Genomic DNA, 50,180 nt, shown 5'->3' on the forward strand with positions numbered 1-50,180 from the left:
TGATAAGTAAAGGATAATCCTTTATCTGTTCCTTCGGTAATAACGGTTTCGTTGCCTTTGGTTTTTACACAATTATCTTTTCGGCTAAAGTATTCGAATAACTGTTGTTGAAATGTTTGTTGTTTTTCTTGATTGGTTTGCATGATATAGGCAATTTAAGAGGTTGAATTGTTTCTTTTTTTATTTTGTTTTTGGCAATCACATCGGGGCTGGCAAAAATGTAATATATCTTTTTCCTGAAGCCTTTTGCTTTTTTAACATCGCTGATAATATCCTGAAATTCATGTATGTTGAGGTATAAAGGATTGAGTTTACTTTTAAGCAGGCTTGTGATGCCATAGCGCGGTTTTTCTTCTTCATATTGAAAAGAGCCAAATAAGTGATCCCAAATCATAAAGGCTGCACCAAAATTTTTATCGAGATATTTTTCCTGACTTCCGTGGTGTACGCGATGGTTAGAAGGAGTTCCGAAATATTTTTCAATAAAGGGATGCAGTTTTCCAATGGCTTCGGTATGCACCCAAAACTGATATAAAACACTCAGCTGATTGGCAATGAAGAATACAGCTGGATGAAAACCGGCAAAAATTAACGGAATAAAAAATACAATTTTGGCATACTGAAACCAGCTCTGCCTAAAACTTACGGTAAGATTATAATGTTCAGCAGAATGATGAACGACATGAGTCGCCCAGAAAAATCGGCAGTAATGGGAAATTCGGTGCGTCCAATACGAACTAAAATCATACAATATAAAACACGGAATTAAACTCCACCAGCTAAATTCCATTCGGTAAGGCAGAATGTTGTAAATCCCGACCACAGCATAAAGCAGTCCTGTTTTCATTAATAAATTAACGGTTAGATTTCCAAAGCCTATTAGTACAGATCCTATAGTTTCTTTTCGGTCAAATTCTTTGCGTTCCAGGAAATAAAAAGCAACAAATTCCAGTATGGTAAAAAATAAAACAACGGGCAGGGCATAGACAATTAAATTGGGAGCGCTTTTTTCGACTTCGTGAATTCTTTCCATTGCAATAGGCTGTGCTCCAAAGATCGTCAGCTTAATAAAGAGATAATTGATGATTTTGACCATGATGATTTTTTTGATTGATTATGCGATTTGAATGTTGATTGTAAATAAGGAATGGTGTAATTCGACTTTTTGGCAGATACCATTTGCGAAATGGTAATCATTGTAATTCCCGTCTGGCAATACAATACGGTAGGAGTGATTGTTTGTTTTTTTGATGGTTAGGAATTGCTGAAAACTATCCGAATAAACCTGATTTTCTCCTATAGGTTCTTTGCTGTAAAGCAGCATAAGGTTGTAATCGATATATTGTTGTTTAATTTGTCCTTTTTTATTCTCGGCCAAAGTTTTGTAGCTTGAATCGATAAGCTGAGTCGTTTTATTGGCTTTTTCTTTTCCGTTAACGTGGCGTTTAACGTAAGACGACATTAATTTACCATTTTTAAAATAAGAACCTTCTTCGGTTTTTACGTCAATACCAAAAATCAATCGGGTTTTTACTTCCGAAGAAATTTTTAAAAAGACTTCATCATTATTCGTTTTTTGATAAAACTGCATTTGACCAATAACAGTTCCATTGCGAAGCACATTATAGTTGACTGTTTTTTCCTGTGCCTGAGAATTTATTGTTATAAGGAAAAAGAAAACAGCAAATTTTGTCTGAAGATTTATTGCAGGAGAACTGAATTTCTCAAGTAGGAGAGCGTATTTTTTAAGTAACCAAAATAGTAATGCGGCAGTGATAATTAAAGGTATCATAAAGCAAATTGAGATTAAAAGTTAATTAATTGTACTCTTGTTATACTAGTAATACAATCGAATTACATTTTACCCCTATGTTCTTTTCAATTTTTTTTACTTTGATTTTTAATATTGAGGTTAAGCCATAAAAAAAAGCCCTAATTTTTATTAGGACTTTTTGAATTGAGAGGACTATGCCGGCGGTTTTATTTGTATTCTATCTCAAAATATTTTAGAATAGTTTTGTAATTGTCCTGGGCAGTAAGACAAGTATCAATTAAATATTCTTTAATATGATTCCATTCTTGTAAGCCTCTGTAATAAAAAAGTTTTAGTTCTTCATCAATAATAAAAGGCACAATATTGTTTGCCAGACATTCCTTGAAAATAATTAATCGGCCAACGCGGCCATTTCCGTCTTGAAAAGGATGTATTATTTCGAACTTATAATGAAAATCGATAATATCATCGATAGTTTTATTTTTAATTGTATGATAATCTGCAAGTAGTTCTTTCATTTTTGTACTTACCTGATTAGGTGGACAAGTCTCGTTACCACCAACTTCATTAGGCATTTTTTTGTATTCGCCAACATTAAACCAGTCTTTTCCGCTGTCAGAAGTACCAGATTTTAATAAAAAATGCAATTCTTTAATAATAGATTCGGTAAGCTTAGCATTTGCTTTATCAATAATAAAATCGATGCAGCGAAAGTGATTAGAGGTTTCAATAATGTCATCTACATTGATACTTTCTTTAGAAGCGCCAATTGTGTTGGTTTCAAAAATATATCGAGTCTGATCGTGCGTAAGTCTGCTGCCTTCAATCTTATTTGAGTTATATGTAAGATCAATTTGCGTACGGTGATAGATACCGCCTTTTAGCTTCATCTCTTTTTGTTCTTTCAGACTGTTAAGTAAAATGTTTTTACTTGTTTTTTTATTCCCTTTTTGAGGAAGCACAGCATCTTCTGGAATATTCCACGTTTTACCCGTTAGGAAGGCTCCTTTTATTTTGCCTGAAGCACAATAATGACGAATTGTCCTTTCGGATATTTCTATTTTTTTTGCAAATTCTGTTACCGAAAGATATTTCATATTTTATAAAATTTCCGTTATCGGCAAATATAGCATAAATTTTATTTAAAAAATGCGTTATTTTTGCCGATGCAGGCAAAACTGTGACAATTGAATTTTACTCAAACTTAGACATATACATATACCAGTTCCATTCCCAGGAATTTCCATTGTCATCAGAAAATGCCTGACTCCAAACAGGATTATTTTTATCTCGTGCGTCCCAGCGAAAAACGACTAAAATATTTTTTCCATTAAAAACGTCTTTAGTAACAAAATGTCCTACGTTGTTTTCAAAAGAGCCCAATACTGGCGGGTCAAGTTTTCCTTCATTAGAATCGGCCCAATAAATACTCCACAATTTACTTTTTGGGTTGAATAATCGAACCGTCATTCCTTCAAATGGTTCACCGTCAAAAGTTGCAAGAAAATTATCAATATTACCAATTCCGTTTAGGACTCTGTACATTTCCTGAGTCGATTCAAATTCAGTCCATTCTGTACAATTAGACAATCTGGAGTTTAATTTTTTGTTGCGCAGTTTCCACTTTCCTTCAAAAAAATCAAAATCATTTTTAGAAGAAGTTGAAGAGGCCGTAATAATAAGCTCTCCATTTGCATCAAAATTTATTTTCGGTATTTCTAAATTTTCAGTTGGTGCCATTTTCAGTTCTTTGATTTAAAAGTAATAATTTATTGTGAATAGGGTTATAGTTACAAATAGATTTTTATCCTGAAAAACAGGTGATTTGGGAAAATCATTCTCAGTAATTTCAAGGATACCGAAGCAGGAAAAGAATTAGTTTCTTTTATTAATTAAATACAAATTTTGAGAGAAAAACAAACTATTTCGAATTAAAAATTAAAGTTTTAACGACATATCGATTGATTTCTTAAATTTGTATCAAACGCACCATAAAAAACTTTTTATTATGCCTATAATTGAACAATCAGAATATAATTTTCCTTCTATTATTCATCGCAACAGGCACGTTTCTACTATTTATGCTGCTTTGTTTAAACGATTTGAAGCGCCAGGATATACAAGAGAAAAACGTGAGTTAAGCGACGGAGATTTTATTAATATCGATTTTATTCTAAATGATCCCAAAAAGGCCGTTATTTTATGTCATGGTTTAGAAGGAGATTCCCGCAGAACTTATAATAACAGCTGTGCGGCTTATTTTCAGCAGAAAGGCTTTTCTGTTTTTGCCTGGAACAATCGTACTTGTGGCGGCGAAATGAACCGACTTCCAAGATTGTATCATCACGGAGCAGTTGATGATCTGGATGAGGTGGTTCAGTTTGTTTTGCAAAAAGGATTCGAAGATCTTTATTTAATTGGATATTCAATGGGAGGCGTTCAGCTGTTGAATTATTTTGGATGGACAAAAATCGATGAACGCATAAAAGCAGCCGTATCGATTTCGGTGCCAACCCATATCGCAACAAGTGCCGAAGTGCTCAAACAAGGCTTTAACAGAGTTTATTTAAAGAATTTTACAATTGATATTAAAAAGAAACTCAAACACAAAGCAGCACAATTTCCTGATTTTATAAATAGTGATCAGATCGATAATATTACTTCTTTTGATGAGGTAGATCAATATTTTACAGCACCATTGCATGGCTTTGCAAGCCGTGATGATTACTATGAGCAGGTTTCTCCTGAGTTTTCTCTTAAAAATATAACTACTCCGGTTTTAATAATTAATTCTCTTGATGATCCTTTTTTGGGCGAAAGATGTTACCCTAGAGCCATAGCAAAAGACAGTGCATACGTTTATCTCGAAACCCCAAAGTATGGCGGACACTGCGCATTTCCGCTTCGTAATTCGGCGTATTCTTATGCAGAAAAAAGAGCGTATGAGTTTTTTGAATCCTGCGGACCTTTAGAGGTTTTTAAAGCTTAATTTAAAATAAAATAATCTCGTATTTTTAGATGATACAAAGTCCTAATGAAAATTAGGACTTTTTTTGTGGATAAAAAGAAGGAATCTGAGCTTAAGTTCGGAATCTGTCTCATAGTCAAAAAGTGATATCTACAAATCTAAAAAGGTCTATATAATTATTTTTAATTAGTGAAAAAAAGCGCTAGGATAGTACAATTTAAAATTAATTAATAGTGTTGATATTAGTTAAACGTTAGTTTTTTATGGTAAAAGAAATAATAATCTAGTATTAAATATTTTTACTAAAATTCCTAATAATCTATATTTCAGCTTTGTGAGTATAATGACATGATTGTTGTTCATTTGTTAACATTATATCCTTGTTAAAAACAGTTATTTTTCATTTTTTTGAACTAAATGTTAAATTGAAAATTATTTTAACTTGTTTTCTATTACCAGTTAATTATATTTTCTCTCAAGAAAGTTCCGATGTGTATAAGAGTATAATCCAAAAACTACTTTATCATTGGGGACGTTTTGCATCTATAATTTTGGCGATTAATAGATTCATCTTTGATAGATCAATAAATAATATTAAAAATCAAATAATCTAATTTCACTCAACGGAAATTAAAAACAATAAAATGAAAAAATTAATTGCATTAAGTACTTTCTTATTTATATCAGCTATAGGACATTCTCAATTTAAGACAGATGTATCGCCTATGATTAATTTTCAGTCTGCTAATTCCACTACATTAGGAACATTTGGAGATGTTCCTGTCAGTTTATACACTGGCACACCTAACATAGGTATACCTATACATAAATTAAATGAGCGTGGGGTTGAATTGGATATTAATTTGCAATATAATCCTAGAGGTGTAAGGGTTGATGACGTTCCGGGATGGGTAGGGTCAAATTGGTCACTAAATGCAGGAGGGGTAATTACCCGATCGGTTAGAGGAACTTCTTATGATGAATTGAATTTTTTTCATGGTAAAGATATTAATACTAACCCTATTACTCCTGCTTATGCTGAGTGGCCTACTTCAATAGGAGGAGGATTGTCATATCAAGAACTTTTTCAAAGAGGTTATTTTTATCATACAGCAAAACTCAATGTTAGTAATTGGGATAACACAACCAATTTGACTAATCTGGCTTACAATTCATATTTGAATTTCTATGAGGCTGGTAAAATGAGAGAACAAAATTTTAGGATGGATTTAGAACCTGATTTGTTTACATTCAATTTTATGGGACATACGGGACACTTTTTTCTTGGTCACGATGGCCAATGGAAAGTATTTTCGAACTCTAATTTAAAGGTTGTTTGCAATTTAGATACTGATATCGCATACCCAACACCAAAATTTCAGGGAAATATGCTTGACTCGACCATTTATACATATCCAAAAGTAATTAATAAAATTACCTTAGTAGATGAAAAAGGGAATAAATATTTATTCGATCAGGTTGAACTAACATTTACCAATATTTTTTGTGACAGACCTCCATTAAATAAAGATGCAAGATGTATTTCGAGTGCTTTTTATTTAACAAAGGTCACCGATATAAATGAAAATATTTTATTTAAATTCGAGTATGAAAAAGGGCCTTGGCAAGGAAAATTTAATATGAATTTTAACGCCAGCTTGTATACAAGTGCTTATGATGGCGGACCAAATGTGTCAAATACTTCAATTGCAGAATTTTCACCAAATAGAGACTGGCATTCGGCTGGATTTGGAGCTTCGGGACAATTAATACTTCCTAGTTATTTAAAAAAGATTAAAACAGAATCTGGAATTGAAGTAAATTTTAATTCGGAATTAGTGCAAAATGCTTTTAAATACACAAGAGGAGGAGGAAACCCGCTTATAGACGATAGAACTGAAACTTTATATGGCAATACTTATGGCGGGAATGTTGACATGTATTTTTTATCTAAAGAGCCGGATTTAATAACCAACAGTAGTGGTGGAAATTCTATTAGTATTTGGGATAGGTTGAAAAACAAAAAGCTCACTAATATTGAGATTAAGGACAATTCAAATAATTTGATTAATGTAAACCTTAGTTTTTTTGATGCTAATGGAATACGTTTGATGTTAACGGGTCTTGATTTTAATAATTCAAAAAAATACAAATTTGAATACAGCGGTCCAAATCTTCCAGGTTTTCTTAATTTGTCTGTTGATCATTTAGGATATTATAATGCCCTGCCTTTTAAGTTCACCCTGAACTTTAAGGATTATAATTTCTGGACTACTGAATTAAATGCTTCTAGAGCGACCAATCAAAATGCGTTGGCTGGCTCGTTAAGAAAAATCATTTATCCAACCGGAGGTTATACTGAATTTGAATTCGAACCTCATTCCTATTCTAAAAAACTAAACGATAATAACCAATTAGTTTCTTCTAGTGGAATAATTGGCGGATTGAGAATAAAAAAAATAATCAATAATTTTAATAACTCTATTGAAATAAAAGAATATCAGTACACTAAATCAATTACAGATAATACTTCGAGTGGTAATTTAATATATAATCCCGTTTATTTTAAAGATTCTGGAAATATTAGTTACCCTACACAATTAACTGCTAATGGAAGCCCTCTTTATACCAGATCGTTAAATTCATTGACTTCTATGGCAAATTTCATGGGAGTTCAATTGGAATATACGGATGTGATTGAAAAGACATCAGGGAATGGTTACACACATTATAAATTTTCTAATTATGAAGAATTCCCGGATATTGATCCTGTAGTTTTACATCCGGCTGCTTTACCTTTCGTTCCAAAGACAGACAGAAGTTATGAAAGAGGATTTATTAAAGAAAAAATGATCTATAATGAAAGTAATATTTTATTGCAAAAAAGCCAGTATAAATATCAAGCATTAAATTCACTTCAGGTAAATGCGGTGAATTTAAATTTTAGTTATCATATTGGCTGCACAGGTTGTTCTAGCCCTTATGGTAATTCCTATTGGTTTTTGCCTTTTTGCGCAGCATACAAAATACCTTATTCAGACAAATATTTGGTAGAAGAAGTTGACAATATATATAGTCCAAATGGGAACTTTATTTATTTACTTAAAAATAAGAGTTATGTAAGATACCCTCAATCTTATACGGAACCTTTAGTAAATAACGGCAGTACTTTTTTAAAGTATGATTACATGTTAAGCTCAGAAAGTAATATAGCAGAGAAAACAACATATGAATATCCTTTTGAATCCAATACAGCGATAAATAACATTATGGTAAATAAAAATGTTCTTCCAATAATTGCTGAAAAAGCAGAAAAAATTCAAGGTGATCCTATCGATCCTTTATTTTTAGATCCTTTGTCAGAGAAAAAAATGGATTATCAAATAAATGCTAATGGAATTACAACTAACATACCCGTCCCGAAAGAATCATTTGTTAGAAAAGGTGATAATGCATTTGAAAAAGAATTTCTTTATACTAATTATGATGCTAAGGGTAATATAGTCGAATACAAAAAAGAAAATGGTTCACCTGTATCAATTTTGTGGGGATATAACAGTACTAAACCAATAGCGATTTTAGAAAATGTAGCCTATCAGACCATTTCAAATCAAACTATTGTGAATTTATTAAATCTGTCGAATCTTGATATTGATAATGGAATTGGCGGAGTAACTGAAAATGCATTAAGGAATGCTTTGAATAATTTAAGGATTTCATTTCCAAATGCAATGATAAAGACTTATACCTATGATTTGCTGACTGGAGTGACTTGGTATTCAGATGATAAGGAGCAGGTCACATATTTTGAATATGATAGTATGCTGCGCTTAAAAACAATAAAAGACAAAGATGGCTTTCTTCTAAAAGAAAATCAATATAAGTATAAAGAACTTCCAAATCCTGAAAATTAACTTAAATAATTAATTCATAATTCTAATCAAATTGTTTAAACGATCGCAACATCTTTATTTTATGAAAAAAGCATTTAGGTTTATAATCGTATTTTTATTTTTTTTCTCGTCTAAATTAATAGCACAAATTCCTGAAATTATTACTAAATCAAATTATGTAGTTACGGGTTCTGAAACTCTTATAGCTTCAAAAAGCATTAATTTGAAGCCGCAAACATCGATTAAGGCTGGAAGTATCTTTGTTGCTAAAGTAGTTCCTAATACTTACTCTCCTTTTTCATTAAGTAACGAAAACTATATTTTTAGTCGTGTATTTCAAACGGCCTTAACCAATAGTTCTTCAATTGCAAGTGATTCAGATGTTATCGAAAGTATTATATATTATGATGGATTAGGGAGGTCTATACAAAATATAGCGATAAAGGGATCTCCATCTAAGAAGGATATTGTTACACATATTTCGTATGACAATTTTGGCAGGGAGGATAAAGAATATCTTCCTTATATGGATATTTCTGGTGTTAACGGAACTTATAAAAATAATGCAGAAATAAACACAAATGATTATTATAAGTCAAATTATGCTGCCGATATTAACGCTCTTGTGCCCAATCCATTTTCTCAAAAAGAGTTTGAAAAATCGCCGTTGAATCGTGTTTTTAAACAAGCAGCACCAGGTAAAGATTGGGCTATAAATTCCGGACATGAAATTAAACTCGATTACCAGACTAATACTGCCGATGAGGTAAAATTATATTATGCAACAGCAACATGGAATGCAGCTTCGGGATTGTTTGAAATAACTTTTTCAGAAGGAGGAAATTACGTAGCTAATCAATTATTTAAAACGGTTACTTATGATGAAAATACAACTGCCAACCCAATTGAATCAGATGGATCTACTGTAGAATTTAAAAATAAAAAAGGTCAAATTGTTCTTAAAAGAACTTACGAATCAGGAATTAAACATGATACGTATTATGTATATGATATTTACGGAAATCTAACTTATGTTATTCCACCAAAAGCAGACGGCAGCATTACCGTTACGGTATTAAATGATTTGTGCTACCAGTATAAATACGATCATCGCAATCGTTTAGTTGAAAAAAAATTACCGGGAAAGCAATGGGAGTATATCATTTATGATAAACTAGACAGACCAATTTTAATCCAGGATGCTAATTTAAGAGTAGGTAAAAAATGGTTGTTCACCAAGTACGACGCCTTTAACAGACCTGTTTACACTGGAGAGTACAAAAATACAGTACAAATTGCACGTAATGCTTTACAGTTGTTAGCAAATGCAAGTGCATCAATTTTTGAAACTAAACAAATTGCAAACTCTATAAACGGAACGACAATTTATTACAGTAACAATGCTTTTCCAAATATAAATGATTCAAATATCAATTTGCTTACCATCAACTATTATGATGATTATAGTTTTGATACACTCCCTGTGGCTGCTCCAACACCTATTATAAATGCCAAAGGTCTGACAACAGGAAGTAAAGTGCGCATTTTAGGAAAATCTGATTGGATCACCAACTGGAATTACTATGATGCCAAAGGAAGGCCAACTTATAACTACAGTAAAAATGACTATTTAGGTACAACGAGCACCATAAAAACTGATCTTGATTTTGTGGGTAAGGTTTTAAAAACGACAGCTACACATTTTAGAAATAATGTTACCACCACTATAGTTGATGCTTTTACCTATGATGCTGCAGGAAGACTAACAAAACAAGAGCAAGCCATAAACGGAGCAGTAACACCTGAAATTATTGTTGCCAATACTTATGATGAGTTAGGGCAAGTAGTTAGTAAAAAAGTGGGTGGAAAAACAACTCAGGGCTTACAAACTGTAGATTTTAAATATAATATTAGAGGATGGCTTAAAAATATTAATGATGTCAATGCTATAGGAGCTGATTTATTCGCTTTTCAAATTAATTACAATGATATTGCTGACACCAACAAAAAGTTATTCAACGGAAATATTAGCCAGACTCTTTGGAAAACGGCAAATCGGGATAGTAGTATAAAAAATTATATATATACGTACGATAAATTAAACAGGCTGAAGAGTGCTGTTGATAATTTAAACAAATTTAATGAGAGTTTAAATTACGATAAAAACGGAAATATTACAAGTTTGGTAAGATTAGGACAAGTTGTGGGGGGCGTTCCTTTAATTACTAATCCAACCGATTTTGGCACTATGGATAACCTTATTTATACGTACGATGCAGGAAATAAACTGCAAATAGTATCAGATAGTGCTAATGATACTTATGGATTTAAAGACGATTTTATAGGATCAGGATCAGACACAACCATAGATTATACCTATGATGATAATGGAAACATGTTAACTGATACTAATAAAGGAATTACCAATATAACTTATAACTACCTTAATTTACCAACACAGGTAACTATTGGGGGACAAAACATAGTTTATGAATATGATGCCAAAGGAGTAAAGCAGCAAAAAACAGCAAATGGAATTGTAACAGATTATGCAGGAAGCTTTATTTATGAAGATAATCAATTGAAATTTTTCTCACAGCCCGAAGGTTATGTAGCATATAATTTAGGAACTTTTGATTATATTTACCAATACAAGGATCATTTAGGAAACGTTCGTTTAAGTTATGATAAAAACCTCATTATTCAGGAAGAAAACAACTATTATCCGTTTGGTCTTAAGCATATGGGGTACAATAATATTAACGTTTTAACAACTGGTAGTAGTACAGCACAGAAGTATAAGTACAACGGAAAAGAACTTCAAGAAGAGCTGGGGCTTAATATGTACGATTATGGTTGGCGTAATTATGACCCTGCACTTGGCAGATGGATAAGTCCTGACCCATTATTAAATGATTTAAAATTCGCTTTTGATGATAGTAAAGTCGATGACGAAGATGAAAACGAGGTTTTGGAGGCTTTAACTACAAAATTGGATACAGGAGGGGGGATTTATAATCCTGATAATTTAAACCCTTATGGATATGGTTACAATAATCCTATAAGTTTTAATGACCCAGACGGGAGATGTCCAATTTGTCCAGTTATTGCTTTGGTAATATATTTACTAACTCCTGAACCAGTAATGGCTCCTACCAAAGACCGTCTAGATGGAAGAAGAATGGGTGAAGCTAAAGGAATAAAAAATGCTATAATATTATCAACAATTCCTGTAGTAAGAGATGCATCGACTTTAAATAAACTTTCTAATGCTAGTAAAACTAGAAATGCAGTTGAGAAAACAGCTGAAAAAGCAAAGTCTGAATCAAATAGCAAATCTGATAGAAGTTTAAAAGACCCATTAAGAAGAGATAAAAATGGAAATCCAAAACCTGACCCAGAAGCAGAAGGAACTGCACACACTCAATTGGGTACTAAACAAGGAAGAAAAGGAGAATATAAACAAGGAAGGGAATTTGATAAAGATGGAAAAGCAGTAAAGGATATTGACCATACCGACCATGGAAGACCAGCTAATCACCCTAATCCACATCAACACAGATATGAACCAAGCTCAACAGGAGGGACACCTAAAAGAGGAGGAACTGAGCCACTGAAATAAAAATTATGAAGACAAAATTATTATTAAAGGGAAATAAAGATGAAAATGTTTTGTCATTATCTTTTGAAGACATTCTAAATTGCATAGATAAACCTGATTTATATAAATGGAAGATTTTATGGTTTGAAGGAGTTTGGAAATTAAATGATTCAATTATTGATTTTGAAAATAAAATTAAAAAATCAGAATCTGGCATTGAATATAAGTTTCGAGAGTTAATCGAACTATCAAGAAATTTGGAACAATTATTAGAAATTACTCTAATAGGAGATTCAAATAAGGATAATTTGAAAAGATTTACAAACGATAATGATATGTATGAAAAATGCCACTTTGTTATTGAGTTAATTGATTCTTCATATTGGGAATTTACAAGTGATGATTCTATAACTATTGGTAAAGTTTATGAGATGATAAAAAACAGTAGGGGTAGTGTTCAGATTAGATAAAGTAGGTTATGTATTAGATGGGTAATCTATCAGATGTATTATTGGTTAATTGCTGCATCTAACATTTACAAAAAATCAAATATTAATATCGCATAAAAATTAAAACCCTTGCTCTCCGAGGAGTTCTTGTAAGATGTTGTACAAACGTGTCTCAATTCGTACCCACAATCTAAATCAATAAAAAAGCCACTTCATTACGGAGTGGCTTTGTTCTAAATATTAAATAGAGGATTATTCGTTTTGAAAAGAAGGTAACTCAAAATTAAATAATTCGCTTGGTGGAACTTCTAAACTTCTGGCGATTTTGAATATTGTACTGACAGTCGGATTTATTCTGCCCCCCACTTCCGCACGAATCCTTTCGTGTGACACAACGATAATCGACAAAATATATAAGAAGAAAAGTCTCGTATAATGCAAGTTTTTTGCTATTCCAAAATTTTCTGCACCTCTCACACGAACCTTTTCGTTTGGTGCAGAATTAATAGAGAAAGAATATAAAAAAAACTTTTACCAATGTTTGAATCTTTTGGCGTGATACGTTCTGAAAACTAGATTTTAACTAGCAAATAGCCACACGAAAGGATTCGTGCGGGAGCGGGGCTCATTTGGATGAAGCAGTCGAAGAAAATTTTGATAAAGATAATGGAATGTTAATAAATTTGAAGTAAGATGAAATTTTTAGATTATTGTTTTTACAGAATATATATGTCCTTTAAGAAAAAGGATGATACTGGGTTAGTTCCTGCTATTATATATATATCATTGACAGAAATTATGCTATTGATTCCTATTGTTTTTCTAATTGTAGACATCTTAAAGGAAAATGGGTTACGAAATTATGTTAAAATATTTGTTATATTTTTTTGTATTATTATTATCATCATTAATGTAGTTATATATGCTATAAATGATAGATTGAGTAAAATTATAATCAAATTTAAAAAATCAAAATACAATCAGTTAATTAACTCTTTTTGGTTTTTTCTTTTATTTCCACTAAGTACAGTAATTGGTTTTTGGATTTACTATTTAATAAAAAACTATTAAGCTATATTAATCAAAAGTCATTACTTAAGTAGTGGCTTTTGATTTTATGACTCATACAAATGTGTCAATGTTCCAAAACACTGATTTATCGAGTTAAGTATTAATTTATCTATTAAGTAAGCAAAGTGTCATTTAGGGATAAATCAGAAATTCATACTATTATCCCCGCTTCCGCACGAATCCTTTCGTGTGGCACAACGATAATCGACAAAATATATAAGAAGAAAAGCCTCGTATAATGCGAGTTTTTTGCTATTCCAAAATTTTCTGCACCACACGAACCCTTTCGTGTGGTGCAGAATTAATAGATAAAGAATATAAAAAAAACTTTTACAAATGCTTGAACCTTTTGGTGTAATACGTTCTGAAAACTAGATTTTTACTAGCAAATAGCCACACGAAAGGATTCGTGCGGGAGCGGGGTTCAATTGAGAGTCGATGGACCAAGACAAAGAGATAGTTTAAGGAGCTTGCCTAGTTCCACAGGAAGTTATTATTCATTAAAATAGAAAAGAAAAGATAAAATGAAAAAAATATTTTTAGGATTAATTTTGATTAGCTTATTTTCATGTAACGAGAAAAGTAACGAAATAATCGAATATAATAAAGAGGGTAAAATTATTTCTAAAATGTTTGTTAGCAACGAAATTTTTTTAGATTCTGCTATATATTATAAAAATGGAATAGTAAACAAAAGTTATTTTAATAAACGTAATAACAATTCTTTCTACTTTAAATCTTTTACAAGTGAAGGAAAATTAATATCTGAAGGAAATACAATTAATAAAATAAAAGAAGGGAAATGGAAATATTACGATTCTAATGACAGAATGAAAAAGATAGTGGAGTTTAAAAATATATGTAATATTGAATATCCCAATCAAGAGTGGAATTATGAATCAAATGGCAAGTTAAATATTTCCAAGAGTTCTTTTTTTTCTTATACTTTTAAAAATTCTAAATTTGAACCAAAGGTAATTAATGAATTGACTATCAGATATGTTCCTTTAATAAAGAAAGATGGTGTAATATCGGTCATCTATTTTTCACCTGATTTTGATGATAAGTTTTGTAATATTAGTGAAGTGAATAAAGATGGGTTAAAATCATCTGACAATGGTGTTGTTTTTAAAATTAAGATTGGTTTTGAGAATAGGGGTGAAAAAAAATTTAGAGGATATATTGAAGAACATTTTTATGAAGATACAAATAATAAAGAAATTGTAAATCATAAAACTAGAAGAGTATATATTGATATTCCAATTATTGTCAAGTAATCAATGTAATGTATTTTGTTAAAATACAAGATTTTTTAACCTGTTGGGATGAGTATATTGCCTGTAAATGCAATGAAAATAAAAGCCATTGCTAATAGACTGCCCCGCTTCCGCACGAATCCTTTCGTGTGACACAACGATAATCGACAAAATATATAAGAAGAAAAGCCTCGTATAATGCAAGTTTTTTGCTATTCCAAAATTTTCTGCACCTCTCACACGAACCTTTTCGTTTGGTACAGAATTAATAGAGAAAGAATATAAAAAAAACTTTTACCAATGTTTGAATCTTTCGGCGTGATACGTTCTGAAAACTAGATTTTAACTAGCAAATAGCCACACGAAAGGATTCGTGCGGGAGCGAGGGGAATTCATAATTAATAGTAATTTAGAAAATGATCGTAATGATCCTACTTCGCCTCCATCTGTTATGCCTGTGACGCCACTGACTCCAATGCCGATAGTGCCAAGTCCAACACCAAGTCCAACACCGATACCGGTAGTTATACCAGGACAGACACCAAAGCCAGTGGTAATACCAGGACAGACACCAAAACCGCCAACTCATTTACCAAATCCAACACGTTTATAATAAAGAAGTTCTATGTGACTAGAGTTATTAAAAAAAGAATATAAATTATTAAATTTGTAAATTATGAAAAAGATTTTTTTTTTAGTTTTTATATCTTTTCTGTTACTTGTAAGTTATAATGCAAGTGCACAAGAAAAGGATGAAAATAAGATCGTTTATAAAAGAATTGATGCATATCCTGAGGATCCTCTTCCAAATGATTTAGTACCTAATAAAGAGACAGCTATTAAAATTGCTGAAGCAATTTGGTTTCCAATTTACGGAAAGAAAATATATAACGAGAAACCATTTACAGCAGAACTTACAAATTCAGGTATTTGGATTGTGAAGGGAACTTTAAAAGATCTTAATCTTGGCGCTAAAGGAGGAGTTGCTTATATAGAAATACAAAAAAGTGATTGTAAAATATTAAAAATTCATCATGGAAAATAAATTTAAACGTCAATTAATTAAGTAGTTAAGCGTTTTTTTGTGCCTATTGATTAGATTTTACACTATAACTATGAATATAAAAGGAAAAAGATGCAATTATGCATCTTTTTCCTTTTATATTCTTCTTTCAAGTTTTTTTCTTTTTTGTTTAGATTGTTATGTATGTTATCATTTATTTTTTCTCTACAATTACTATATCAGATATATTTTCTTTCACATACTGTTTTTATTCCAGATTTTAAAAGCTTTTTGAAGCAGTTGAAATGGAGTCCTGATACTTTCTTTCATGTTCAAGAATGTTGATGGCACCGTTTTTCTAAATTCCTTTTGCATCGAACTCTTTACCAAAGCACTTCCGTCTAAAGTGGATTTGATTTTGTCTTTTAAAACGTATTTAAATGTACTAAAACTCCAAATTCATGTTAACCTGAAAATGTTATATGCCAGAGAAAAATTATAATGAGAATTCAATAACCCCTTGTCCTCAGTTCGTGATATAAAATGTATACTACTTTAAACACAATTCTTTTAAAGTCAGAATTACAAAGTCTTGTCAAAATCAAATTATTTATATTTCACTACAGGAGTTATTTATTTGCGAAATATAGCAACTGTAAAATTTTTATTTAACGTTATTTATTTGAATATCAGTAAATTAGTAAATTAGCATAATGCTTGCTTATCTGTTTTCATATTTAGGCACATTAAAAAAGTTAACATGTTTTTGAAGTATTGAAATACTCAAGAAACAAATTAAACCTGATTTTTTAAATAGGTGCTTTGCCCGGATTATACTGCTAATATAGAAGTAAGGCGTGTCAATATTTATTAACCTCAATTACTCATTAAATATTAATCTTATGACAAAATCAAAATCTATTATCCTGATACATGGAAACTTTGTGAACCAAACCAGCTGGGAAAAGTGGAAAGAGCGTTACGAACAGAAAGGATACACTGTTTATACGCCCGCAAATCCCGGACATGATGGAATTCCTTCTGAGTTACGAAAACAAGTTCATCCTGACCTTACAAAAACGGGTTTTATAGACGTGGTAAACAATATTATAAAACTAATTGATACACTGCCTGAGAAACCATTAGTTATTGGACATTCAATGGCAGGAATGGCGTCTATGAAATTATTAGAATTAGGCAAAGCAGCAGCAGCTGTAAGTATTGATGGTGCGCCGCCAAAAAATGTATTTCCTCCATTTACAACATTAAAATCCGTTATACCGGCATTTGGTTTTTTCTCTTCTAAAAAATATTTTATGGGCAGCCGGGAATGGTACGACAAATGTTTTTTTAATACACTTCCGGAAAGAGAAAGAGTAGCCGCTTTTGATGCCGTAGCAGTTCCCGAAAGTTATAAAGTCAGCCGAGAACTGGTGTTGAATTCTTTTTCTAATATTGATTTTAGTAAACCGCATAATCCCATTTTATTTATTGGCGGAGGGAGTGATGCTATTTTTCCTTCCTCTCTTACAACTACACTAGCCAGAAAATATAAAGACAGAAACAGCAGAGTCGACCTGAAAATCTTTCAGGGAAAAAGTCACTTTATATGCGGAGAACCAGGCTGGGAAGCCGTAGCAGATTATATTTTAGACTGGTACGAAAAATTATAAAAAGTAATTCGAATAATGTATATAGAAATTAATACTAACAATTAAAACAAAATACAATGGGCAAGATTACAGTAAAAGACGGAACAGAAATTTATTATAAAGACTGGGGAACAGGAACACCTATTTTTTTTCATCATGGATGGCCTTTATCTGCCGATGATTGGGACGCACAAATGCTATTTTTCTTAGATCAGGGATTTAGGGTAATTGCACATGACAGACGCGGGCATGGAAGATCTACACAAACGTATTCCGGTAACGAAATGGATACTTATGCAGCAGATGTAGCAGAACTTACTGCGTTTTTAGATTTAAAAGATGCGATACATATCGGACATTCAACAGGCGGGGGCGAAGCCATTCGCTACGCTGCAAAATATGGTAAAAACAGAGTTTCGAAAGTAGTACTTATTAGTGCGGTAACGCCTTATATGATTAAAAACGAAGGTAATCCGGATGGCGTGCCAATTGAAGTGTTTGATGATATTCGTTTTAATACGGCCAATAACAGACAACAGTTTTATCAGGATATTACTTTTCCGTTTTATGGATATAACAGAGAAGGTGCCAATATTAAAAAAGGAATTCAGGATAATTGGTGGCGTCAGGGAATGAACGGTGGGATCAAAGCTCATTTTGACTGTATCAAAGCATTTTCTGAAACAGATTTTACCGAAGACCTAAAAAGTGTTGATGTACCCGTACTAATACTTCATGGCGAAGATGATCAAATCGTACCCTATCAGGTTACAGCTTTAAGAGCAATAAAATTGGTAAAAAACGGAAAGTTAATCACCTACCCGGGACTTTGCCACGGAATACCAACAACTGATGCTGATAAAGTAAATTCAGATGTGCTTAACTTTATTAAATCCTAAGGGGTAACAATTTATAATTTAATCCGAAGCTGAAATTCTTTGGAAAATAAGAATAAAAGAGAGAGGTAATTTATTTTAATTACCTCTCTCTTTTATTCTTGAGCTTAGTTAGCAATTACCGGTTTCTCAATCTGATAAGCGCATCTTCTTTCGCCTGCGACTATATGACTTATGCGATTAATAATAACTTCTTCTCCTAGTACAGATCTAAATGTATTTAATTCTGATGAACAAAAACCCTGGCAGATGGTAGCCGCTGCACAAATAGGACAATGATTTTCAACCAACAGAAACCCCAGATCATTAGCGGAATATTCGGCCATATAACCTTCTCTGGTTCTTATTTCTACTAGTTTTTCTATTTTTTGTTCCAGGTTTTGAATCGCATCAATTTCTTCATGGTACTTCTTTTTTCCCGCTTCTTCATAAACATTAATAACATCATCTAAAGTATTTTTTCCCATTGAACTAATAATATTAATTAGTTTTAAGGTTAATTCAGCATGTGTATCCGGGAACTTCGCATTTCCATTTGCGGTAATGCTAAAAGTTTTCTGCGGTCTTCCCACACCTTTAGATTCTTCCTGAGGCTGAATCAAATCTTCTTCAACAAGTTTAACCAGCTGTTGTCTAACACCTTCCTTTGTAATCTTAAGCTCATGAGCAATCTCGAGAGCCGTAAGAGGACCTCGCATTTTGAGCAGCATTAAAATCTTATTTGTAGTCATAAAATAATAAAACAAGTATTTAGTTGTTTTATTATGCAAAAATATTAATTTTGCATAACTTATCAAAGCTGATTGCCAGATATTATTACCCTAATCACAATCAGTATTGTAAGTTATACGATTTATTAATACAATATTTAGATTATGTTATTAGAATTACAATCGCCTCCCGCAAGTTCTTTCAATAGTATAAATTTACCTGTACTTCTTGTTCCGTATTGGAATGTATTAATGAAAATCTATACGTAATAGAAACACCTTTCTATAGATTTTAGAAATCTCTAAAAAACTTAATTAAAAAGCCCAAGCGGTTTTTACAACGTGCTCAACAAGCTGAAATAGCATTCTGATTGGGCGGGGGATACCTATGTCTAAAAATAACCAAAACAATACCATCATTCAATAAATAATTCAAATTTTTAATCATCACACCTATGGAAATAATAAATAAAATAGAAGCCTCAGGTATACAAACTCTTGATTTACGGTCGTATAAGCCCAGTGATAAAGATTTTGCAGTATTTGATATTGTGCCATTTCTAATAGAAGATTTTCTATTACAGGAAAAAATATTTCGGTTAGAAATGGCGAATATCGATTGGAGCCAATACGCCGAAAAAGAAGTAGTAATAACTTGTTCAAATGACGCCATAATGCCGCTTTGGGCTTATGTTTTAATCAGTTCATTACTGGCTCCGTATGCCTCAATAGTCGTGTATTCAACAACCGGAAACCACGAAGGACTTTTATGGATCGAAAGAATCAGAAAAATAGAATTTACAGCCTTCCTGAATCAAAAAGTGGTGCTTAAAGCCAGCTCATCTATACCCGAAGAAATTCTCGTTTTGGCCACAAGCCAGTTAATTAAATATGTACAAACCCTAATGTGGGGAGAAGCAGGTTCTCCTTTAATGATTTATAAAAGAAAATAAACAATGAAAAAAATAACAATAATCCTTTTTACAGGAACACTTTTGATGGTTTCATGTATCAAAAAAAAATCGGAACAAGCTGAAAGTCCGGCATCATACCCAACACTTACCCTAAAACCTCAGGAAGCAAATGTTACCGTAGAATACCCAACGACTTTAGAAGGCGAGCAAACGGTAGAAATACGATCTAAAATAGACGGTTATATAGAACAGGTTTATGTAGAAGAAGGTTCGGCTGTAGCCAAAGGACAACCTTTATTTAAAATTGATGCCAATAGTTATCTGCAAGAAGTGAACAACAGAAAAGCAGCAGTTTTAGCCGCCGAAGCCAGTTTAGAAACAGCTTCTATCCAAACCCGAAGAACGGCAGCTTTGGCAGAAAAGAAAATTATAAACAACTACGAATTAACTTCTGCCAAAAATATTGAAAGAGTAAAAAAAGCCGAGTTAAGTCAGGCAAATGCAGATTTATCTTCGGCAAAATCAAAATTGGCATTTACCAATATAGTAAGTCCAATTAATGGAGTAGTAGGAAGTCTGCCTTTTAAGATAGGAAGTTTGGTCAGTAGTTCGGCACCAGATCCTTTAACCACAGTTGCCAATACCAAAAATATTTATGCTTATTTCTCTTTAAGCCAGCAGCAGTTAAATTCTTTTTTGGGTCAATTTTCTGGAAATCAATTAAAGGATAAATTCAAAAATATGCCCGAAGTTTCTCTGGTTACTGCCGATGGAGAAACATATTCTTCGAAAGGAAAAATCCAGACTTTAAGCGGTGTATTAAATGCCGGTACAGGATCAGCTAATTTCAAAGCTGTTTTTCCAAATCCCGAAGCAAAACTTTGGAGCGGAGCAAGTGCTACAATTGTTATCCCAACAAAGTTTACAACAGCGATTTTGGTTCCTAAAAAAGCAGTATTCGAATTACAGAGCCGTTTTTTTGTCTTTACTGTAGATGCAAAAAATGTAGTGCATAATACCGAAATAAAAATAAGAAACGAATCGACCGAAAAAGAATATGTAGTAATCGAAGGTGTAAAAGCGGGAGATATTATCATTACAGAAGGAATAGGAAATTTAAGAGACGGCGTAAAAATCGCATCTATTTCTTCCTCAAAAAAATAAAAAATCATGTTTAGAAAATTTATAGAAAATCCGGTATTATCAACCGTAATATCGATCATAATAGTGATTTTGGGATTACTGGGATTAGCCTCTCTGCCCATATCACAATATCCTGAAATTGCCCCGCCAACAGTTGTTGTAAACGCTTCCTATCAGGGAGCCAGCGCCGATGTGGTTTTGAAAAGTGTCATTATTCCGTTAGAAGAACAAATAAACGGTGTCGAAAATATGAGTTATATGACTTCGACCGCCAGCAGTAATGGTAGTGCAGCCATAACCATATTTTTTAAGCAGGGAACCAACCCGGACATGGCAGCTGTAAACGTGCAAAACCGAGTAGCCAAAGCAACCAGTTTATTACCAAATGAGGTAATTAAAGCCGGTATTACAACCAGCAAACAGTTGAGCAGTACAGCTTTGAGTTTCTTGTTGTACAGCAACGACGGAAAATACGACGAAAAATTCCTTGATAATTATTTAAGGATCAATATTATGCCTGAGCTGAAACGTGTTGTAGGAGTAGGAGGAGCCGAGATTTACAGCAGTAGGGAATATTCAATGCGTATTTGGTTAAAACCGGATGCAATGGCGAATCAAGGTTTAGTTCCGGATGATATTATTGCAGCCTTGCAAGAACAAAACATCGAAGCAGCTCCCGGAAAAATTGGAGAAAATAGTAAAGAGTCTGTTCAATATTCTTTAAAATTCACAGGCCGACTTGAAAATCCGGAAGAGTTTGAAAACATCGTATTAAGAAGTGATAAACAAGGAAGTCTATTGCGATTAAAAGATGTCGCCGATATTGAGTTTGGCGCTTTAGATTATACGTCTTCACTTATTACACAAGGTAAAGTTTCTTCGGGAGGACAAATCAGTCAGATTTCAGGATCAAATGCCAGAGAATTAATTATTGCCTGCGAAGATATCTTAAAAAAGGCATCCAAAGATTTTCCTCCGGGTGTAGAATATCATACATTTTTAAATGCAAATGATTTTCTTGACGCTTCGATAGAAAAAGTAATTTATACCATTATCGAAGCTTTTATTCTGGTTTTTATTGTGGTGTTTGTTTTTCTGCAAGATTTTAGATCCACATTAATTCCGGCAATTGCAGTTCCGGTTTCGATTATTGGTACCTTCTTTTTCCTGAAATTATTTGGGTTTACCATCAATTTATTGACACTTTTTGCTTTGGTTTTGGCCATTGGTATTGTGGTCGATGATGCCATTGTAGTTGTCGAAGCCGTTCATGCCAAGCTCGATCAAGGCGCAAAATCGGCCAAGAAAGCGACTATTCATGCCATGAGCGAAATCAGCGGTGCGATTATTTCGATTACCCTGATTATGTCGGCAGTATTTGTTCCGGTAACTTTTATTACAGGTTCGGCAGGAGTATTTTACAAACAATTCGGATTAACATTGGCTGTAGCCATTTTAATTTCGGCGGTGAATGCCTTGACTTTAAGTCCTGCGCTTTGTGCCATTTTATTAAAACCGCACGATCCGGAAAAATCAAATCACAATAATGGATTTTTACCAAAATTCTATGCCAGTTTTAATGTGGCTTTTGATGCCGTAACCCGCAAGTATATTGGATCAGTCCGATTTCTGATTCGCCGAAAATGGATTTCTTTAGTAGCCATAGCAGTTTTTGGAATAATATTTTACGCTTTAATCAAAACTACGCCTACAGGCTTTGTACCTAATGAAGATGGAGGAGCGATTTACGGAAACGTTGTTTTACCGGCTTCTTCTACATTAGAACGTACCGAACAAATTACAAAAGAAATCGACAGTATCGCCAGAAGTATTCCCGAAATAGAACTCTCGTCTACCTTATCAGGCATGGATTTAATTCACGGAAATGGAGGTTCTTACGGAGCTTTATTCATTAGATTAAAACCCTGGAAAGAAAGAAAAGGAAAAGATCAGGATGTCAATTCGGTTGTGGCTAAATTGTTCGAAAAAACAGCGCACATAAAAGGGGCAAGTATTATTTTCTTTGCCTCGCCAACCTTACAGGGATTTGGAAACAACAATGGATTCGAAGTTCAGTTGCAGGATCGAACCGGAGGAAGTTATCAGGATTTTGATAAGAATATCGCAAAGTTTATGACAGCGATTAATAAGCGACCAGAGATTATGTATGCAACGAACCCGTTTAATATTACGTTTCCGGAAATGGAAGTGAATGTAAATGTGGCAAAATGCAAAGAGGCGGGCGTTAGCGTAAAAACCGTATTGAATACGCTTCAGGGATATTTTGGTGGAATTTACGCTTCTGACATTAATAAATTCGGAAAACAATATAGGGTAATGTTACAATCGCACGCGAATTACAGAGCCAAAGAAAGTGACATCAATAAAGTTTTTGTTCGAACAGATAAAGGAGCAATGGCACCAATTTCAGAATTTGTAACCTTGAAGAAAACTTACGGTCCGGAATTTATAAACCGTTTCAATCTTTTTACCTCAACAACAGTTACGGGCGCGCCAAATGCAGGTTACAGTTCAGGAGACGCCATCAAAGCAATCGAAGAAGTGGCGGCGCAAACTTTAGACAGAGGTTATGCTTATGAATTTTCCGGTTTAACCAAAGAAGAACTTTCAAGCGGAAGCCAAACCACCTTAATCTTCGGACTTTGTTTGATCTTTATTTACTTCTTATTGAGTGCGCAATACAAGAGTTATATTTTGCCATTTTCGGTATTGTTATCCCTGCCAATAGGACTTGCTGGAGCTTTTATATTTGCGAATTTGTTTGGGGTCGACAATAATATTTTCCTTCAGATCAGTTTGATTATGTTAATTGGTCTTTTGGCTAAAAATGCCATTCTTATAGTAGAGTTTGCTTTATTGCATCGCTTAAGCGGAAGAGGCCTTGTGCAGTCGGCTTTGTTTGGTGCGAAAGCCCGATTACGACCTATTTTAATGACCTCATTTGCTTTTATTTTTGGATTGATTCCGTTAATGATTGCGACAGGTGCCGGAGCTTTAAGCAACAGATCGATTGGTACCGCTGCCGTTGGCGGAATGTTGATTGGAACTTTATTCGGGGTTTTTGTAATTCCGGTATTGTTTATCATTTTTCAGTCTTTGCAGGAAAAAGTGGGCGGGGTAAAAGTTCCAGATCACGAACCGAGAAAGATCGAATAAAAGCTTTAGAAGCTATTTTTACCGCAATCCCGATAGCTATCGGGAGCAAAGTTTTTTTACAAAGATGGCTTTATAAAAACACAAAGTTCGCAAAGCTTTGTGTTGAGCCAGTTTTGAGGTTAAATTTTTGCCACAGATTAAAAAGATTCCAGCTTTGCGGACTTTGGCTGAAATTTCAGCTAAAAAAACTTAGCAGGCTTTGTGAAAAACTTTGTGCTCTCTGTGGTTAAAATTTTTTGCCACAGATTACACAGATTAAAAAGATTCCAGCTTTGCGAACCTTGCCTTAAATTTTCAGCTTAAAATAAACTTAGCGGACTTTGCGTAAACCTTTGCGGACTTTGCGGTTAAATTTTAGCTAGTTAAATAAAAGAAACAAAACATATTAAAATGAACAAATACAATTATAAAATAATAGTCATTATACTGATTACTGCCAGTATATGGAGTTCGTGCAAAATTACGAAACCGTATACCAAACCAGAAACATCAGTTACTTATCGTGAAAAAGAAAGTAACGATACTACAACTTTAGCATCCATGAAATGGTCGGAACTATTTACCGATACAGCTCTGCAGCAACTTATTTCTGACGGATTAGCAGCCAATCTGGATTTAAAAATTGCAATAGAACGTATTAACCAGGCAAATATAAATGTAAAACTGAGTAGGGCGGCTTTCCTGCCTTCGGTAAATGGGAATGTTTCGGTTAAGGAATCCAGATTAGCTTTCCCGCAAGGGTTTGGACTTTTTGATCAATCGACACAATACGATTTAGGAATTTCTGCCGGATGGGAAGTTGATGTTTGGGGTAAATTAAAAAGTGCTAAGAAAAGTGCGATCGCTAATTTATTGGCTACAGATGCTGCGAAACGTGCTGTTCAAACTCAATTGATTGCCAATATTGCCAATTCTTATTATGAATTGCTGCTACTCGATGAACAATTAAAAGTGCTTAAAAAAACAGCCAAAAATAGAGAAACAGATGCCGAGACGATTAAAGTTCTTTTCGAAAATTCAATTATAAATGGAGTTGCCGTTGTTCAGAGCGAGGCTAACTTTTATGAAGCCGAATTGGCAATTCCGGATATCGAACAAAAGATAACCGAAACCGAACATGCTTTATGTGTGCTTCTTGCAAAATCTCCTTCTAAAATTGAACGTACTTCTCTCGAACAACAAAAGCTGACATATGATCTTAAAATTGGAGTTCCAATGCAGCTTTTAGCAAACAGACCAGATATACAACAAGCCGAATATAATTTTAGAGCAGCATTTGAAGAAAGCAACGTGGCGAGAGCTTATTTTTACCCTGCTTTAACGATTAGCGGCGCGACAGGTTTTTCGAGTTTCGGGTTAAAAGACTGGTTTACAAACGGAGGACTTTTTGGCAATATAGCAGGAGGACTTACACAACCTATCTTCAATAAAGGAATTAATAAAGCAAGACTCACAACTGCATTGTCTTTACAAAAACAAGCGCTTTATAATTTTGAATTTTCGATGTTAAAAGCAAGTGAGGAAGTTTCGAATGCATTGTCTAAATACGATAATGCAGCGCTAAAAGAAGAAAAAAGAAAAAAACAGTTAGACGCTTTATTAAAAGCAGTAGAATTTAATAAAGAATTATTAAACAATTCAACAACAAATTATACAGATGTATTGACCGCCGAACAAAATTTATTAAACGCTCAATTAAGAGGAATTGACGATCAAAGCCAGAAGCTGCATGCCGTTGTCAATTTGTATCGCGCTCTTGGAGGAGGCTGGAATTAATTAAAAAAACTTCGGAAAAAAAATCCGCTCAATTCTAATTTTAGAGTTGAGCGGATTTTTTTTAGAAGCATTATAGTTATATATAATTTTTTAGTTGGCACTAAAATAGGAATAAATTTTCAAACTCTTTGCAAAACTATTTTTCTCTTCTACTGAATTTTTCAACGAAATTTTCTTTAAAATAAGTTTAAAAAAAAACTTGGGAGTGGCTGCTTTTTGATTTATAATCAATACAAATATGATTATAAAAAACCTTATAAAACATAAATATCTATCTATCAAAATGATAAAAAATTTCTTGTAAAAAAAGTAAAATGTAAAAGACTTTATGTTAAAAAAAGACTAATATTGTTCTAAAATCCAAAGTTATTTAGAATGATTACAAACAAATTTCAATTAATTATCCGCCCGTATTTAAAAGTAATATTATTCATTTTGCTTTTTAGTTTTAACAGTGTAAAAGCACAAACTCCCCAATCTCCTGAAATAGCTAATTTATACAAAATATTGGCCGCAGAAATAGACCAAAGTACAGGTTTATCAAATACCTCAATTCCCTTGCATAATTTAAAAGTTGATGAAATTAGTGTTCCAATAACCTTAAAATATGACTCAAAAGGGGTTAAATTAGAAAGCGAATCAAGCAATATTGGGACTTCATGGTCTTTGAGTATGGGTGGCGTTATTATACGAGATCAGGAAGGTTTACCTGATGAATATACGCAAACTTATCAAATGTACCCTACTTTTGATGCGCAAGGTAACCCTTCATGTACACAATTTGTAATTCAAAATAATGTTTCATATGCTGAACACGCAGACATAAGTAATAATGCTGCAGATTATTTTTCTACAAATGGCAATTTTAAGAATTATTCTGGTCCAATTTATTCCAGTGCTTCCGATAAAAACCCAGCACCGGACATCTTTCAATACATGCTGCCAGATGGTCGAAATGGTTCCTTTATTATTAAAAATTTTAGTTCCAATACCGTTATTTCCTCTACAAGTGACAAGATTTTAGTTTATCTTGATATTAAAGGAAATATTTCAAGTTTTACTGTTATCGACGATAAGGGAAATTCGTATTTTTTTAATGATATTGAGCAAAATAACTCTAATTTATGGGATAGTACATTATATGGTTCAATTTCAAGAGACACTCCGCTTCTTGAAGCCTCTCTCAAAAGTATCAAATCAGATGTGTGGTCATTTAACTACTGTACAGAAGGTAAAAATGCGGGGTACAGTCAACCTGGAGCTTTTGCATTAGCAAACAGACCAACTAATAGTTCATGGTTTCTCTCTAAGATTGTTTCTGCAAATAAAAACGAAATCAATTTCACTTACGAAAATGAGAGACATTCAAAATTATCAAATACATCACTCGTATACAATCAGGGACATGTAAAAATTGTGGTAAATATGGCCACATTTGGCGATTATTTCCAAAATAGCAATAATTACAATCAGTTTGTTACTAAACGTTTAAAAGAGATTAAATCTCCATCTGGATCTGTTGTATTTCAATATGACACAAAAAAAAGAGAAGATGTTAAAGATTCTTATAATGAAACGAGTGGTTTGTTTACTTCTGCCAATAACTTTTCAGAAGTAAGAGCGATAAAACAAATTAACATTCTAGATAGTCAAGATCAAATAGTTAAAAAAATTGATTTTTATAATAGCTATAAAATTTCAAGTGGTATTGAAAATGTAGAAGAAAGTAATAAATATCTATACAAGCGATTATGGCTTGATAAAGTTGTTGTGAACGATACTGAAGAATTTAGATTTAATTATATATCAGGAAATCTACCTTATAAATTTTCTTACGAACAAGACTATTGGGGGGGATATAATGATAATAAAGCAGATTTAAATAAAAAAACGATGCTTCCTGATTTATGGTTTTACCCAAATGATCCAAGAAGTTTCACCAGAAGAACTAATTTTTCTATTTACAAGAGAAAAAACTTTACTGGACCAGAGTATAAATTATCTACTTCCCCGGATTTTAATCCTGTAGTTGGAAATTATGTTTCAAATCGTGATATTAATGAGACATCTCAACAAATTGGAATGCTTAAAAAAATAACCTTTCCTTCCGGAGGTTCCTTAAAATTCACTTATGAGTCAAATGATTTTCTTTTAGACAATGAATTAAAAAAAGGATTTGGATTAAGAGTTAAAAAAGTTGAGACCTATGACAATGATGTATTAGCTTCTACAACAGATTATAAGTATGTAAATACAGATGGCACCTCATCAGGAATAATTACATCTTTAAATCTTTATGGAAAAATTTCTGCTAAAAATCCAAGAACAGAAAAATTATTATTTTTAATATCTTCTAATTCTTTATTAATGAATACTGACGTATATTATAAAAGAATAGAAAAGATTATTCCAAACAATGGAAAAATAGTCTCTGATTATTTAATTCCTTACGATATTAATACTGAGAATGCACTTTATCTAGCAAATTCAAATGTGCCATTATATAAAAACAGCCTAAATCTTGCTAAATTTAGGATTTCTTGTGGAATATCTTTGACTTGTACAGTAAACGGGGTAACTAAATTTATAAAGAATACTTACGAATATCCTTCATTTGATTTAAATAAAAATTATCAAAATCTTTTTGGACGAAAGCTAAGGGATTCAATATACGATAAAAGTGGAACTGTTGTAAAAACAATAGAAAACTTATATACGTTAAGCGGTTTTTCAAAAAATCAAAAAAGCTTTTTTGGCTCAACAAATAATCAAACTGCTGACGACGAATTAGGAGTAGGAGATCAGTACATTACAACGTATGCTTTTTGTGACTATGTTTTAGAATCTTCAAAAACTACGGATTTTTTTGGAACAAAAAGCATTTCAGATTTAGTTGAATACAAATATTTTTCGAACAATGTTTTCCATCATAATCCAATAAGTATAAAACAAGCAACGAGTAAAGGAGAACAGTTGACTACATATTATAAGTATCCTAATGATTATAATTTTAATGTAACTTTTCCTCCCATCTTATCTGGATTCTCTGAAGTGTTATTGGAAATGGTAAAGAGAAATATAATAGTACCAATCGAAACAAAACAAACATTGAATGTAAGTGGAATTGAAAAAGTACTTAATTCTTCTTTAACTGAATATAAATATGATAATACTAATATTGTAAAATCGAGTATATTTAATTTAAAACGATCGAATACAGCTTTTGCAGATTCTTATTTACAAGCAAATTCTCCGTATTTAAATTTTACAAAATCAGCAAATTATTTTGAAGATACTATTTTCCAAAATTATTATTCAAATGGAAATATTAAAGAGATTACAAAAAAAGACGGTACCCACATTGTATATATCTGGGGGTATAATCAAACTCAGGTTGTTGCTGAAATTAAAAACGCAACATCTAGCGAAGTAGATCAGTACATAAAAAATATCCAGGATGTTTCGAATGGGAAAAATGAACAATTATTAATTACTGAGCTTAATAAATTAAGAACTAATTTAACAAAAGCTATGGTAACCACCTTTACACACAAGCCATTAATTGGTGTAAGTACAATTACAGATCCCAAAGGTAACTTAACGACTTACCATTATGATAATTCTGGAAGATTAGAATTCGTAAAAGACAGAGATACAAATCTTCTTAATGAATATGTTTATAACTATAAAACCCCGCAGTTTGAATATGAAAGTATTGCAAGAAGTGGATCCTTTGCAAAGACTAATTGTGCTCCGGGTGGTGTTTCAGGCGCTAGTATACCTTTTAGTCAGTTAGAAGGAGCTTATGTATCGAAAATTTCTCAGGCTGATGCTGATGCAAAAGGACTCGAATTATTTAATAAAAACGGTGAGGCAAATGTAAATGCTAATGGAACTTGTATTTTTAGCAGTATTGCGTTCAGCGGTTCATTTGAAAGAGATGACTGCTGGTCATTTGGAGCTGCTGGTGAAAGCGTAGTATATAGCCAAGCCGCCGGTGTAGAAACATCAACAATTTCACAGGAAGATGCTAATTCAAAAGGCCTTGCCAGATTTAATAAAAATGGTCGTGCATATGCAAGAATAAAAGCTAAATGTATATATAGCAGTATTGCCAGAAGCGGTTCGTTTTTTAAAAATGACTGCCTTGAAGGTGAAGAAGGTTCAAAAGTTGATTACAGTCAGGCAGCAGGAGCAGCAACCTCTACCGTTTCTCAGGCTGCGGCAGATGAGGATGGATTATTGTTATTTAATAAACTGGGTCAGGCAAATGCAAATGCAAATGGAACTTGTACCAAATTTATTACTTATATGCCTAGATGGAATGCTGTTAATAAAACATTAGCTCTTTTAGCTATTGCTTCTTCTTCAAATCATAATGGGGTAACACTTAGATTTAATATCAATTACGAAAATAATGGCAGCTATTCACAGCCTGCTGTAATTTTTATTCCTGCCGGTCAAACGACCAAAGGGATAAATATTATATTACCTTCTCAATACACGCCAACTGTACAATTGATCGCAATAGAAAGAAATTAAAAATTTATGCCAGTTAAAATGAATACAATCATAATGAAAAAGTATCTGTCCTTATTAATTTTGATACTATTTGGATGTTCAAATGTAATAGCCCAGACGACAGGAAATATTATTAAACCTGAAGCTCCAAATACAGAATATATAGTAACTGGAGACGCAACGCTTACAGCTCCGGAAAGTATTATATTAAAACCTTATACCTGGATAAAAGAAGGAAGTACATTTATTGCTAAAATTAACTCTGATGTATATACCCGCGCAACATTCAGTGATGAAAATTATGTATTTAGCCGTACATATCAAAAGCCTCTAAAAAAGAATTCTGAAATAGCTTCCAATAAAGATGTTTTAGAAAAAATAACGTATTATGACGGATTAGGGAGGTCTATGCAAAGTATAGATATAAAAGCTTCTCCAACTTACAAAGACATTGTTACTCCTGTAGAATATGATAACTTAGGAAGACAAGAAAAAGATTATCTTCCTTATATGGATAATATTGGGGCTAACGCATCTTATAGAAATACTGCTGATGCTATTGCCAGAGATATTAACTATTACAAAACGTATTATCCGGTTGATATTAGTAATGATAAACCAAATCCTTTTTCGCAAAAAAAGTTTGAAGACTCTCCTTTAAACAGAGTTTTTGTACAAGCTAGTCCAGGTTCAGACTGGGTTTTGGGAAATGGCCGAGAAATAAAATTTGATTATCAGACCAATGCAAATGATGAGGTTAAATTGTATGTTGTAAGTTTAGAATTTGAAAACAATATATATAAGCCCACTGTTGCTCTAAGTACTGCTAATGGAGGAAATTATGCAGCTGGACAATTGTTTAAGAGTATAATTAAAGATGAAAACAATAATACAACTGAAGAGTTTAAAGACAAACAAGGTAATATAATACTAAGAAAAGTATATGGTGTTTCTATCGTAAATGATGTATCTATAAATACAGCACATGAAACATATTACATTTATGATGATTATGGAAATCTGACTTTTGTACTGCCTCCAAAATCAAATAATGAAATTACAGCATCAGTGCTGGAGAATTTATGCTATCAATATAGATATGATTCTAAAAATAGATTAGCTGAAAAAAAACTACCCGGAAAAGGTTGGGAATATATTATCTACGATAAATTAGACAGAGCTGTTTTAACTCAGGATGCTAATTTAAGAGCCGAAAATAAATGGTTATTTACAAAATATGATAATTTTAACAGACCTGTTTATACAGGCGAATACTTAAATAAAGTAGAGACTACTAGAGTATTGGTCCAAAATTTGGCAGACAGCAGTGTTTTATTTGAAACTAGGACGGCAACTGCTTTAGATGTTGGCGGATCAGACGTTAATTATACCAATGTTGCGTTTCCTAAAGACAATTTAAATTTGCTGACCATTAATTATTATGATGACTATTTGGATTTCAATTCAGATGATTCAGATATTCCCAAACCGGCAAATGTTGTTTCTTATGATTCTACTCCAGTTTCAAATGCAAAGGGATTAATCACTTGTACTAAAATTAGGGTTTTAGATAGTTCTGCCTGGATAAAAACAGTAAATTATTATGATATAAATGGTAAAATTATTTATAATTATAGTAAAAATAATTTTTTACAAACGGTAAGCACAACAAAAAGTCAGTTTAATTTTGTTGGAAAATTGTTAGAGACTACAACCACGCATGAAAAGTCAGGGACAAAGATAACCATTGTAGATAGTTTTACCTATGACCATATTGGAAGGACGTTGACTCAAAAACAAAAAATTAATAATCAGGATCAAGAAGTAATTGTTTCAAACAGCTATGATAATCTTGGTAAATTGATGACTAAAGAGATTGGAGGTAAAATAAATCAATCACGTTTGCAGACCGTTAATTACAGTTATAACATAAGAGGATGGCTTAAAAATATTAATGATATAAATGCGATTGGAAATGATTTATTTGCTTTTCAAATTAATTACAATGATATCATTGATAATAATAAAAAGCTATACAATGGTAATATCAGTCAGACCTTGTGGAAAACGGCCAGCCAAGATAACAATCTAAAAAGCTATTCGTATACCTATGACGGATTAAATCGTTTGACCTTTGCTGCAGACAATCTAGGTTACTTTAATGAGGATATAACTTATGACAAAAATGGAAATATCATGCAGCTGTTTAGAAATGGAAATACTATTCCCGGAACTGCTGCCTTTGGTTCAATTGATAAATTAGTTTACTCTTATAATGGTAATAAACTTATTAAAGTAAAAGACAACGTAGTAAGTAATAAAGAAGGTTTTATTGATGGAGCTGATAGTGTAGAAGAATATACCTATGATGCGAATGGTAATATGAAAACAGATGCTAATAAAGGTATTATTACTCCTATTTCGTATAATTTTTTAAACTTGCCAAGCACGGTAACTTTACCGGGCGGAGTTATAAAATATAGTTACGATGCAGCTGGAACAAAGCAAAGAAAAGTGGTAAACGGTATTACTACTGATTATGCAAATGGTTTTCAGTATGAGAACAATGAGTTAAAGTTTTTTCCACATACTGAGGGATATGTAGCTAATAATAAAGGAACTTATAGTTATATTTACAACTACAAAGATCATTTAGGAAATGTTCGCATTAGCTATGGAGATGAAAATAATAATGGTAAAATAGAAAACACCGAAATTATCCAGGAAAGCAACTATTATCCTTTTGGTTTAAAACATGGAGGCTACAATGTGACGACATCTTTGGGGAAAGGAAGTGCAACAGCTCAAAAATATCAATATAATGGAAAAGAAATCCAAAATGAAGATGTGGGTGGAATTAAGTTGAATTTCTATGATTATGGAGCCCGAAATTATGACCCTGCACTTGGCCGTTGGATGAATATAGATCCGCTTGCTGAGAAATCCAGAAGGTTTAGTCCTTATACCTATGCGCTTGATAATCCAGTATTTTTTATTGATCCAGATGGTAGATTGGCGACTCCGCCTTCTACACATATAGATGAAAATGGAAATGTAATTGAAGTTAGAGAAGATGGAAATTTAGGAATATATAAGCATAGTAAGGCTGAAATTGCTTCTGGAAATCTGAAAAATGATACAAGAAAAGAAGTTGGTGTTACCCTGTACGACAAATCATTTAAAAAAGGAGATAAAATTAATCTTGGGTCTAATAGAGCAAGAGATTGGATTAACAGTTTTGAAGCGAATCAAAGGACGTTTGTAGGGATGCACCCCGTTGGACTTGTTAGAAAAGCCATGTATGCAATTCATGGTGTTAATAAAGGGGCTTATGACCCAAAATCTTATATGGAAGGTGGTATAGGAGGTGGTTCTCAGTTAAGCCCTGGAGTATATATTAGTAATAGAGATTTAGGTAATTATGCAGCTGGTGCTTTTGCAAGAATCAGTGGATATGAAAAACAAGATTATCTGGCTGAAACAGGCGCTTTTCAATTAAGCGGTAATAATTTATCAAGTTTTATTGAAAACCATAGTGATTTTATAAAGCAGGCCTACGAACATAAACCATCTGACGGGGCGTTTCAACGTACGTATGGAGAGGATGATAGATCAAATTATTTTATAAGACTGGGATATGAAGGAACAAGAACGTTAGGTCAGTTTAATAAGAACTTTACAAAAATATTTTATAGAGATTAATATGTGTAAGATAAAAGATTATATGAACAATAAAAAAATCATTTTATTGCTTTTGCTTTTGATGATGATTTCATGCGGTAAGGATAAGAAATGTTCAAGCAGCAGCGGAGATAAACTGATACAAACTTATCAATCACCACCTGTTAAAATTTCTTTATGGTATCTTAATCAAGGCAGTTTTGGTTCAATAGTTACACTGCGAATTTGCGATTCAAATGATAAATTAGTAGAATCAATCGATTTAAGAGGGGAAGATTATTTGCCTAAAATTGATAGTGTTGTTAATAAGAATATTTATCTTCATTATAACTTTCCTAGAGATTCAAAAAAAGTAATTAAAGAATCCATTGATTTTGAAAGTATTGTTTTGGGTGAAGCTTTACTAAACAAAAATAATTTAAAATATAATTATGTATTTAGTAATGTTAGCCAATAAAGGCAAAATTTCAAATTGTATTGCAGCATTTCAGATTAGATGCTTTTATACAATAATGATATAATAAACAAAAAAAGAATGCAGCTTGTATGCTTTTGATTTGAAGAGACGACTAATTGGTCGTCTCTTCTTTTTTATAATTTTCAAAAGCTTTCAAATACTTTTTCAATATATATAACAATCTAATATGAATTCGAAAGTTTAATCGATCCTTTAAAAAGTAGATTTATAAGCAAATAATCCAGGTGTACCGCCTGTCATGATAAACAATATTTTCGTTCCTTTTTTGTATCGGCCTAATTCTATATCCTTAAGCAGCCCGCCAAAAGCCTTTCCGCTGTATACAGGGTCTAGAAATAAACCTTCGGTACGGGCAAGAAGTCTCACGGCATTTTTCATTTCCTCTGTCGGTAAACCATATCCTTCACCAAGATAGTTTCCGTCAATATCTACATCTTCTTTGGTTAAATAGATCGTATTGTTAATTAATTCTAAGGTACTTTTAGCTTTTTCAAAAGTTGTATTTACAGCATCTTCTAAGGCGGCTAAAACGGTATAAGATTTTATATGAACGTTTTCAACTTCGAGAGCTTTCATCCCTGCAAGTAATCCTGCGTGAGTTCCTCCGCTTCCATTTGGAACAATAATCTCATCGAAATGAATATCTAATTGGTGAGATTGCTCCATAATTTCTTTAAAACAAGAAACATATCCTAAACAGCCAACAGGACTGGAGCTTCCAAGCGGAATAATATAAGGCTGTTTGTTTTCTGTGATAAGTTCGCTCACACGTTTATCTATAAAATCAGATGCTTTTTCACCTTTAGCCAGCATATGAGTTTTAACTCCCAAGATTTTTTCTAATAAAATGTTACCATTTTCCAGATAGTCCGCATCAGTTTTAGAAACGGCCTGAGTTAAAACAATTTCGCAATCTATGCCGTATTTTGCCGCAGCTGCCGCTGTTAATCTCGTATTATTAGACTGAACACCACCTGAGGCAATTAGAACATCGGCGCCTTTTTCTTTAGCATCGGCGATAAGATATTCCAGTTTTCTTAATTTATTTCCTCCCAAACCTAAAGTTTGTATATCCTCTCTTTTCACATAAATTTCTACTCCATTCAATAACTTATTTAAATTATTTAATGGTTGAATAGAAGTAGGTTTTTCGAGAAGATCAATTTGAGGGAAAGAGTCTATTGTTTGTAAATTATTGGAGTTCATAATGCATTATATATTTAGCGTAAATCTTAAGTGTTTTTAGTATAGAAAATAGACATATATCGAATTCTCTTGTCGACCAGATCAGAAGACATGGGATTGTATGACATTGTCTCTTTTCCATTTTCAAGAACGATAATGGTAAAGGGCTGTTTAAGTATTTTAGTGAAATGGTATACCGTTAGATATTCTGCAAGGTCTTCGTGTCTGCTGCTGCTGCTGTATAATGATACAAATGGAGTCATTTTTAAACCTTTATATAAATCGCAGGCTTCAGTTAATGAAAATATTTTACCATCACGGCGAAAATGATTTTTAGCGAATAAGGAATCAGCTGGTAAAAAAGAAAAAGTCGTTCGGTCTTTCCATATACCGTTTGTAAAATCAGCTGCAAAAGATTTGTAACCAATATTTTTATCTGAATCAGATTCAGCCAGCAGACCTAATGAACCATCTACGACATGCGTAGCTTCATGAAGCAATACATACACAATCGCATTTAGATTTCCGGCTTCTATTTTTACAGATCTGGATTTATCCTTGTTGTCAAAGCAGGTGCGTTCTTTCTCCGTCAGCCATTCCGAAACACTTTGTTTTAGAATGGCAGCTCTAAAAGTAATATGATAAAGTCGGTTGGGAGTCTCTGAACCAATTTTTGAGGTTAAAGCTGTATTTGGCATATTATCCAGAAAGCTAATACTTTTAAGATGTTCTTTTAAAACACGCTGATGCAGTGGCGGCAGCATTTCAAAAGCTTCCTTAACCAGTTTGTTTTCTTCTTGGGTCATCACATGTTCATTTGGCGACATACCGGCCTCATGAAACATTTTCAGCACATCTTCAGGCGTAGGCTGAACACGTAAAAACAGAGCAGTAGAAGTGTCAAATTGTTCCGTATTTTTATTAGAAGAGCTTTGGTTGTCTTTATTTTGAGCAAGACAAATTGCTGAGGAGAATACTATACTTAAATAGAAGCTCAGCTTGGATAGATTACGGAAAATCATAGTAGAGAAAGCAATTAATTTTTCTATGTAAACTTAAACATTCGTAGATTTTTAAACAAGTTAATTGTTTTATCAAAATGTTTTATTTTGTTCTCTTTATACGCGGTTCGTTTTATAAGTTCCTTTTTTTAAATCTTAAACAAATTAATAAATTATTATAGTAAATGGATTGTTAATATTAATGTAAGGTAATTTTAAAAGTGGCATAACTTGAGTTTTAATAATACATCGTTTTTTTGACATAAAAATTTTTTTATGGAAAATAACAATGATTTAGGCAGAAGAAGGTTTCTTAGAAATTCTTTATTGGCAGCTGGAGGAGTTTTCATCGCTCCACTTATTGAAAGCTGCAGTGACGATGATAATAAATCGGATAACAGCGGTGCGCCAGATGGAATGAAAAATGAAGGGTTTGAGACAGGAGTAGCCAGTTTTGACCCAACTGAAACAGGAGTGATTATCTGGACAAGATATTCAGCAGGTTCGGATGCTGAAATCACCTGGGAGATCAGCAAGGATGCAGGATTTTCTCAAATAACCAGAAAAGGACAGGCAGGGGCATCATCTACAAATGATTTTACAATTGCGGTTGATGTTCAGAATATTTCTTCCAATACAAAATACTATTATAGATTTTATAATGCTAAAACCAAGCAGGTAACGGTTACCGGAGAAACACGTACGCTGCCATCAAAAACAGATAGTGTAAATGATGTAAAAATGGCTGTAGTTTCCTGTTCTAATTTTCCGGCGGGACTTTTTAATGTGTATGGTGCTATTGCTTCTTCAGATGTTGATGTAGTGGTACATCTTGGAGATTATATTTACGAATATGCACCAGGACAGTATGGAACAAATCCTTTTACCAATTCGCTTGGCAGAGAACATAAACCAGCAAGGGAGATTGTAAGTTTAAGTGATTATAGAGAACGATACAGACAATATAGAGGAGATAAAAACCTGCAGCTTCTTCATCAGAAAAAACCTTTTATATGTGTCTGGGACGATCATGAGTTTGCGAATGACACTTATAAATCCGGTGCAGAAAATCATCAGCCTGCCGAAGGAGATTTCCAAATGAGAAAAATGGCTGCTTTTCAGGCCTACAGCGAATATATTCCGCTAAAAACTGGAAAAGATCTTAGAATTTACAGAAGTTTTAATTTTGGTAATATTCTTTCGCTTTATATGATGGATACCAGGGTTATTGCTAGAGATAAGCAGATGAGTTATTCAGATTATATTGATAATGGCGGTAATTTTGATCAGACAAAATTTAAAACAGATTTGTTAAGCCCAAGCAGAAAACTAATTGGAAGCGAACAAATGAATTGGCTGGGATCTCAGATCAATTCAGATACAGCTAAATGGAAGGTATTGGGACAGCAGATTCTAATGACAAAAATGCTGATTCCTGCAGAGCTTTTGCTGCTTTTAAATCAAATTTTGGCAGAAGTAGATCATTTTGGAAGTGCGCAGCCGGCGACCATGCAGGCTCTTATTAATGCAATCTCACAACTTGTTGTTATTAAAATGAGACATAAACAAAGTGATCCTTCGTTAACGGCTCAGGAAATTGCAAGAATTACAACAACTCTGCCTTATAATCTGGATGCCTGGGATGGTTATTTTGCAGAAAGAGAACAATTGTATGCAATGCTTTCTGGAAAAAATGTTGTGGTATTAGCAGGAGATACTCATAATGCCTGGCTGGGTAAACTTACCGATATGCAGGGAAAACATATAGGAACTGAAATAGCCTGTAGTTCTGTTTCATCTCCGGGATTAGAAGCTTATCTGGGCATTACAGCAGATCCATCAAAAGCAGTAGAGTTAGCACAAGCATTTACAGTACTTATAGACGATTTAGAATATGCAAATTTGTATAAGCGAGGCTATACATATCTTAAATTTACATCATCTGGTTCTGAAGCTGAATGGCGATTTGTAGACAGTGTAACTACTGAAACCATTAATACTATAACAGAAAAAAAATATACTATAGCATAACAGGTTTATGTTTATATGGTATTGAATGAAATTTTTCTGGCAGTATAAAAAACAAGTAAATTAAATCGGGACAGGAGTAATCGTGTTCCGGTTTTTTTTATCCTGCAGCTTTGAATATTCCTATATTAAATATTGATGTTAATGAATGTAAGATAAAATCAGCGGAGATTTTTTGCATGTATAAATAACAATATTAACAAATTATTAAATGACAAACCTGCAAAAAATACCAATAAATGTTTATTATACTTTTGTAAGGGTCTTCTTTAACAATTGAAATATTTATTATGAGTTCTAATTTGATTATAAGGTTACGTGCTGGTGATGATTCATGCTTTAAAGAAATATATGATTTATACCATTTTAAAGTATTTTGCTTTGTTAAGAAATATACTTCGCAATTGGCAGATTCAGAAGATGTAACGCAGAATGTTTTTATTCATCTTTGGAAATACCGCACCAAATTAGATCCCGAAGTAAGCTTGGAAGCCGTACTGTTTAAAAGTTCAAAGCAGGAAATCTCAAGGTGGTACAAGAAACAAAACCGAATTTTTTCGGTCGAGGACGATCAATTGATTAAAGAACTTGACAGCAAAACACAATCTGATGAAGAGGTGAGTCTGCAAATGGAAAAAATAGAATACCTTCTTGATAAAATTCCCGCTAAAAGAAGAAAAATATTCAGCCTGCATAAGTTTGAAGACCGCAGTTATAAAGAGATTGCCGAAGAAATGGATATGTCTCCGGGTGCTGTTGCCAATCAAATTTCTAAAACATTACAATTTCTTAAGAAAAACTCTGTAAACAATCATGAACTGTATTGGTTTGCCTTATTCTTTTTATACCAGACCGAATTAGTTTCGTAGATAAAATTCAGCGAATATATAACCTTGTGTCGCGTTTGTCTCTCAATTTTGGTTCTAAACTTTGGCTGCGAAATCTTTATTCACATTAAGAAAACGTTAATAGTATAACTGGCCCGTGATATTTGCCTAAATGGAAATCTAATGTAGTTGAATTGATATCTGTACGTAATTTTCAAATAGTAAATAGTAACTCTAATGAAGTCCAAAAGAATGAAAGAAGAATGGAATGCCATACCAAATCGAGGAATGCTTCCTGACGATACAAAAGACAGAATGTGGAATAATATACGCAGAGTTACTATTGATAAATATAAGAGGTTATATCATTGGACCGCTGCGGCCTGTGCCGTATTTATTATCTCAATTGGCAGTTATCAGTTTTTTAATCAGTATCAAAAGTCAAAAATTGAGATTACTTCAACAGTTACCTTTAAGAATGATATTCGCCTTATAACGCTGCCAGACGGAACAAGAGTATGGCTGAACCAAAATTCTCAAATTGAATATCCGGTGCATTTCTCAAATAACGAAAGAAATGTGACCTTAAAAGGTGAAGCTTTTTTTGAAGTAAAACGCGATACTTTACGACCATTTGTAATTAGCTCCGGAGCTATAAAAACAACTGTTTTAGGAACTTCATTCAACATCAAAGCCTATAATGACAAACAGCCTGAGGTAAATGTTAGAACAGGAAAAGTAAAAGTTGAGGGAGAAACCAATACCGTATTACTGGTAAGAGGAGATAAAGCGGTATATGCAGCAGCATCTTCTACAGTAAAAAAAGAAAAAACAAATATACTGGAGCCGGAATGGAAAAAGGCCCTTTTATATGTTGACGGATTAACTCTGGAACAGGTTTTAGATAAATTAAAAGAAGAAAATGATTTTAAGGTAAATTATTTAGAAGATGATTTAAAGAACCTTACCATTCAAGGCACGCTTGACAGCAGGCAAGGGCTTTATGAGATGCTGCAAACTATTGCATTTGCCTTAGAAATAAAAATCAGATCTACTGGTAATAATACCTATTTAATCAGCAGGTAAACCAGCATACCCAATTTTAGTGCATTTTTTTGCCGCTTATAACTCTTAAAAAAAGTTTTTATAAGCAGCCAGGAATTTTCATGTCCAGATTTAAAATATTTACCAATTGCATCATATTCAAAACAAATTCTAATAAACTAACAATTATCAATTATGAACAATGATTTTTCCAGGCAGTTTACTTTTGTCCTATGGATTTTATTTTTTGGAGTTTTTCTCGGAACAAATACTATTTATTCGCAAACCGGAACTGTATCAGTGGATTTTAAAAATTCTACGCCTCAAAAAATTATAGACAATTTAAAATCACGCACACCTTACCAATTTATTTATCAAAAAGACTTAGACCTAAGTTCTCCTCTTGTAACGCTAAAAAAAGACAATGTTTCGATTGATGAAATCTTAAGTGATTTGCAAAAAATGACCAACTTAAATTTTAGAAGAAATGAGAATAATATAGCGGTAAATAGTAAGGATGCAGACAAAAAAAAAAAGAAAGGAAAAATTACAGGTAAAGTTGTAGATACAAACGGACTTTCGCTTCCGGGAGTGAATATAAAAGTAGCGCAGTTAAACTATGGAGTACAGTCTGATATCGATGGCAATTACATTTTAGAATTAGAACCCGGAGAATATACGATTGAAATTAGTGCCATTTCTTTTCAAACACAGAAAATTACAAATGTAAAAGTAACCGAAGGAGGAGAAACTCCCTTGGTCGTTTCTTTAAAAGAAGATGCACAATCTCTTAAAGAGGTTGTTATTGTACAAAATTACAAACAGGCAACAGCTTCGGTTCAGGGATTGTTATTACAGCAGAAAAAAGCAGCACAATTCTCTGATGGTATTTCGGCAGAGCAAATTGCGAGAACGCCGGATAGAGATGTGGCAAGTTCATTAAAACGTATTACCGGAGTAACTACAATCGATAATAAATACGTAGTAGTTCGCTCTATGGGAGAAAGATGGAATCAGGCTGTAATGGACGGAATCGTCCTTCCCAGCACCGATGCTTATCAGCAAAACTTTTCTTTCGATATTATTCCAACCTCAATGGTTGAAAGTATTGTAGTGAGCAAATCAGCGACTCCGGATATGAATGCCAATTTTGCCGGAGGATATGTTGAAATTAAAACTAAAGACATCCCGAAAGAAGACTTTACCAGTTTCTCGATAAGTTCTTCATACAACAGCCGAAGTGCTTTTAAAGAGAGATTAACTAAAGCAGAAGGAAAGTACGATTATTTAGGTTTTGATGATGGCAGACGCGATTATCCTAATATGCAGCCTATCGAAATTCCGCAAAATGCAGCTTCTTCCGGACCATTTATAGAACAGTCTAAAAAGTTTACCCAAGACAATTTTTCCACTTATAAAACCTATGGTGCACCCGGCACAACGCTTCAGTTTGCAATAGGAAGATCTTATAAATTAAAGGATAATAATAAATGGGGATTTGTTGGATCTGTACTCTTTAAGAATACACAGGAAAAACTGGATATTGAACATACGGAAAGAGGAAGATTTTTAACCAATACAAGATTTGCCCAAGAAGGACAGGGCGGCAGAAAATATTCCATTTTTGAGAAATTCGGATTTACAAATTCAGGTGCCAATTATAATTTTAATTCTACTTTGGGCGGTATGTTTAATGCTGCAATTCAGCTTGGTGATCATAAAATTACAAGCCGTAATACCGTAGTGCATATTTACAACAATCAGCTAAATCAAATTACTGGATGGGATAAAGGAACAGATGTACCTGAAGTTTTAAACGGTAACAATCTTCCTTCGACTACCGAAACAAACTATCCCGTTTACCAAACATTTATTCAGAATAAAATAGAAGGAAATCATCGTTTCGATAAGCTGGAAGTGAACTGGTACGGAAGTTACAGCAACATAACAAAAGATACTAAAGACGCTACTTTTCTGGAGACTTTTCGCAAAAATGTAGGTGATGATATGCTGGTTTATCATAGCGTTTATAACAGTGGCGGAAGATTTCCTTTCAGCCGGGACAATTATACCAATGATGAAACAGATTACAATTGGGCCATTAATTTTGATTATTCATTCGATTTAGGTGAAATCAGTAAAAACGATATTAAAGCAGGTTACTTCGGAACCTATAAAAAAGCGTCAAACCAGCAGCGTTCTGCAAAAGTTGTAACTGTAGGGCAGGGCACAGACAGAGCTGATATATATGAACCTCTTTCTGAATTTCTAGACGGATCACAATACTATTATGGTGGTTTTGGATGGCTGGATTATGGTAAGTATGGTGACAAATATGAAGGAGATGTAAAAGTTCATTCTCCTTATTTAATGCTTGACAATAAAATTGGAAACTTTCTTAGATTAGTTTGGGGAGCAAGAGCAGAAAGTTATGTTTATAATGAAATATCAAATCAATTTGAAGCTCCTGGAAATTTTCCTTTAACAAACGTAGACAAGAAATGGCAGTTTTTACCTTCTGCAAGTTTAACTATCAGCCCAACCAAAAAAACAAACCTTAGGCTGGGTTACAATAGATCAGTTTTGCGTCCTCAATTTGCAGAACGCGTAGGAACTCCATACTATGATCCTATTCGGTCAGCTAAAATTTTAAATTGGTCAGCAGGAATGATCTCAAGTGTATCAAATAATTATGATTTAAAATTAGAATGGTTTCCGTCTGGAGGCGAAGTTTTATCTTTTGGAGTGTATCATAAAGACATCAAAGATCCAATAGAATCTGTAGGTACAGTAAATGGTAATTCTGGAATTATTTATAATCTTAATTCTAACAATGCCAAATTATGGGGATTAGAAATGGAATTTTATAAAAATCTTTCCTTTTTAGGAGATGGTATTATTTTAGAACAATTATTTGTTTCAGGAAACGCGTCATTTAACGATACAAAAGTAACCTCTTATGTAAATGTTGACGGAACAGGAGGTCTTTACGAAGCTAATAGACCGCTGTACGGACAATCGCCGTATACCTATAATCTTGGTTTAGATTATGTGGGAGACAGATTAGGTTTTAGTGTGAGACATAATGCCATTGGCGACCAATATATTTTAGTGGGATTTGAATATTCCCGTGAAGAAATCAGAATGCCGTATTCTACAACAGATGCTCAGGTGAGCTACAAATTTTTTAAAGATAAAAATCTGGAATTAAAATGCAGTATGAAAAATATTTTCGATACTGGCATCCAAACCTACAACAATGCCAATAGCTATTCGCATCTCGAAGATGTTTCGTACGGTTCTAATCCAAGAGACCGCTATACATTGGGAGCCAATGCCACTAAAAAATACGATCAGGATATTGACCAGGTAATATTCAAAGCTTTCAGTGGCCGAACTATAAATGTATCGATCAGTTACTCGTTTTAAACTATTGTAAATCACTTTAAAATCCAAATATTAAGAAACCGTTAACAATAAAAAACAGTGGTGATATTTTGTTTTTATAAAGTCTAATATAATTGTGTGAGATTATTTTTTAATGTTTTCAGCAGCATTATTTAAGGTCTATTGTTTTTTTTTTCAAATGCAATTCTGTATGGTCTTTTAAATAATAACTTATAAAAAGACCTGCAGTAATTGTATCAAAAGAAATAACAAGAGAATGGAAAGCAATCCTTTCATTGCGATGGAAACCCTAAGAATGAAAGATGGAGTTTAGGTATAAACCCCCGGCGGTAAAGCGGCAATAGTTTATTAAAAAGATCTTTACCAAAAACGAGAAAGACCTAAGGAAAGATATTTTGCTGCTCTCTCCAAAGGCCTAGTTTGAATAGCAGCAAATATAGCAATAATTAAATTATTATGAAAAAATTTTTTCTATTTGCAATGGTAGCTCTAGCTGTGAGCTCTTGCCAAAATGATGATTCTTCGGCAGATTCTTCTTTTTCAATGAAATCTTCAGGTGCTGATTATGTTCATCCGCCTACGGTTCAAACAGTAAGTGGTGCTATTACAACTAACACAACTTGGACAAATGACAGAGTTTGGGAAATTGATGGAGTAATCACTGTAAAAGATGGTGCTAAATTAACTATTCAGGCAGGAACATTTATTAAAGCTAAACCGCTTGCAACTGGTATTGCAACTGGAGTTTTGGTAATTACTAAAACAGGACAAATTGATGCGCAGGGAACTGCAGAATCTCCAATTATTTTTACAAGTTTTAATTTATTAGATGACAATGCTAATACTGTAGGGGTTCCGGGAGATTTTGGAGGAATTGTTCTTTTAGGAGATGCTGAGGTTAATACGGGTTCTACAACTAATATTGTTGAAGGATTAGACGATCAGCCTAATTTTGCTGAATTCTACTATGGAGGTTCAAACAATGCGCACAATGCCGGAATCTTAAGCTATGTTCGTATCGAATATGCGGGACGTATTTTAGATACAGATGTTGAAATCAACGGTTTAACATTGGCTGGTGTTGGAAACGGAACTACAGTTAACCACATTCAGGTATCTTATGGAAAAGATGATTCATTTGAATTTTTCGGAGGTAAAGTAAACGCTACTCATTTAGTTTCTTTTGCACCAGATGATGATAACTTCGATTTCGATTTTGGTTACACAGGAAGCATCACAAAAGCTATTGCACTTGCTGACAGTAATTCAACTCACAGTTTAAGCGGTGGAAATCCAGATTCTAATGGTATCGAATTAGACAACAACGCAACAGGAGCAATTACTACAATTATTACACGTCCGGTTATTTCTCAATTGTCTATCATTGGTGTTAGTTCTACAACAGTAGCTGATTTGTATGAAAATGCAATTCACGTGCGTAGAGCAGGTAACATCAGCCTTACAGACGTTACTGTAACAGGATATAATACAGGAATTAGATGGGATTCTCCATCACTTCCAAGTGGTTCATCTTATTTAAGAGTTTCAATCCACGGATTTGATAATGTGGCGCTTCCAGCAGGAACAACTTTGTCAGGTCCTGGTACAACAACTTCTACAGTAAACCCAGCTACAAAATGGAGTCTTTCACAACCTTTCTTTAATGATGGTGCTCTTAATTTCACAGGAGCAACTGGAGCATTTAGAACAGAAGCTAACTGGACAAATACTTGGACAAAGTTTTCTAATTTCTAATTAGAACAACAGCTCACTTATTATAATACTGCATGGGCAGCGCAATCTGCCCATGTTTTAAAATTTAAAAAAAATGAAAAAAACTTTACTTTTATTAGTCTTTACAATAATTACAACGGTATCATCTGCTCAATATACAATCTGGGAAGATGATTTTGATGATTCTGATGCTTCAGACTGGACTTTACTGGATCGAGATGGAAATGGCAGTAACTGGATTTCCCGAAAAAATATTCAGTTTGATGCCGGTACCGGAGCTATTATAGGAGGAACTCATGATGTTTTAGGAACTTATAATATAGATTTAAACAACGGAGGAAGTCAATTAGAAACAAGTGAAAATAATCTTGCTATAAGTCCTGTTTTGGATATATCATTTTACTCAGGAAAAATTACATTAGTATTAAACGCGCAGCCAAGTGTTTATGATAGTAACGAAGATATTCTAATTTATGGCTCTACATCGCCGGATCCTGCTTCATTTACACTTTTAAAAACAGTTACTTTAGAAAGAGTAACCGTAGAAGATGCAGAATTTAAAGATTACACGGTAGATATCTCACAATTTGCAGGTAAAAATAAAGTATACATTGCTTTTGGAACTGTTTCTAATCCGTTTATTGGTTACGAAATTGATAAGATTTCTGTAATGGCCGAAGCTTTATTAGGAATAGGCGAAAATGAATTACAATCATCATTGTGTTATTTAAAACAAAATCCGGTTCAGGATTATTTGGAATTAGAAATACCAGAAGAGTTTAAAAATGATGAAACAAAGCTGAAAATCTACAATACCAGCGGTGTTTTAATAAAAGAGTCTTCTTATAAAACAGAAGGTACAGCTGTTAGTGGTTTATCACAAGGTATTTATTTCCTTTCTGTAACAAATAACGGAGCATCAAAAAAAATAAAATTCATTAAAAAATAAGCAATCCAAAAGATCTGATTTATAAAATCAAATTGCCTCTAACAAAAAACAAACATGAAGAATTTATTGCCAAAGTTATTCGTTTTTTCGATTTTAATTACCCTCGTGCTTTCTTGTACCAATGATGAATTGGTGCCTTTTTACAGCGATGAAATCAATCAGCCGGGCAAAGTAACCATTACAGGTTACAGCGCCTTAAATGATTCGCTTCAGATAAGTGTTAACAATAAAATTATTGAAATCAATAAAGAGAAAAAAACGACTTTTGTAAAAAAAATTGAAAAAGATTATGACTTTGTGTATTACGGCAGTCAGGAAAAAACGATTTCAATTCTAAATAAAACGACTAAAGAAGTGTTGCATACCTATCAGTTTAATGCAAAAAAGGTTAAGGATACGATTTCTTTTTTTGCAAAAGAAAACCTTTGGATTGATAATGTTTCGCGCATAAAACTAGGCGTCTTAAGTAAGCCGGCTAACAGCGGTTATCGATTTATTTTTCCAAATCAAAATCTCTATTCTAAAAGCGGTTACACGGGTGATCTTGATGGAATTATACGAAAAATTAACGGACAGGTTTTAGGAACCGTAGAAAATATAAATAAAGAAAAATTTAGTTCGTTTATTGAATTTCCATTCAGCTCGCCGCCCACTATTTTAATGGAATTGGTAAAACACGGTACGACAGAATCCTATATTCCGGGACAAAAAGTAATTGTTATTATGACCATGTCAGTAAATAAATCAAAACTAATAGTACTGGAAGAAAAACGAGATGCAAATGGAGTTTTTTCAGGAGTAGACGGTATTTTGAACCTTACAGACTATTTTGTGTTTAAATAAAAAAAGCGAATTCATTTTTAAGAATTTAAAAATGCGGCTAATAAACTAAAAACTAATAAATGAAATACGCACCTTTTTCTGTTTTATCGATATTGCTTTTTTTATCTGTTTTTATGATCTCATGTTCAGATAATGATGCTCCGGCACCGGTTTATGAAGCTGGCACAAATGAATATGTAAATGATTGGATGTACCAGCAGATGAAAAGATATTATCGCTGGAATACCACCATGCCGGAAAAAGGCCGTTTAGATCTTCCTCCTAAAGAATACTTTGCAGGTTTATTGCAAAAAGATGACAGATATTCGTATGCAGTACATCCTGAACTTCCCGAAACAGCAGAGCAAAATCTAAGACGTAAATTTGGGTTTGAAGTTTCTTTTTTTGAATTTGACGGAAAATATTATGGTGTTATTCTTTATGTCCTCGAAGATTCTCCTGCCAAAAGAAATGGATTGAAGCGGGGACAGCTTATAACAAAAATAGAAGGAACAACGCCGGATCAAAACAATTATGCTGCATTATATTCTAAAATGACAGCAGTCAGTCAGCTGAATTTACAGACTGTTTCTTATACAGCACAAACGGGTTTTTATAATGTAAAAGAAATTTCAATGCTGCAGGGATATACATTCTCGCAGCCTATTAAATATAGTATTATTGAAAGTAATAATAAAAAAATTGGTTACGTCGAAATTTCTCATTTTGATGCAGGCCAAGCGCAGTCTTATCTGCAGACTTTTCAGGAATTAAAAAATAAATCAATTACAGAACTTGTTTTAGACCTGCGTTATAATGGAGGAGGAGACATCGCATCTGCTGCAGCATTAAGTATTATTCTGGCACCTAATATCCAGTCAAATAATCTTTTTATAAAATTTGAAGGAAATGCTAACGGCGGCAATGTAGATCAATCTTTCAAACAGGCCTTAGAAAGCAACGAATCTAAAATAAGTTTTGAAGCACTTCGTAATGTTCATCCATCTATAAATAGAGTGTATGTTTTATGCGGTAAATACACAGCATCTGCCTCAGAATTGATTATAAATAATTTAAAACCTTATATGGAAGTCATTACAATTGGAGACAAAACATTTGGTAAAGATGTTGCCGGTTTTCCAATTGCAGATGATAGGATATCAGGTAAGAAAGGCTGGATATTGTATCCTTCTATATATAAATTATTTAATTCCAGACATGAAGGAAACTATTCAAAAGGAATTGATCCTCTTATTTCGTTAAATGAAATACAGCAGCCAGAAGTTTTCCCTTTAGGGAATGCTTCAGAAACCTTATTAGCCAAAGCCTTAAGTTCTATTACAGGAAATACTGCTAAAACCATTTCACCAGTAGTAAGATCATTTCCTTTAGCAGCAAATAAAACCGATGCCGATTTTTTGATCATTCATTAATTCTAACAAATATTTCAACTTAATTATGCAGGGTATTGATAAAAGAGAACATCGAAGTATGGAAGAAGTTTTCAGAAAGTATAAAAACACTTACCACGATTCTAAAATTAGTTTAGAAGATAATGCCAAAATATGCCAAAACATGGAAGAACTTGATGTTCTTTACCATAGTTTCATGATTTTGCTGACCGAATTACAAAGATGTGCTAGAAATTACGAACAGAAAAAAACGGTCACACGAAGTATACTTCATAAAAACCTAAGAAAATTAAATGCAGAAGCATGCAGGAATATATAAAACTGAATTGTTTTTACTTTAATGTATGAATACTTTTTGGTGTAAGCTTGTTTTGATTCCAGCCCTGTCACTTCTTTTTTGGGCTGTAAATTTCTCGTGTTATGATTCTGCCATAAAAATTAAAGTACTGTAAATAGAAGTTAGTATTTACTGCAATCAGTATAAGATTTCTTTTGAAGGGCATATTTAAAAATCCCGTATAATAATTTAGTTATTGTTCTTAATTCCCTAAAAGGATTTACTTTTTGACGGTTTATTTTCTTTAATAAATACAAAACAAAGAAAAATCTTTCAAACGGATAAAAAAGTTTAATCTCTAAATTTGTTGTTATCAGAAAGTTAAGAAAAAATCATTAAATTTTTAAAAAAAAAGTGATGAAAAAGTATTGTAAATGCTGATAAACTCCCTACTTTTGCACCCGCTTTGAAACACAAGCGAAATACAAAAAGAAGACACGTTCGTAGACATATTGAATTGACAGCCGTTC

The 50,180-nt window shown here is 33.0% G+C and carries 34 protein-coding genes (1 of these 34 cut by a window edge); 26 read left to right on the forward strand and 8 right to left on the reverse strand.

Features of this window, described 5'->3' with window-relative positions; all coding sequences use genetic code 11:
* The 5 genes from AC1RRQ_RS21520 to AC1RRQ_RS21540 form a co-directional block, all read right to left on the reverse strand.
* Nucleotides 1-143, reverse strand: the 5' portion of a protein-coding gene (locus tag AC1RRQ_RS21520; protein WP_493025024.1) for a hypothetical protein. The gene continues 142 nt to the left of window position 1, outside the view; only the first 143 of its 285 coding nucleotides appear in the window; it begins with the start codon at nt 141-143; the stop codon falls past the left edge of the window.
* Nucleotides 65-1,096 (reverse strand): sterol desaturase family protein, encoded by a 1,032-nt coding sequence (locus AC1RRQ_RS21525; RefSeq protein ID WP_493025025.1) that lies wholly within the window; start codon nt 1,094-1,096, stop codon nt 65-67. Before AC1RRQ_RS21525 ends, AC1RRQ_RS21520 begins: the two co-directional genes overlap by 79 nt.
* Before the next feature lie 18 nt (nt 1,097-1,114).
* Complete coding sequence (locus AC1RRQ_RS21530; RefSeq protein WP_493025026.1) at nt 1,115-1,792, reverse strand: DUF6134 family protein; 678 nt, start codon at nt 1,790-1,792, stop codon at nt 1,115-1,117.
* 188 nt (nt 1,793-1,980) lie between these two features.
* Complete coding sequence (locus AC1RRQ_RS21535) at nt 1,981-2,871, reverse strand: Fic family protein (RefSeq protein WP_493025027.1); 891 nt, start codon at nt 2,869-2,871, stop codon at nt 1,981-1,983.
* 97 nt (nt 2,872-2,968) lie between these two features.
* The gene (locus AC1RRQ_RS21540) at nt 2,969-3,514 is read right to left on the reverse strand and encodes a hypothetical protein (RefSeq protein ID WP_493025028.1); all 546 of its coding nucleotides are present in this window, start codon (nt 3,512-3,514) and stop codon (nt 2,969-2,971) included.
* A gap of 268 nt (nt 3,515-3,782) precedes the next feature.
* Here AC1RRQ_RS21540 and AC1RRQ_RS21545 point away from each other — a divergent pair, with 268 nt between their 5' ends.
* From AC1RRQ_RS21545 to AC1RRQ_RS21590, 10 genes are all read left to right on the forward strand, one after another.
* A complete protein-coding gene (locus AC1RRQ_RS21545; protein ID WP_493025029.1) occupies nt 3,783-4,763 on the forward strand; it encodes a YheT family hydrolase in 981 nt (326 codons plus the stop codon).
* A gap of 623 nt (nt 4,764-5,386) precedes the next feature.
* A complete protein-coding gene (locus AC1RRQ_RS21550) occupies nt 5,387-8,656 on the forward strand; it encodes a hypothetical protein (protein WP_493025030.1) in 3,270 nt (1,089 codons plus the stop codon).
* Nucleotides 8,657-8,717: 61 nt separating this feature from the next.
* Nucleotides 8,718-12,257 (forward strand): DUF6443 domain-containing protein, encoded by a 3,540-nt coding sequence (locus tag AC1RRQ_RS21555; protein ID WP_493025031.1) that lies wholly within the window; start codon nt 8,718-8,720, stop codon nt 12,255-12,257.
* 5 nt (nt 12,258-12,262) lie between these two features.
* Nucleotides 12,263-12,706, forward strand: a complete 444-nt coding sequence (locus tag AC1RRQ_RS21560) for a hypothetical protein (RefSeq protein WP_493025032.1) — start codon at nt 12,263-12,265, stop codon at nt 12,704-12,706.
* 1,574 nt (nt 12,707-14,280) lie between these two features.
* Nucleotides 14,281-15,033, forward strand: coding sequence for a toxin-antitoxin system YwqK family antitoxin (locus AC1RRQ_RS21565; protein ID WP_493025034.1), 753 nt, complete (start codon nt 14,281-14,283; stop codon nt 15,031-15,033).
* 352 nt (nt 15,034-15,385) lie between these two features.
* Nucleotides 15,386-15,625: a hypothetical protein gene (locus AC1RRQ_RS21570; RefSeq protein WP_493025035.1), complete on the forward strand. Its 240-nt coding sequence runs from the start codon at nt 15,386-15,388 to the stop codon at nt 15,623-15,625.
* Between the two features lie 63 nt (nt 15,626-15,688).
* Nucleotides 15,689-16,057 carry a YbbC/YhhH family protein gene (locus AC1RRQ_RS21575; protein WP_493025036.1) on the forward strand — a complete coding sequence of 123 codons (369 nt, stop codon included), beginning with the start codon at nt 15,689-15,691 and terminating at the stop codon, nt 16,055-16,057.
* Nucleotides 16,058-16,343: 286 nt separating this feature from the next.
* Nucleotides 16,344-16,517, forward strand: a complete 174-nt coding sequence (locus tag AC1RRQ_RS21580; protein ID WP_493025037.1) for a hypothetical protein — start codon at nt 16,344-16,346, stop codon at nt 16,515-16,517.
* 400 nt (nt 16,518-16,917) lie between these two features.
* Nucleotides 16,918-17,688 (forward strand): alpha/beta hydrolase, encoded by a 771-nt coding sequence (locus tag AC1RRQ_RS21585; protein WP_493025038.1) that lies wholly within the window; start codon nt 16,918-16,920, stop codon nt 17,686-17,688.
* Nucleotides 17,689-17,744: 56 nt separating this feature from the next.
* Complete coding sequence (locus AC1RRQ_RS21590; RefSeq protein WP_493025039.1) at nt 17,745-18,566, forward strand: alpha/beta fold hydrolase; 822 nt, start codon at nt 17,745-17,747, stop codon at nt 18,564-18,566.
* 104 nt (nt 18,567-18,670) lie between these two features.
* On the opposite strand, the gene AC1RRQ_RS21595 is transcribed toward AC1RRQ_RS21590, so the two are convergent.
* Nucleotides 18,671-19,294 carry a helix-turn-helix transcriptional regulator gene (locus AC1RRQ_RS21595; RefSeq protein WP_493025040.1) on the reverse strand — a complete coding sequence of 208 codons (624 nt, stop codon included), beginning with the start codon at nt 19,292-19,294 and terminating at the stop codon, nt 18,671-18,673.
* Nucleotides 19,295-19,728: 434 nt separating this feature from the next.
* On the opposite strand from AC1RRQ_RS21595, the gene AC1RRQ_RS21600 reads away from it, so the two are divergent.
* The 7 genes from AC1RRQ_RS21600 to AC1RRQ_RS21630 all read left to right on the forward strand — a co-directional run bounded on the left by AC1RRQ_RS21600 (nt 19,729) and on the right by AC1RRQ_RS21630 (nt 34,942).
* Nucleotides 19,729-20,226, forward strand: a complete 498-nt coding sequence (locus AC1RRQ_RS21600; RefSeq protein ID WP_493025041.1) for a DUF2480 family protein — start codon at nt 19,729-19,731, stop codon at nt 20,224-20,226.
* 3 nt (nt 20,227-20,229) lie between these two features.
* A complete protein-coding gene (locus tag AC1RRQ_RS21605; protein WP_493025042.1) occupies nt 20,230-21,351 on the forward strand; it encodes an efflux RND transporter periplasmic adaptor subunit in 1,122 nt (373 codons plus the stop codon).
* Between the two features lie 6 nt (nt 21,352-21,357).
* Nucleotides 21,358-24,507, forward strand: a complete 3,150-nt coding sequence (locus tag AC1RRQ_RS21610) for an efflux RND transporter permease subunit (protein ID WP_493025043.1) — start codon at nt 21,358-21,360, stop codon at nt 24,505-24,507.
* Nucleotides 24,508-24,897: 390 nt separating this feature from the next.
* Nucleotides 24,898-26,283 (forward strand): efflux transporter outer membrane subunit, encoded by a 1,386-nt coding sequence (locus AC1RRQ_RS21615; RefSeq protein WP_493025044.1) that lies wholly within the window; start codon nt 24,898-24,900, stop codon nt 26,281-26,283.
* A 558-nt stretch (nt 26,284-26,841) separates the two neighbouring features.
* Nucleotides 26,842-30,825, forward strand: a complete 3,984-nt coding sequence (locus tag AC1RRQ_RS21620; protein WP_493025045.1) for a DUF5977 domain-containing protein — start codon at nt 26,842-26,844, stop codon at nt 30,823-30,825.
* Nucleotides 30,826-30,858: 33 nt separating this feature from the next.
* Nucleotides 30,859-34,506: a DUF6443 domain-containing protein gene (locus AC1RRQ_RS21625; protein WP_493025046.1), complete on the forward strand. Its 3,648-nt coding sequence runs from the start codon at nt 30,859-30,861 to the stop codon at nt 34,504-34,506.
* 22 nt (nt 34,507-34,528) lie between these two features.
* Nucleotides 34,529-34,942 carry a hypothetical protein gene (locus AC1RRQ_RS21630; RefSeq protein ID WP_493025047.1) on the forward strand — a complete coding sequence of 138 codons (414 nt, stop codon included), beginning with the start codon at nt 34,529-34,531 and terminating at the stop codon, nt 34,940-34,942.
* A 213-nt stretch (nt 34,943-35,155) separates the two neighbouring features.
* On the opposite strand, the gene AC1RRQ_RS21635 is transcribed toward AC1RRQ_RS21630, so the two are convergent.
* Both AC1RRQ_RS21635 and AC1RRQ_RS21640 read right to left on the reverse strand, forming a co-directional pair.
* Nucleotides 35,156-36,169: a D-cysteine desulfhydrase family protein gene (locus AC1RRQ_RS21635; protein WP_493025048.1), complete on the reverse strand. Its 1,014-nt coding sequence runs from the start codon at nt 36,167-36,169 to the stop codon at nt 35,156-35,158.
* A 26-nt stretch (nt 36,170-36,195) separates the two neighbouring features.
* Nucleotides 36,196-37,170: a hypothetical protein gene (locus AC1RRQ_RS21640; protein WP_493025049.1), complete on the reverse strand. Its 975-nt coding sequence runs from the start codon at nt 37,168-37,170 to the stop codon at nt 36,196-36,198.
* Nucleotides 37,171-37,425: 255 nt separating this feature from the next.
* On the opposite strand from AC1RRQ_RS21640, the gene AC1RRQ_RS21645 reads away from it, so the two are divergent.
* The 9 genes from AC1RRQ_RS21645 to AC1RRQ_RS21685 all read left to right on the forward strand — a co-directional run bounded on the left by AC1RRQ_RS21645 (nt 37,426) and on the right by AC1RRQ_RS21685 (nt 49,692).
* Nucleotides 37,426-39,180 carry an alkaline phosphatase D family protein gene (locus tag AC1RRQ_RS21645; protein ID WP_493025050.1) on the forward strand — a complete coding sequence of 585 codons (1,755 nt, stop codon included), beginning with the start codon at nt 37,426-37,428 and terminating at the stop codon, nt 39,178-39,180.
* A 287-nt stretch (nt 39,181-39,467) separates the two neighbouring features.
* Nucleotides 39,468-40,046 carry an RNA polymerase sigma factor gene (locus tag AC1RRQ_RS21650; protein WP_493025051.1) on the forward strand — a complete coding sequence of 193 codons (579 nt, stop codon included), beginning with the start codon at nt 39,468-39,470 and terminating at the stop codon, nt 40,044-40,046.
* A 195-nt stretch (nt 40,047-40,241) separates the two neighbouring features.
* Entirely contained in the window at nt 40,242-41,090 is an 849-nt protein-coding gene (locus AC1RRQ_RS21655; RefSeq protein WP_493025052.1) for a FecR family protein, read from the forward strand.
* 153 nt (nt 41,091-41,243) lie between these two features.
* Nucleotides 41,244-44,477: a TonB-dependent receptor gene (locus tag AC1RRQ_RS21660; RefSeq protein ID WP_493025053.1), complete on the forward strand. Its 3,234-nt coding sequence runs from the start codon at nt 41,244-41,246 to the stop codon at nt 44,475-44,477.
* A 435-nt stretch (nt 44,478-44,912) separates the two neighbouring features.
* The gene (locus tag AC1RRQ_RS21665) at nt 44,913-46,211 is read left to right on the forward strand and encodes a beta-helix domain-containing protein (RefSeq protein ID WP_493025055.1); all 1,299 of its coding nucleotides are present in this window, start codon (nt 44,913-44,915) and stop codon (nt 46,209-46,211) included.
* 73 nt (nt 46,212-46,284) lie between these two features.
* A complete protein-coding gene (locus AC1RRQ_RS21670; protein ID WP_493025056.1) occupies nt 46,285-47,139 on the forward strand; it encodes a T9SS type A sorting domain-containing protein in 855 nt (284 codons plus the stop codon).
* 54 nt (nt 47,140-47,193) lie between these two features.
* Complete coding sequence (locus tag AC1RRQ_RS21675) at nt 47,194-47,982, forward strand: hypothetical protein (RefSeq protein WP_493025057.1); 789 nt, start codon at nt 47,194-47,196, stop codon at nt 47,980-47,982.
* A gap of 59 nt (nt 47,983-48,041) precedes the next feature.
* Nucleotides 48,042-49,394 (forward strand): S41 family peptidase, encoded by a 1,353-nt coding sequence (locus AC1RRQ_RS21680; RefSeq protein WP_493025058.1) that lies wholly within the window; start codon nt 48,042-48,044, stop codon nt 49,392-49,394.
* Nucleotides 49,395-49,452: 58 nt separating this feature from the next.
* Nucleotides 49,453-49,692 (forward strand): hypothetical protein, encoded by a 240-nt coding sequence (locus AC1RRQ_RS21685; protein ID WP_493025059.1) that lies wholly within the window; start codon nt 49,453-49,455, stop codon nt 49,690-49,692.
* The last annotated feature ends 488 nt before the right edge of the window (nt 49,693-50,180 follow it).

It is taken from the genome of Flavobacterium sp. GW821-FHT12A05 (assembly GCF_058807735.1).

Bases quoted from the DNA above. Each gene is read 5' to 3' on its own strand.
- AC1RRQ_RS21525 (WP_493025025.1), bottom strand. From the start codon at position 1,096: ATGGTCAAAATCATCAATTATCTCTTTATTAAGCTGACGATCTTTGGA.
- AC1RRQ_RS21530 (WP_493025026.1), bottom strand. From the start codon at position 1,792: ATGATACCTTTAATTATCACTGCCGCATTACTATTTTGGTTACTTAAA.
- AC1RRQ_RS21535 (WP_493025027.1), bottom strand. From the start codon at position 2,871: ATGAAATATCTTTCGGTAACAGAATTTGCAAAAAAAATAGAAATATCC.
- AC1RRQ_RS21540 (WP_493025028.1), bottom strand. From the start codon at position 3,514: ATGGCACCAACTGAAAATTTAGAAATACCGAAAATAAATTTTGATGCA.
- AC1RRQ_RS21545 (WP_493025029.1), top strand. From the start codon at position 3,783: ATGCCTATAATTGAACAATCAGAATATAATTTTCCTTCTATTATTCAT.
- AC1RRQ_RS21550 (WP_493025030.1), top strand. From the start codon at position 5,387: ATGAAAAAATTAATTGCATTAAGTACTTTCTTATTTATATCAGCTATA.
- AC1RRQ_RS21555 (WP_493025031.1), top strand. From the start codon at position 8,718: ATGAAAAAAGCATTTAGGTTTATAATCGTATTTTTATTTTTTTTCTCG.
- AC1RRQ_RS21560 (WP_493025032.1), top strand. From the start codon at position 12,263: ATGAAGACAAAATTATTATTAAAGGGAAATAAAGATGAAAATGTTTTG.
- AC1RRQ_RS21565 (WP_493025034.1), top strand. From the start codon at position 14,281: ATGAAAAAAATATTTTTAGGATTAATTTTGATTAGCTTATTTTCATGT.
- AC1RRQ_RS21575 (WP_493025036.1), top strand. From the start codon at position 15,689: ATGAAAAAGATTTTTTTTTTAGTTTTTATATCTTTTCTGTTACTTGTA.
- AC1RRQ_RS21580 (WP_493025037.1), top strand. From the start codon at position 16,344: ATGTTCAAGAATGTTGATGGCACCGTTTTTCTAAATTCCTTTTGCATC.
- AC1RRQ_RS21585 (WP_493025038.1), top strand. From the start codon at position 16,918: ATGACAAAATCAAAATCTATTATCCTGATACATGGAAACTTTGTGAAC.
- AC1RRQ_RS21590 (WP_493025039.1), top strand. From the start codon at position 17,745: ATGGGCAAGATTACAGTAAAAGACGGAACAGAAATTTATTATAAAGAC.
- AC1RRQ_RS21595 (WP_493025040.1), bottom strand. From the start codon at position 19,294: ATGACTACAAATAAGATTTTAATGCTGCTCAAAATGCGAGGTCCTCTT.
- AC1RRQ_RS21600 (WP_493025041.1), top strand. From the start codon at position 19,729: ATGGAAATAATAAATAAAATAGAAGCCTCAGGTATACAAACTCTTGAT.
- AC1RRQ_RS21605 (WP_493025042.1), top strand. From the start codon at position 20,230: ATGAAAAAAATAACAATAATCCTTTTTACAGGAACACTTTTGATGGTT.
- AC1RRQ_RS21610 (WP_493025043.1), top strand. From the start codon at position 21,358: ATGTTTAGAAAATTTATAGAAAATCCGGTATTATCAACCGTAATATCG.
- AC1RRQ_RS21615 (WP_493025044.1), top strand. From the start codon at position 24,898: ATGAACAAATACAATTATAAAATAATAGTCATTATACTGATTACTGCC.
- AC1RRQ_RS21625 (WP_493025046.1), top strand. From the start codon at position 30,859: ATGAAAAAGTATCTGTCCTTATTAATTTTGATACTATTTGGATGTTCA.
- AC1RRQ_RS21630 (WP_493025047.1), top strand. From the start codon at position 34,529: ATGAACAATAAAAAAATCATTTTATTGCTTTTGCTTTTGATGATGATT.
- AC1RRQ_RS21635 (WP_493025048.1), bottom strand. From the start codon at position 36,169: ATGAACTCCAATAATTTACAAACAATAGACTCTTTCCCTCAAATTGAT.
- AC1RRQ_RS21640 (WP_493025049.1), bottom strand. From the start codon at position 37,170: ATGATTTTCCGTAATCTATCCAAGCTGAGCTTCTATTTAAGTATAGTA.
- AC1RRQ_RS21645 (WP_493025050.1), top strand. From the start codon at position 37,426: ATGGAAAATAACAATGATTTAGGCAGAAGAAGGTTTCTTAGAAATTCT.
- AC1RRQ_RS21650 (WP_493025051.1), top strand. From the start codon at position 39,468: ATGAGTTCTAATTTGATTATAAGGTTACGTGCTGGTGATGATTCATGC.
- AC1RRQ_RS21655 (WP_493025052.1), top strand. From the start codon at position 40,242: ATGAAGTCCAAAAGAATGAAAGAAGAATGGAATGCCATACCAAATCGA.
- AC1RRQ_RS21660 (WP_493025053.1), top strand. From the start codon at position 41,244: ATGAACAATGATTTTTCCAGGCAGTTTACTTTTGTCCTATGGATTTTA.
- AC1RRQ_RS21665 (WP_493025055.1), top strand. From the start codon at position 44,913: ATGAAAAAATTTTTTCTATTTGCAATGGTAGCTCTAGCTGTGAGCTCT.
- AC1RRQ_RS21670 (WP_493025056.1), top strand. From the start codon at position 46,285: ATGAAAAAAACTTTACTTTTATTAGTCTTTACAATAATTACAACGGTA.
- AC1RRQ_RS21675 (WP_493025057.1), top strand. From the start codon at position 47,194: ATGAAGAATTTATTGCCAAAGTTATTCGTTTTTTCGATTTTAATTACC.
- AC1RRQ_RS21680 (WP_493025058.1), top strand. From the start codon at position 48,042: ATGAAATACGCACCTTTTTCTGTTTTATCGATATTGCTTTTTTTATCT.
- AC1RRQ_RS21685 (WP_493025059.1), top strand. From the start codon at position 49,453: ATGGAAGAAGTTTTCAGAAAGTATAAAAACACTTACCACGATTCTAAA.